This is a genomic window from Pseudomonas bijieensis (assembly GCF_013347965.1).
Lineage (GTDB): Bacteria > Pseudomonadota > Gammaproteobacteria > Pseudomonadales > Pseudomonadaceae > Aquipseudomonas > Aquipseudomonas bijieensis.
Map to the genome: position 1 here is coordinate 5535047 of NZ_CP048810.1, position 57671 is coordinate 5592717.

The window sequence follows — 57671 nt, forward strand, 5'->3', positions numbered from 1 at the left end:
TGACCCGTCGAAGCCCGATGAGAATACTTTTCGCAACACCACGCCGGTCACGGGTTATTGCCAACTGTTTCCGGCGGTCTGCAACAGGGAAAAACTCTCCAGCATTCAACTGCCCATCGTCTCCGAGTCGGTCGGTCCGATTCAGGCGAATCATGGGAGTACCCGGCAAGGTGCGATGTTCGATGTGCCTGCTCAATGGCGTTTGGCGCAGGTGATTCATTCCGGTACGGGTGAAACTGAAATCGTCCAGGTGCGCATTGCCGGTATCGGTACGCGCTACCAAATTCCTGGGGGCGTCGTGGACTTGGTCGGTGGCGGTGTGGGGGCCGAGGCTGCACATGGCATGTTATGGGGCGGTTCCAGCTTTCTTTATGCGCCCTCGCCCTGCCGACCCACCGGGTTGGCGAGCTATAGCAACCTGACCTTCAACTTTTTCTGGAAGACGCCGACCGAAGGCGTATGCGCCAAACGGTCCAGCTATCTCATTCCCAGCATGTCTTATCGACACCTGGACTTTGCTTATGAGCTGCGTACCCCTAACCCTTTGAAAATGTCGAGCGGCCTGTACACCGGTTCGTTGACCTATGGCGTCGGCCCAGGGCAGGACTTCGACTTGGGCGACGTCATGCTCCCGAACGATTCGGTGATCACCCTCAATCTCAAGCTGACGGTCGAACATACCCTCAAGGTCGAAGTGCCCCCCGGCGGCAACCGCGTGGAGCTGGTGCCCCAGGAAGGCTGGCAAGCCTGGCTGAACAGCGGGCGCAAACCGACGCGGCTGTTTCGCGACCAGCGCTTCCATATATCGGCCTCTTCGCGTTTCAAGATGGGTCTTGAGTGCCAGCACATCAGTGGCAACACCTGCGCGATCAGCGAAACCGGTACAGGCCACGCCGTGCCGGTGGACGTCAGCGTGACCCTGCCCGAGGGCTTGACGGACGCCAGCGGGCAACCGGTCAACCGCCGCCGGTTGCTGCGCGATGGCAGTGGCACCGAGCTGTTCCAGCCGGGTTTGTACGTCGACCGCCGGCTCGGGATGCTGCATTTCGAGGTGGCCCAAAGCAGTGTCGAGCAGATGCTGGACAGTGGCGCCAAAGCCTATACCGGCAACGTCACGGTGATCTGGGATTCGGAAGTCTGAGTGGCCGACTGGCCGGCAAAATTCAATGAGTTGTGTTTACTGCATGAGGTTGGAACAGCGATGAAACATCTATTGGCATGGGTTGGGATCTATCTGTTTTGCGGCGTGGCCCAGGCTGGGCCGCAGATTGGCGTGGGGGTGGTGTACGACTACCTGGACGGCGACAAAACGACTTACATGAAACGGGTGTTCAACGGCGGGACGTCCACGGCGTTCGTCAAGGTCAACATCCTGGAAATCATCTACAACGAGGACGGTACCTATCAGGAAGTGCCCCTGAAAAACCAGGACAGTGCCCAAGCCAAAGATGGCCTGATGGCCAGCCCGGCGCGGCTGATCGTGCCGGCCAACGGTGTGCAGGGAACACGGTTGGTGTTCATGGGCAACCGCGACAAGGAACGTTACTTCCGCGTGCGTTTCGTGCCGGTGGTGCCGGAAGCCGAAGACGAGTTCGCCATCAGCGCCGAAGAACGCGAGGAATATAAAAAGGAACGCGTGGAGGCGGGGGTCAAGGTCTTGGCCGGCTACGGCACGGTGTTTTTCGTGCGGCCCAAGGACACCCGCTACGAGACCGTGATCGATAACAGCGCCAGCCGTTACCACTTGCGCAATAACGGCAACACGGTGTTGGTGATCGATGAGTTCAAGGACTGTGTGGCGCAGAAAGAGAACGACTGCAAGCCAACCACCAAGCATCACGTCAAGAGCGGCCAGAGCTTTTCGTTCGACAAGGAAGCGGGGCGTGAATACCGCTTCACACTGGTCGAAGGCAGCAAGACAAAAAACGTCGAGATCAAAGGTTGATGGCCGTCGCCGAACCGTCGTTGACGCCAGAGGTAATCAGAATGTTCAAGACCCTATTGTTCAAGGCGTTGTTGTTCAAGGCATTGTTGTTCAAGTCAGTGTTACGCCCCCTCGCATTGAGCGCATTGATATTGCCAGGGGCTGCGGCCTGGGGCGCGGTGGAGCGGGAAACGTTCGAACTCTACGTGACCATCCCGACGGTCGACTTTTATGTGTTGCCGCTGGACCCGCAACTGGTCCAGCGCGAACAACGCTTGCCCTTCAGCACCATCACCACCGACCTCAGCCCCTTGCGGGCGACCTACGAGGTGAAGAACAGCAACGGCTCCATCGGCGCGCGCCTGGGGGAAGAGGCGTACTTGTCCAATGGGCGTGATCGCATTGACTTGCGAGTGACATTCAACAACGTCGAACTGACCCTGAATTCGGCCCAAGTGGTCTCGGCCACCGAGGCCCGGCCCGGGCGCCAGGTGCCGCTGGTCATCGCCGCCATCAAGCCCGATGACGACTACAAGCCAGGCGACTACTACGGCACGGTGCACATGGTGTTCGACGCCACCGCGCCTTAGGGCTGTCGATGCAAGAGCGTGGAGTGGTGAGGCTCAGGGAGTCGAGCATTTGTACCAAACCCCGTGGCGAGAGCGCTTGAGCAAGCGCTCTCGCCACAGGTTTTACTTACTATAAAAAAAGGAGCTACACATGTTGAAAAAAATGGTTTTCGTTACTGCTCTGGGTGCTGCCCTGGGCCCTGCGCCAGGCTTTGCGGCCGATGATGCACGCGCGTCGATTCACATCACCGCCAACATTCCGAACAAGCAGTTTCATGTGCAGCCACGGGATCCGGAGTTCGGCAAGGACGAGGTCATGCATTACAACCCGGTGACCCAAAAATTGTCCTCGGTGCGCCAGATCTTCGATGTGAAGAACACCGAGGGTTCGGTCCATGCCCACATTGAAGGGAATTACTGGCTGGACAATGGCCGGAATCAGATTGTCACTGTAGTCATGTTCAACAACGTTCACCTGTCCAACGGCTGGTCGCAGGAAGTGGTGGACGACGCAACGTCCACGCCAGGTACCCAGGCCGAGATGCACATCTTCGCGCCGCTCCCGATTAATTCCAGCCAGTCAGGTCTGTACACCGGGCTTATCACCGTGGTTTTCGACGCGGTCCCTCGGGTTAGCCTGTAAGTCCCCTCGCCACGGGGAATCTGCACTTCGTTTATTAATTAGAAGAAGAACAAGTATGTTAAAAAAAATAGTGTCCGTAACGGCCTTGGTTATTGCAGCCCTGAGCCCTTCATTAGTGTTGGCGGCTGATGATGCTCGCGCAGCCATCCATATCACCGCGAACATTCCGAACAAGCAATTTCATGTACAACCGCGGGATCCAGAGTTTGGCAAGGACGAGGTCATGCATTACAACCCGGTGACCAGAAAATTGTCCCCGGTGCGCCAGATCTTCGATGTGAAGAACACCGAGGGTTCGGTCCATGCCCACCTTGATGGGGACTCCTGGCTGAGCAATGGCTCGAATCAGATTGTCATTGGCGTCAGGTTCAACAACGTTGAGCTGTTCAACTCCTTGTCGCAGGAAGTGGTGGATGACGCAACGTCCACGCCAGGTACACAGGCCGAGATGTATATCTACGCGCCGTTCCCGACTTCTCGCAGCCAGGCAGGTCTGTACACCGGGCTTATCACCGTGATTTTCGACGCGGTCCCTCGGGTCAGCCTGTAACTCACCGCGCCACTATCGATAAGGCTGCGAGTGCTCGGTGGCGAGAGAGTGCTCTGTAGGAGCTGCCGGAGGCTGCGATCTTTTGATCTTGATTTTTCGCTTGTGACTCAACTGTCTGGGACAAGATCGCAGCCTCGTTGCACTCGTCAGCTCCTACATCCACATGTGTCGTAACTTACTGGCTTGCCACCAACGGCTTGCACTGGGTATGACTCCCCGGTTGCAAGTACGGCGAGAGAAACGGCGCCATGCCCTTGAGCACCTGCACCGGCAAAGCCGAGGTGAACTTGAAGTTCTGCGCCGAAGCCCCCGGGACGAAGGCGGTGAGGGTGCCGAAGTGGCTGTCGCCGATGTAGAACACGAAGGTGGCGGTGCGGTTGATCGACTTGGAACTGATCACCCGCCCACCGGAACCGACGGCTTCGATCCGGTTGTCGCCGGTGCCGGTCTTGCCGCCCATGGCCAGCGGGGTACCGTCGGCCAGTTTGAAACTGCCGGCCACGCGTTTCGCGGTGCCGGCGTCCACCACCTGGGACAGCGCACCGCGCAGGGCCTGGGCCACTTCCACCGGCATCACGCGCTTGCCGTTGTCCGGGTCGTTGACCAACCGCGTTTCGTAGGGCGTATTGACGGCAAAGTCCAGGCTGTCGATGCGCAGCGCCGGCTGCCGGATGCCGTCGTTGAGGATGGTGCCCACCAGTTCCGCCAGGGCAGCGGGGCGGTCGCCGGAGCTGCCGATGGCGGTGGCCAGCGACGGCACCAGATGGTCGAACGGATAGCCGACTTGTTGCCAGCGCTGGTGGATATCCAGGAACGCTTCGATCTCCAGCATGGTGCGGATGCGACTGTCCCGGGCGCTCTTGTGCCGGCTCTTGAACAGCCAGCTGTAGACCTCCTGACGCTCGAACTCACTGGCCTTGACGATCTGGCTGAACTTGGCCTCGGGATTGTTCAGCAGGTAGCCCATCAACCACAGGTCCAGCGGGTGGACCTTGGCGATGAAACCCTGGTCCGGCAGGTCATAGGCGCCGGGGCCGTAGCTCTGGTAGAGCCGCTCCAGGCGTTCGTCGGTGAGTTTTTCGGCGCTCTTGGCCGACTTCAAGTGCGCGCGCACGAAGCGGTTGAAGCTCTCCTGGCTGTCGTTGGGAAAGAAATAACGGTGCACGGCGGCCAGGCGGATCGCCGTAGGACGCATGCCGTCGAGGAAGGTTTCCAGGCGCTGGCCGGTGTCCTTTTTCTGGTACTTCTTCCAGAACCTGAGCAGGAACGAAGTGCCTTCGCGGTCGGCGAACTGGGCCAGGTATTCCTGGCGGCGCGGGTCCTTGTCGTCCTTGAGCAGCTCGGAGCTGTTATTGGGGCCGGCATAGGTGGCGTAACGCACCAGGTCGCGCATCAGGCGGATGAAGGGCAGGTTGATCGATTCGCGCAAGGAGTCACGCAGCGTGGGCATGCGACCGTCGTCTTCCTTGCGGAAGTTGTGGAAGGTATGCAGCCCGCCGCCAGTGAAGAACGCCTCGCCAGGGCTGGCGGAATACGTGCGATCCAGCGCCGCCTCGAGCATTTTCGGCAGGCTGCGGTCGCTGTTCTGGACCAGGTAGTCGACGGCCCAGCGGGAAAGACGGTCCTGTTCGGCGATCTCGGTTTTCTTCAACGCCGCCGGGGTCTGCTGGGCATAACGTTCGTGCAGTTCGGCGATGATTTGCAGGTAGGTGGTGAGCACCCGCAGCTTGGCGGTGGAACCCAGCTCCAGTTTGCTGCCTTCGTTGATGTCGAAGGGCTGGTCGGTGCTGTCGGTCTGCACCCGCACGCGCGAGCCATCGGGGGTCAGTTCCAGCAGGGTGAAGCTGTAGCGCACCTGGGTGGTGCTGGTGGGAGTCAGCAGGCGTTCGCCCATCAGGCCGATCTCGGTCGCGAAGGCCGGGTCGGCCAAGCGCTTGAGGTACTCGGTGGCCTGGGCCTGCAAGTCGCTTTGCAAGGTGCTGGTGGCCGAGAGGTCCAGACGATCGAGGTCGTACAGCGGGCGATTGAGCAGCGTGGCGAGGCGACTGCGGGCGGCGCTGATGCCCTTGTTGGTTTCGTTGGGCTGGACCGTCGGGTCCTGGACCCAGTCGCGATAACTGACCTTGCTCGCCAGGGCTGCCTCGGACAGCGCCGCATCGATCACGCCGTTCTGCGCCAGTAGCCGGATGTGGCTGTCGGTCAGGCGCGCCAGTTCATCGTGGCCCTTGGACAGGTAATGGGACGGGCGGCGCTGGGCGATCATCAACGACAGCATTTCCCGCAGGGCCAGGCCTTTTTCCGCCAGGCTCTTGGGGTCGTTGGCGGTACTGAACAGGCGTTCATTGGCCCGCTTGAAATCGGCGCCGTACCAGACTCGCAAGCCTTCCGCCATGCCATGGACTTCACCGTGCCCCGGCACGGCGGAGAGCGGCACGCTGTTGAGGTAGTCGCGGATGATCCGTTGCCGCGCCTCGAGGGTTTGCGGGCCGGCCTGGTAGGCCCGCACACTGGCGGAAATCATCTGGCGGATTTTCTCCCCGCCCGACACCGTGAGGCCCTCGGGAGAGTGACGGTATTTTTCCAGCTGTGTCGCCAGCGTGCTGCCGCCGGCGGACTGCCCCGGCAGGCTCAACAGCTTGGCGACTTGCGACCAGGCCGCCATGGCGAAACGTGGCCAGTCCACTGCCGGGTTTGCCAGCGGTTGCTTGGGGTCGAGCAGAAAGCGGTTCTCGATAAACAACAGGCTCTGCACCACCACGGGCGGGATCGCCTCGAAGTTCGCATACAGTTGCTGCGGGTACTTGAACTGATAGACCGGTGCGGCGCGGCAATCGGTGATGGTCAGCCCGGCCTGGATCTTTTCCGCATAGGGCACGAACAGGCCTTTTTCGACGTAGCCCATCAGCGCCGGCGAAAACCGCGCCTGGGCCTGGATCACGTAGTCGCGCTTGAGCAAGCGCGGCAGGAATTCCCCCAGCGCGCTGTAGCCCAGGCGTCGGTCGAACGGGCCGGCACCCGGATAGACGATGGCATCGCTGGGCCCTGGCTGCACCGCATAGTTCAGGGACGCGGCGTACTTGCTGAGCTCCCGGGCCTGAAACCGCGACGTGCGCATTTCCTTGGCCACCGCCAGGCCGACCACCACCACGATAATCAGCAACAACAACCAGAATGCCCGCCAGCCATGCCGTGCGCGGCGTTTTTTTTGAGGTAAAGGCGCTTCTTCCATACGTTCAGTCGGGACCATAGGTTCATTCGAATCGGTTTGCCACAAAGCGCCCATAGTCGACTGATCCATTCACGCAGATTGATCGGACTTGCTTGAAGCTTAGACGGTGGTTGGCGTGGGGGGGGATGGGAAATTGTTGGCAGCCAATCCACAAGGGCTCGTTGACGTCATTGTCCAATGGGCTTCTGTGGCGAGGGAGCTTACTCCCGCTCGGCTGCGCGGCAGACGCAACTGTCGCAGGGCTGAAACACTTTCAGTGGTTGGAAAAACGGGGGCGGTTGCGCCACCCAGCGGGAGCAAGCTCCCTCGCCACAAGAGCTCAATGGCCTTCCAGAGTGGGTAGTCGCCTGCCTTGTGCAGACATCCAATGCATGGGCGTTCGCCAATGTCATGGGCTAACGGGCTTCTGTGGCGAGGGAGCTTGCTCCCGCTCGGCTGCGCAGCAGACGCAACTGTCGCAGGGCTGAAACACTTTCAGGGGTTGGAAAAACGGGGGCGGCTGCGCCACCCAGCGGGAGCAAGCTCCCTCGCCACGGTACTACGTCGTTTTCGGAAAAGTCGTTCAAGCATCATGGCGTCGGATCGTCGCGGACGAAGCTAACGTAAGTAGGTACCCCAACTACAGGAAGCCAAGGAATGCATCCTCCACGCCCAAACTCTCATCGCCTGCGTCGCGGACGCTTTTCGGAGCGGGGGACGAGGTTACCTCGTCACCACGGTCGTTCATCAACGTGCACCTATCTTTAACGACTGGCACCTGGGCCGCTTAGTGGTTGCAGAAATGCGCCTGGCTCATGAGCGAGGCCAGGTCAATTCGCTGGCCTGGGTTGTAATGCCGGACCATCTGCATTGGCTGGTGCAACTGGAGCAAGCCCAGCTCACTCATGTGATGCAAGCGGTCAAATCCCGCAGCACCCTTACAATCAATCGAGCAAGAAACAGAAAGGGTGCCTTCTGGCAAAGCGGCTTCCATGACCGTGCGATTCGCGATGATGAAGACCTGCTGCCCTTCGCCCGCTACATCATTGCCAACCCGCTTCGCGCAGGGCTGGTGGATCGCATTGGTGATTACCCGCTTTGGGATGCCGCATGGCTGTGAAGCCCTCATGCTCCCTGTTTGGACAGGAAAATATGGTTTTCCTGTGGAGAGGGAATTTATCTGTTGTGGTGGGATTGACCTGTGGTGGTATTCATTTGTGGCGAGGGGATTTATCCCCGCTGGGCTGCGAAGCAGCCCCTGAACCAGGCCCCTCGGTGTGTCAGGCAGACTGAGTTGCCTGTATTGGGGCCGCTTCGCTGCCCAGCGGGGATAAATCCCCTCGCCACAGAATTAATCCCCTCATCACAGATTAATCTCCGCATCACAAGGAGAACTGTCTGAAAACCTTGCACCAGAGCCATCGGCCTGTACCCAGGCAAGACGTTGCACCATCGTTGTGCAATACTCGGCGCCGTTTTCTGAATGACCTCTATTCCAGACAAGGCCTCTGCAAAACCGGATTCCGACTTAGGCTTATCCCTGGATTTACCAGGTTTTACAGTGAAACTCTCTATCCCTGGCTTTTTATACTGCATGGCCCGCTGATCCTGAGGGTGTTGTTCCACAGGACGGTCTGCCCACAAGACAGACCCGGTTTCGGCAAGGTTGCAGGCTTATCGGCCTGTGGCCTTGGATACTCGGTGGCTAATCCAATAACAAGACGAGGTTATCCCTATGCCTGTCGGCAATCATCTGCCCCATGGCGAGACCGCCCAGGGCGGTCCGCTCAAACGTGAACTCGGTGAGCGGCATATCCGCCTGATGGCGCTTGGCGCCTGCATCGGTGTCGGGCTGTTCCTCGGCTCGGCCAAGGCCATCGAAATGGCCGGTCCGGCGATCATGCTGTCCTACATCATTGGTGGCCTGGCGATCCTGGTGATCATGCGCGCCCTCGGTGAGATGGCCGTGCATAACCCGGTGGCCGGATCGTTCAGCCGCTATGCCCAGGACTATCTTGGTCCGTTGGCGGGCTTTCTCACCGGTTGGAACTACTGGTTCCTCTGGCTGGTGACCTGCGTGGCAGAGATCACCGCCGTGGCGGTGTACATGGGCATCTGGTTTCCCGACGTGCCCCGCTGGATCTGGGCCCTGGCTGCGCTGGTCAGCATGGGTTCGATCAACCTGATCGCGGTCAAGGCCTTCGGTGAATTCGAGTTCTGGTTCGCCCTGATCAAGATCGTGACGATTATCGCGATGGTCATCGGCGGCGTCGGCATCATCGCCTTCGGGTTCGGCAATGACGGCGTGGCCCTGGGCATTTCCAACCTCTGGACCCACGGCGGCTTCATGCCCAATGGCGTGCAGGGCGTGTTGATGTCCCTGCAAATGGTGATGTTCGCCTACCTGGGCGTGGAGATGATCGGCCTGACCGCCGGTGAAGCGAAGAACCCGCAGAAAACCATCCCCAACGCCATCGGCTCGGTGTTCTGGCGGATCCTGCTGTTCTACGTCGGGGCGTTGTTCGTGATCCTGTCGATCTACCCATGGAACGAGATCGGCACCCAGGGCAGCCCGTTCGTGATGACCTTCGAGCGCCTGGGCATCAAGACCGCCGCCGGGATCATCAACTTCGTGGTGATCACCGCCGCGCTGTCCTCCTGCAACGGTGGGATCTTCAGCACCGGGCGGATGCTCTACAGCCTGGCGCAGAACGGCCAGGCCCCGGCCGGTTTCGCCAAGACTTCGGCCAACGGCGTGCCGCGCCGCGCGCTGCTGCTGTCCATCGCCGCGCTGCTGCTGGGCGTGCTGCTCAATTATCTGGTACCGGAAAAAGTCTTCGTCTGGGTCACCTCCATCGCCACCTTCGGCGCGATCTGGACCTGGGTGATGATCCTGCTGGCCCAGCTCAAATTCCGCAAAGGCTTGAGCGCTTCAGAGCGTGCGGCCCTGAAATACCGCATGTGGCTGTACCCGGTCAGCTCGTACCTGGCGCTGGCGTTCCTGGTTCTGGTGGTGGGCCTGATGGCGTACTTCCCGGACACCCGCGTGGCCTTGTACGTGGGCCCGGCGTTCCTGGTGCTGCTGACGGCGCTGTTCTATACCTTCAAGTTGCAACCGACGGGTGATGTGCAGGGTTCGGTGCGTTCAGCTTCGTAAGTGGACGGCGATGTATAAGAAAGCCCCGGTCTGATGATCGGGGTTTTTTATGGGACTGAAGATGAACACAAACCCTGTGGCGAGCAACCCGGTACCTGTTAGTTCTTACAGTAGACCGAGGACCTACGGACCCCTAGATTAATCGCGGGGGACCGCCGGCAACTGCATGGATTAGTGACTGTGGCAGGATTCTCGCTGATGAGTCTGCTATTGGGTTTTCTCTTCTACCGGTTCGTGGCGTTTCGTGAGCGTGTACATGAAAGCTCCCATCAGGGAGATGATTCACCTAAAACGCGAGCTCCATGATGAATTTTCTTTCTACAAAGGTGCTGTCGAAAAGGGACGTACTGCTATTTTTTTTAGCAGCGAATTTCCTTTACATATTCCCTTTAGTGCAGGCTGATTATTTCTATCATGATGACGGCTGGCGTGCGTTGGTAGCGGGAGAGGGTTGGCGTGAGGAAGGGCGGGTTGTTACCGGATTTTTCTACAATGCTCTTTCGTTCGGCACGAAGGCCCCAGATCTATTTCCACTACCGCTATTTATCGCAACCGCGAGTATTGCGTTTGCAATGAGGGCGCTGGCATTTTTCTACTTTGAGCGCCCGGCTTATGTTCACTGCCTCGTAGTCTTGCCCATCTGGTACAACCCGTTTTTTTTGCAGAACCTGTCCTATCGTTACGATGGACCGGCGATGGCACTGGGGCTTGTGGCGATTATTCATGCCGTAATATGGCGGCGAGACAGTACTTGGCAAAGTGTGTGGGTGCCCGCGCTGTTAGTAGCGCTGGCCCTTTCGATTTACCAAGTGCTCATCGGCTTTTACATAGCATTGTGTTGCGTCGAAGTCATACGACGGCTGTGGGAGGAAGAACCCTCGAACCAGATATTTGTCTTTATCGCTCGAAAGTTGTTGGCAGTTTTGATTGGCGTGTTGATCTACTACGCAACGTCTCATCAACTGATGACCGCGTCGCGTCAGAGTTTGCTGCCGTGGGAGCCGAGCAGTCTGCTGGAAGTTCGTGATCGGTGGTTGGTTTTGGTGCAGATGTTGAATGGCTGGATGACGGAGGGTATCCGGCCTTTGGTCTGGGGCGGAACATTATTGGCTCTTGCCGGATATGCATGGGGGGGCGTGAGGCTTTTCAATCGTGCAGAACCGCGCGGGTGGAAAATATCGTCGGCGGTCTCCTACGTGCTGACTGTCCCGGTGCTGTTTATTTGCATCCCGGGTATCACTGTACTTTTCGCCGACTTCATCTACGGCACCAGAACCTTGGTTGCTTTCTCTGCTGTGCTGGTGCTGGTGTTTTTTCTTGGTTTAAAGGTGCTTACGCGTATTTATTCACACTTGGGAGTTATCTTGTTGATTCCCTTGTTGGCGATCTTGTCATTTTCTTTCGGGCATGGGCGGACTCTGTCGCTGCAAAAAGAACAGGAGGCAGCGTTGCTAGCCTCGTTGGTCTATGACATTACCCATTCGCCATTGCGCGATATGCAACGTATTTACATGATCCCGGAGTTTAGGGCCGACTGGCTCCCGGCAGCCAGCGGCATGTTCGCAGCGATGCCGGCCCAACGAGATGTGCTTGGCGTGGGTTATGTGTTGTTACCCGAAGCTTTGCCACGAGCGGGTATTACCAATGTGTATCTGGCCAAGGACCAAGAGGTGATCGACTCGCTTAGGCGCGGGGATTACTCACCCATAATTTCCACGCGGTTCTACGATCTCTTTGTCATTCACGACATCGGTTACATCCTCATTAAAAAGCCAAAGGGTGATCCCGATGTCGTGCCCACGCGGTGTTTGATAACCAATCTTGAGCGCTGCCGTTGAGTCTTGCTGTTCATCTCAAGCCGCAGCAACGTCCTGCGGCTCAAAACTGTCCGCCCGCGCCATCTGCCACATCCGCGAATAAAACGCCCCATTGACCTCACCCGTCAGCAATTCCCCCGGCTTCAGAAACACATGCAACTGAGAAAACAACTTCACCTCGGTGGCCGACATCCGCCGCACCAGATGCTTGGGCTGCAATTGCGACGGATGCTCGAGCCCGGCGGCGGCGAGCATTTCGGCCAGGGCCTTGAGGGTGTTGCGGTGGAAGTTGTAGACCCGCTGGGCCTTGTCCGGGACGACCAGGGCGCGTTGGCGCAGGGTGTCCTGGGTGGCGACGCCGGTTGGGCATTTGTTGGTGTGGCAGCTTTGGGACTGGATGCAGCCGATGGCAAACATGAAGCCGCGCGCGGCGTTGGCCCAGTCGGCGCCGATGGCCAGGACGCTGGCGATGTCGAAGGCGCTGACGATCTTGCCGCTGGCGCCGAGCTTGATCTTGTCCCGCAGGTTCAGGCCCACCAGGGTGTTGTGTACGAACAGCAGGCCTTCGCGCAGCGGCACGCCGATGTGGTCGGTGAACTCCACCGGCGCTGCGCCCGTGCCGCCTTCCTTGCCGTCGACCACGATGAAGTCTGGCAGGATCCCGGTTTCCAGCATGGCCTTGGCGATGCCCATGAATTCCCAGGGGTGGCCCAGGCAGAATTTGAAGCCTACCGGTTTGCCGCCGGACAGCTCACGCAGTTGCTGGACGAACTGCATCAATTCGATCGGCGTGGAAAACGCGCTATGGCGAGACGGTGAAACACAATCCTCGCCCATGAGGATGCCACGGGTCTCGGCGATTTCCCGGGTGACCTTGTGCTTGGGCAGGATGCCGCCGTGGCCGGGTTTGGCGCCCTGGCTCATCTTGATTTCGATCATCCGCACCTGCGGGTTCTGCGCCTGGGCGGCGAAGCGCTCCGGGTCGAAGCGCCCGTCGCTGGTGCGGCAGCCGAAGTAGCCGCTGCCCAGCTCCCAGGTCAGGTCGCCGCCGTGTTCACGGTGGTAGGGGCTGATGCTGCCTTCACCGGTGTCGTGGGCGAAGTTGCCCAGCTTGGCGCCCTGGTTCAGTGCCCGGATCGCGTTGGCGCTCAGGGAGCCGAAGCTCATGGCCGAGATGTTGAATACCGACGCCGAGTACGGCTGGGTGCACTGCGGGCCGCCGACTGTCACGCGAAAACCGCTGGGGTCGCTCAGCGGGGCCGGGCGCATGGAATGGCCGATGAATTCGAAGCCGGTCTGGTAGACGTCGATCAAGGTGCCGAACGGTTTGTCGGCGCTTTCGTTCTTGGCCCGGGAATACACCAGTGAACGCTGGGCCCGGGAGAAGGGCAGGGCGTCGCTGTCGGATTCGAGCAGGTATTGGCGGATCTCCGGGCGGATGCCTTCCACCAGGTAACGGATATTGCCCAGGATCGGATAGTTGCGCCGCACGGCGTGACGGCTTTGCAACAGGTCGAACAACCCCAGCAGGCTCAACAGCCCGGTCACCAGCGTGATCGGCCAGAGCCAGTCGTGTTGCAGGAACGGCAGGCTGGCGAGGGTGAAGATGACACAGCCAGCAAAGAAGGCGTAACGACTCAGCAGAGACAGGCTCATACGGTTTCCTTGGGGGGTGAGCGATGGGCGAGGCGGTGGAGGCATTCTGCGCTGACAGCGAAACGGCGGGCAACAGCAACCTGTGGCGAGGAGACTTACTGTGGCGAGGGGATTTATCCCCGCTGGGCTGCGCAGCAGCCCCCCAAAGGCAATCCCCAATCTACCTGACCCACCGGGTTGTCGGCATTTGGGGCCGCTTCGCAGCCCAGCGGGGATAAATCCCCTCGCCACAAAAGCTACCTTGTATGCAGTGTGGTGGCTCAGCTCGCCTGCTTCATCTGCCGTACCGGCAATTCCACGCGGAAGGTGGTGCCGACGCCGACTTCACTGCGTACCGTGATCTCGCCGTTGTGTTTTTTCACGATGCCGTAGGACAACGACAGCCCCAGCCCTGTGCCCTGGCCGATGGGTTTGGTGGTGAAGAACGGGTCGAAGATTTTCTGCAAGGTTTCGGGGGGGGGGATGCCCGAGCCATTGTCGGCCACCTCGATCCACACGGTGTCACCTTCCACGCCGTTGCGCAGGGTGATGGTGCCGCGTTCGGGGCCGATGGCCTGGGCGGCGTTGACGATCAGGTTCATGATCACCTGGTTGATCTGCGAGGGCAGGCATTCCACTTCCGGCAGCGGCGTGTACTCCTTGACCACGTCGGCCTTGTACTTGATTTCATTGGCGACGATGTTCAACGTCGAATCCATGCCCTGCTGTAAATTGGCCATCTGCCATTCCTGGCTGGAATCGACGCGGGAGAAGTCCTTCAGGTCCTTGACGATCTGCCCGACGCGGCCGATGCCATCCTTGGATTCCTTGATCAGCAAGGGAATGTCCTCGACCAGGAAATCCAGCTCCACCTGTTCGCGCAGCTTTCTCAAGTTCACCACCAGTTCCGGCGAGGCGATGGCTTCCTCGGCACTGCCGTAGGCGCTGAGCATTTCCTGGAGTTTGCCGAAGTAGCCGTCCAAGGCCCCCAGGTTGGAAGAAATGAAGCCGATCGGGTTGTTGATTTCGTGGGCCACCCCGGCCGCCAACTGACCCAGCGAGGCAAGTTTTTCCGACTGCACCAGTTGGGTTTCCAGCATCTTGCGTTCGTCGATTTCCATTTGCAGCAGCTCGCTGGCCTGTTTGAACGCCAGGGTCCGTTGTTCCACCAGGTCTTCGAGCTTGTTCATTTTCAATTGGGCGCGAGAGGTCATTTCCCATTTGGTGGTCAGGGTATTAGCCATCTGCTGGACTTCGATGTTGTCGAAGGGTTTTTTCAGGATCAGCAACCGGTCGTGGCCGTTGAGACGGTCGAGCAGTTCATCCCAGGAATAATCCGAATACGCCGTGCAGACCACCACCTGCAACTGCGGGTCGCGCTTCCAGAGTTCTTCGATGGTCTTGGCGCCATCCCAGCCTTCGGGCATACGCATGTCGACAAACGCCAGGGCATAAGGGCGCTCTTTCGCTGCCGCCTCCAGCAATTTGTTCAGGCCTTCCTGCCCGCCATAGGCCGAGTCGAGTTCGAACACGGTGGCGGCAGGTTTCGGTGCTTCGCCGAACAATGCGCTTTCCATGTCCAGCAAGTCGGCGTTGCTGTCATCCTCCGGGGTGAGGATCTTGCGGAAATCTTCATGAATGGCGGGCGTATCGTCGATCAGCAGGATGCGGCGGTTACTCATGCTATTCATGGCTCACCTTCTGCGAGTTTCAGGGGCACCTGGAGTTGGAACGTTGCCCCCTTTCCAGGCCCCTCACTGTGGGCGGTGAGGTGGCCGTTCATTTCAATGGCCGCCAGTGCGCAGCTGTGCAGGCCAAAACCGTGGCCTTCCTTACGCGTGGTAAAACCGTGGGCGAAGATGCGCGTCATGTTTTCCTCCGGGATACCTTCGCCTTCGTCCTTGACGCTGATTTGCAAGGTCTCGCCATCGATGACGGCGGCCTTCAGGGTCATGTTCCGCGCATGATTGGAAACCCCAGCCATGGCGTATTTGGCATTACTGATCAGGTTGATCAGGATCAACAGCAAGCGGTGTTTGTCGCCCATGATCCGCGGCACCTCGCCGTATTCCTTGATCACCGTAACATGGTGGCGGGTCAGGGCGCCCGAGTTCATGCGCAAGGCATCTTCGAGCAGTTCACTGACCACCAAGGGTTCCAGCAGGCTGTTGGCCCCGGCATAGGATTGCTGGGTGGAGACGATGTCCTTGATGTGGTCCACGCTCTTGCTCAACTGGGCCAGTTCGTCGGTCAGGCCCTGCTGCTCGAGGGCGATAGCCTCGACCAGTTGGTTGAGGTAGCCGGGCAGCAACTTGCCTTTCTCGTCCTGGGTGAGGAAGTGGCCGAGGTCATCGGCGTGTTCGTTGATCAGTTGCATCGCCTTGCCCAGCCCCAAGGCCTTGCTGCTGCGCAGTTTGCGGCTGACCAGGTCGGCGGAGATGTTCACGCTGTTGAGGACGTTGCCGACGTTGTGCAGCACGTTGGTGGCGATTTCCGCCATGCCGGCCTGGCGGGCGGTGTCCATCAATTCGCTCTGGGTGTCCTTGAGCTGGCGGGTGCGTTCTTCGACCCGTTGTTCCAGCTCATCGTTGGCGGTTTGAAGGGCATTGTTGACCCTTTTGATCTCGGCGAAGCTGCGTACCAGGCGGATCGCCAGCCAGATCAGTATCAATACCAGGACCGTGGCGAACACCAGCAGGTAGACGTGGTTACGCTCGTACTTGGCCGCGGCTTTGCTCTGGTCCTTCTCCAGCAGGTCGGTGATGGTGTCCAGGCGACTGGCCACGGGCACCGCTTCGATGCCCTGCAACAGCTCATTGACCCGCGGTTGTTCGCGCAGGATCAGCGCGATGTGCCTGCTCAGGATGTCAACGGGGCCTTGCAGCCCCTGCGGCATGCGTTCCTTGTTGACGTCCAGCCTGTTCAGGCCCAGCAGCACCTCGGCAGCCACCTCCGGGGTGCTGAGCTGGGCGAATTCCATGCTGCTGAGCAACAGGTCGTAGGTGTCGATGGCGACGCTTTGCAGCTGCAGCCGCTCGGTGTCGTTCAGCCGGGCGAATTGCGCCTGGATGTCGTCCTCTGCCGTGGGCAGGAAGGCCATGGAGTTGCGCAGCACCGCGTTGTGGGATTTGAACTGCTCCACCAGTCGGGTTTTTTCCTTGACCGCCTTGAGGTACTCGTCACGTTGGGCTTCCCATAGGGACGACTTGTGGCGCCCGGGCTCCGATTCGATGGCGTCGAGACGATGCCACAGGCGTGTCATTTCATGCAGGGGCGAAACCAGGGGGTCGTAGTTGTGGGTCAGGGCGATCCGCGACTTGAGCACCTCGTTGTCCCAGATGGCGTCTTGCTGCTTGAGCTGGCGGATCAGGTCCCGGGACTCAATGTACGAGGCGGCTTGCTGGGCCCCCGAATTGATGTACATGAACAGCAGGACTGAAGCCAGCAACAGGCCGATGAACGCAAGACCGAGGCGACGGAGAGTTGTCATAGAGGCTTGCCCCCCGATTCACCGGTCAGCGTCTTGAGAAACTCGACGATCAGGGTCGTATCGTTCTTGAGCGGCTCACGCCCCAGTTGGTACTTGAACATCACCTCCACCGCATGTTCCAGGGTCGGCGCCGACGCATCGTGGAAATACGGCGCGGTGACGGCCACGTTGCGCAGGCTGGGCACCTTGAAAACCTGGCGGTCCGCTTCATCGCCAGTGATGTTGAAGCGTCCTTCGTCGGCTCGGGTGGGGTTGCCCCGGTCCTTGATGTAGTCGCCCATGACCCCGAACTTCTGGAACATGTTGCCGCCGATGTTCACGCCTTGATGGCAAGCGATACAGCCGTACTCCTTGAAACGCTGGTAACCGAACTTCTCCCGGGGCGTGAGGATGTCGGTATTGCCCAGCAGGTATTGGTCGAAGCGCGAATTGGGCGTCTGCAAGGTGCGCTCGTAATCCGCCAGCGCGCCTTGGATATTGGGTTTGGTCACGCCGTCGGGGTAAGCGTCCTTGAAGTCCTTGGCATAGCCTGGGTCATCGGCGATGCGCTTGACGACGGATTCCCAGGTGCTGCCCATTTCCACCGGGCTGGTCACGACCGCATGGACCTGTTCTTCCAAGGTGTCGACGCGGCCATCCCAGAACTGGTGGAAGTTCAGGCCGGCATTGAACACGGTGGGCGTATTGACTTCCACGGGCTTGCCGTCGAAGCCCAGGGAAAACGGTTTGTCGTCGGCGCCACCCTTGTCCAGGCGATGGCAACTGGCGCAGGACAGGGTGTTGTTCACCGACAGCCGTGGGTCGTTGAACAGCCGCAGCCCCAACTGGACGCGCTTGGGGTCCAGGGTCGGAATCGGGGGCAGGGGCTTGAGGGGTTCGTCCAGTGGTTCGGCGTGAGCGGTCACGCTTGATCCCACGAGCAGGCCGAGAGCCAGAATCAGTCCATGTGACGCCATGGGGATGCTTTCCTTGAAACTTTGGTTGATGACACTCAGGTGTTCACGAAAACGGGTTCTGGCGTTTTTCCCACTCGATCATCCAGTCGGCGAAGGCCTGCGGTTCCACGGCCTTGCTGAAGTAATAACCCTGGACCTCCTCGCATTGGTGTTTCTTGAGAAACTCCAATTGCTCGAGGGTCTCCACACCTTCGGCAATGATGTGCAGGTTCAGGCTCTTGCCCAGGCTGATGATGGTGCTCACCAGCTTGGCGTCGTTGCTGTCGATGCTCAGGTCACCGACGAACGACTGGTCGATCTTCAACACATCCACCGGAAATTTCTGCAGGTAGCTCAGGCTCGAATAGCCGGTGCCGAAGTCGTCGATGGCCAGGCGTATCCCCAGTTGCTTGATGGCCTTGAGGATGGCGACCGTGGTATCGACGTTCTGCATCAGTACGCTTTCAGTGATCTCCAGTTCTAACTGTGTCGGGTCCAGGCCGGTTTCCTTGAGGGTGCGGGCAATGCCGTCGACGAAGCCGCGCTGGCGAAAATCGATGGCCGAGATGTTCACCGACAAGTACAGCGGCCGCATTCCCTGGGCTTGCCAACGGCAGGCCTGTTGGCAGGCTTCCTGAAGCACCCATTGGCTCAGCGGAACGATCAGGCCACTGTCCTCGGCGACCGGAATGAAATCCGACGGATAGACCAGGCCATGATCCGGCCTGTTCCAGCGTACCAGCGCCTCGACCCCCACCACCTTGCCGCTCTTGAGGTCGAGCTTGGGTTGGTAATGCAACACGAATTCCTTGCGTTGCAGGCCCAGGCGCAGGCCGGATTCGATGGTCTGCTGCTGCCGCGCCCGGCGGTTCATGTCTTCGGTGAAGAAACGGTAGTCGTTGGGCCCGGTTTCCTTGACGTTGCGCATCGCCGTCTCGGCTTTCTTGATCAGCGCCACGGCGTCGAAACCGTCGGTTGGGTACACGCTGATGCCCAGGCTGGCGGTGACGCTCAGGTCATGGCCGTCAATGGGCTGCGGGGTGCTGATGGCCGCCAGCAGTTTTTCGGCCACGCCTTTGGTTTGCTGCGCGTCGACGATGTCCCCCGCGATTACCACGAATTCATCCGAGCCGTAGCGGAACACCGAATCGGATTCACGCACCACGGTTGCCAGCCCCCGGGCCACCCGCTTGAGCATTTCGTCGCCCACCGGATGTCCCAGCGCATTATTGACGCGCTTGAAACGGTCCAGGCCGATGAACATCACCGCCAGTTGCCGGTCATGTCTGCGACACTGCGCCATTGCCTGGGTCAGGCGATCGCCGAGCAACATGCTGTTGGGCAGCTCGGTGAGCACGTCGTACTGCAACAAGTGAGACACCTTGAGCAGTTCCTGGACCCGCTCTTCAATCGTGCGCTCCAGGCTGCGCATTTTCCTCGCGGCATCCTGGGCCAGTTGCCATTTCCAGGTCATGGCGCTGGCCATCTGACGGATTTCCAGGGTGTCGAAGGGTTTCTTGAGGATCAGCAGTTGGTCGTCGAACTCGATCCGTTCGGACATGGTTTCCCAGGAATAATCCGAGAACGCCGTGCACAGGGCGATTTGCAGGCGCGGGTCGGCTTTCCACAGTTGCTCGATGGTTTGCAGGCCGTCCCAGCCCGGGGGCATGCGCATGTCGGCGAACACCAGCGCATAGGGCTGGCCTTCGGCCTGGGCGCGCTTGACCAGTTCCAGCGCTTCTTCACCCTGATAGGCCGAGTCGATCTGGAATTGCAGCCGGTTGACCTGCGGGGTGCCGAACAGCAGGCTCTCGGTGTCGTCCAGTGAGTCATCGCTGCCGGCGCTGGGGCTGAGGATCTTGCGAAAGTCCTGATGGATTGCCGGCGTATCGTCCACCACCAGGATCCGCCGGTTGGCAGGGACCGACATGGGGTTCATGGATTGCTCTCCGATAGCTGGCTCGCAGGTCGAGTCCAGTGGTCCGTCGCCGGAACGATGGTGCCGGCCTTGAGCAGTTCGGCGGCCTGGCCGCTGTCGACCACGGTACTGAAGTAATGCCCCTGGGCCTGCATCGCTCCGCCACTGGACATCAGCGTAGTGCGCTGCTCCTGGGTCTCGACGCCCTCGGCGATGATTCCGATGCCCACGTCCCGGGCGAAGTTGATGATCGCCCGCAGCGTCGTGGCGTTCTCGGGGTCGGCGTTGGCGCTGTCGAGGAAACGCTGGGCGAGCTTGAGGTGGTTGACCCGGTAGGTCTTGAGGTAATCGAACGAGGAGTACTCGGTGCCGAAGTCATCGATGGCGATCTGCACGCCCAATTCGCAGAGGCGTGGCAAGACGTCGTTGTGGGTCCACTTGGTCTGGGCGAGGGTGGCTTCGGTGACGTCGAAGCGCAGGTCCCAGGGCGCCAGTTCCCAGCGCGCGGTGGTGCGCAGCACATCGTAGATCAGTTCCGGGCCGGTCTTGAGTTGGGTCAGGGACAGGTCGATGGCGATCACCGGGGGCGCCATGCCCTGGTCGCGCCACTGGCGCATCTGTTGGCAGGCCTGGTCCAGCACCCAATGCCCCAGGCCAATGATGATCCCGGTCTTCTCGGCGGCCGGCATGAAGGCCGCGGGCTCCAGCCAGCCACGTTCGGGGTGGTTCCAGCGCACTTGCACGCCCATGCCGAGGATCTTGCCGGTGCCAAGGTCGACTTCCGGCAGGTAGTGCAGTTGCAGCTCATTGTTTTCGACCGCTTGGCGCAGGTCATTGGCGAGGGCGACCCGGTCGGTAACCTCCTGATTGATCTCCTCGTTATGGAAATGGTACTGGTTGCGGCCCTTTTCCTTGGAACGGTACAGAGCCATGTCGGACTGCGCCATCAGGCTGTCGGCACTCAGGCTCTGCGGGGTGTACAGGGCGATGCCAATGCTCACCGAGATCCGCACGTCGTTGCCGTCCAGGGAATACGGCGCCACGAGGGCATCGCGGATCTTGGCCGCCAGCGCGGCGCAGTGGGTCGCTTCATGGACGTCCAGTTGCAGCAGGGCGAATTCATCGCCGCCCAGGCGCGCCACCACGTCGTTTTCCCGGGTACAGGCCTTGATCCGGGCGGCGACCTCCTGCAACAGCAGGTCACCGATGGGGTGGCCCAAGGTATCGTTGATCCGTTTGAAGTGGTCCAGGTCCAGGTAGAACATGGCAAACGGCGCCGCTCCCCGACGAGCGGCGGCGAAGGCCTGGTGCAGGCGCTCGATCACCGTGGCACGGTTGGCCAGCCCGGTCAGGCCGTCGGTGCGGGCCAGCAGGGCGATCTTCTCTTCGGCCAGCTTGCGCTCGGTGATGTCGAGGATGATGCCTTCCACTTCCAGCAACAGGCCCTGATCGTTGCGCACCGGTATGTAGCGGTTCTCCACCCAGCGGAACGTGTCGTCGCCGGTGCGCATGCGAAACTCGATGGAAGCCCCCGCGGTGTCGCGGTCCAGGACGCGGACCATGGCCTCATGGACTTTGTCCTGGTCGTCGGGGTGGATCAGGGTTTGCGCCCAATCCGGCGCGTTGGTCAGTTGCGCCGCGGAATGACCGAACTTGGTGATGTTGTGGGAGATGTACATCAATGGAAACGGTGGCTCGCCCCGCAGGCGATAGAGAATGGTCGGGCTGTTTTGCACGATGATGTTGGCGTCGGCCAGTTCCCGGGTGCGCTCCTCGACCGCGCGCTCGAGCATGTCCATTTTCAGCGCCGCGTCCTCGGTCATCTGCCATTTGACGGTCAAGGTACTGGCCATCTGGCGGATCTCGATGGCGTCGAAGGGCTTTTTCAGGATGAGCAAGCGGTCGCCCAGGTCCAGGCGATCGGCGATGTCTTCCCAGGAATAATCCGAGTAAGCCGTGCACAGGGCCACTTGCAGCTTGGGGTCGGCGCGCCACAGCCGTTCGATGGTTTCCAGGCCGTCCCAGCCCGGCGGCATGCGCATGTCGATGAACGCCATGGCGAAGGGCTGCCCCTGGGCCAGTGCCGTTTCGACCTTGTTCAAGGCTTCCATGCCCTGGAACGCCGATTCGAGCACGAAACTGGTGCTGGCGACGGCCACCGGCGCGCCGAACAGGGCCTCTTCAGCGCTGCTCAGGTTGTCTTCGGCGTTCATCTGGGGGCTGAGGATCTTGCGAAAATCCTCATGGATGGTCGGGGTGTCATCGACGATCAGGATCCGCCGATTGGTTTTATCCAACGGCAGGCTCATGGCCGTGCACCGTCTTGATGCGGACTATAGAACCCTGGAAACATCTGATATCCCTTTCGCTGGCATGAGTATTCGGCCTGTACATGGCCCTTCATGGGGTACAGCATAGCTGTCTGATCGGGATGCGCTCGTGCACTGATGGCAAATGTGTCTAAATTTTCGCAATCTACTAGCCTGTATTTTGGGGCTAAGGTAGAACGGTTGTCGTGAATTAGGAGGGGGTTTCAAATGGAAGATCAATCGCCGGACGTTCCGGTAAAGAAGCCGACGGTGCTGCTGGTCGATGACGAAGAGTCGATTCTCAATAGCCTGCGTCGGCTATTGCGCAGTCAGCCATACGAAATCCTGCTGGCCGACAGTGGTGCCAAGGCCCTGGAAATCCTCGAGGAACGGCCGGTCGACCTGGTGATGACCGACGCGCGTATGCCGAACATGGATGGCGCCACGCTGCTGGCCGAGATCCGCAAGTTGTATCCATCGACCTTGCGCATCCTGCTCACCGGTTATGCCGATGTGGACATGATGACCAAGGCCATCAACGAGGGGCAGCTTTATCGCTACCTCAGCAAGCCCTGGAACGATGAGGAATTGGTGCAGGCCCTGCGCCAGGCCCTGGCTCACCAGCATTCCGAAAGCGAGCGCCAGCGCCTCGAAGCGCTGAATCGCGAGCAGAACCAGCAACTCAAGACCCTTAACGCCACCCTGGAAAAACGCGTGGCGTCGCGCACCTCCGAGTTGCAGCAGACCGCCGACATGCTCGACCTGGCCTATGACGAGCTCAAGCGCAGTTATGTGACCAGCACCGAGGTGTTTTCGCTGATCGCCAACCTGCGCCTGCCCAAGGCCAAGCAGACCAACCGGCAGATCATCGAGTTGATCAGGGTCTACAGCCGGCTGCATTTCCTCGATGAGTCCACCGACCGCGACCTGACCATGGCCGCGGCGCTCTACAACATCGGCAAGCTGAGCTGGACCGACAACATGATGGTCACGCCCGCCGACATGCTGCACCACACTGAGCTCGAGCTGTACCGCGCCTATCCGAAGCAGAGCGAATCGCTGCTGATGACCCTGGACCCTATGAAGGACGCAGCGCGGATCATTCGCCACCACCAGGAGCGTTGGGACGGCAGCGGTTTCCCCGAGCACCTAAAGGGCGATGCCATTCCGTTCGGTTCGCGGCTGTTGAAACTGGCGGTGGACTTCATCGAGCTGCAACGTGGCTTGATACTCGAACGGCAGATGAACAGTGACGAAGCGCTGGTCTACATCCGCAAATACGCCGGCAAGCTATACGACCCGGACATGATCGAGGACTTCATCAAGGCCTGTGGCGAATACCTGGAAGACGTGACCTTGTCGGACCCGACGGTGAAGGTCATGAATACCCGGGAACTGGCGGCGGGCATGATCCTGGCGCGTAACCTCAACGCCGACAACGGCATGCTGTTGCTCAACGCCGGCAAGGTCCTGAGCGCTCCACTGGTGGAAAAACTCATCGCCTTCGAAGCGATGGAGGGGGGGCCCGGTACAGCGTGTTCGTCAAAATCCCCGAGGAGGCCGACCCTTCGGTGCCGAAGCCGATTTTGGGGTGACAGACCTCTAGCGGTCACTGCGATTCCTTGTGGGAGCGAGCCTGCTCGCGATGGCGGCGTATCAGTTTAAAAAGAAATCGACTGACACTCCGTCATCGCGAGCAGGCTCGCTCCCACAGGGGGCTGTGCGTGTGCCGAAACGGGTGCCAGGCTTTTCTCCCTCCGTCCTGGTCTGTAATCTCCCCGGCATTTCCCCGCCCAAGGCTTTGATCTCCCATGACCACTCCCCCTCATCCGTATCGCCGCCGCCCTGCTGCTCGGGTCGGACGGGCGAACCCTGCTGGTGCGCAAGCGCGGCACCCAGGCCTTCATGCAGCCGGGCGGCAAGATCGAGGCCCATGAGCAGCCGGTGCAGGCGCTGGCCCGTGAATTGGAAGAGGAGCTTGGCTTACAGATCGACCCGGCACAGGCCCGGCACCTGGGCGTGTTCAGCGCTCCGGCGGCCAACGAACCGGGGTTCGTCGTGCAGGCCGAGGTGTTTTTGCTACGCATCGACGCGCCGGTTTCGCCGGCTGCCGAGATTGAAGAGATTTGCTGGATCGACCCGGCCGGTGACAATGATCTTGTGCTGGCACCGTTGACAGGCGAGGTGATCCTGCCGTTTTATCGAGCGACACATCTCGCCACCTGCTGATTCACGCCTCAAGGACTGATGCTCATGATTCCACTGCCGGACCTGTTGATTTTCGCCGCCGCCGCGTTGCTGATGGTACTGACGCCTGGCCCAAACATGATTTACCTGATCTCCCGTTCGATCTGCCAGGGCCGCAAGGCCGGCGTCACCTCCCTGCTGGGAGTGGTGGCGGGGTTCTTCGTGCACATGTTCGCCGCCGCCGCCGGGTTGACGGCGGTGTTCCTGGCGGTGCCCGTGGCCTATGAGTTGTTGAAATGGGCCGGTGCGCTGTACCTGTTGTGGCTGGCCTGGCAGGCCGTGAAGCCCGGCGCGCGTTCGCCCTTCGAGGCCCAGCAATTGCCTGCGGACTCGACGCGCAAGTTGATCACCATGGGGTTTCTCACCAGCGCGCTGAATCCCAAGATCGCGGTGTTCTATCTGTCGGTGTTCCCGCAGTTCATCAGCCCGGAACACGGTTCACTGTTCACCCAGAGCATTGTCCTGGGGCTGACCCAGATCAGCGTCAGTTTCAGCGTCAACCTGTTGATTGCCCTGTTCGCTGCCGGCATTGCCTCGTGGTTCGTCCACAACCCGACCTGGCTGGCGGCGCAGCGTTACTTCATGGGGTTTGTGCTCGGTGCGCTGGCGTTGCGCCTGATGTTTGAGCAACGGCGTTCGGCGTGAGCATCCGACGGTTGCGGGCCGGCGATGCCCAGGTGTATCGCCAACTGATGCTCCAGGCGTACGCCCTGCATCCGCAGGCCTTCACCTCCAGCGTCAACGAGCGGGCGAAGTTGCCCATCAACTGGTGGGAATCGCGCCTGGGCAGCCGGTTCGATGTGCTGCTGGGGGCGTTTGTCGAGCAAGCGTTGGTCGGCATCGTCGGCCTGGCCCTGGAGCCCCGGGAAAAAGCCCGGCACAAGGCGTTGCTGTTCGGCATGTACGTCGCCGATGAGCATCGCCATCGCGGGCTCGGCTACCAACTGGTGCAGGCCGCCCTCGACGAAGCCCGGCGCTATCCCTTTCTGCGCCTGGTGCAACTGACCGTCACCGCCGGCAACGACCCGGCGGTCAAGCTCTACCAGCGCTGCGGCTTCGTCCTGTACGGCCTCGAGCCAATGGCGATCCGCGTGGACGACCAATACCTGGACAAAATCCACATGTGGCTCGAACTCTAATCCCTGTGACCATGACCGTTGCGCTTTTGTGGCGAGGGGATTTATCCCCGTTGGGCTGCGAAGCGGCCCTAAAGCAGTGAACTCAATCTTCCTGACACACCGAGCTGCCTGGCTTGGGGGCTGCTTCGCAGCCCAGCGGGGATAAATCCCCTCGCCACAAAGGCCGCCAGTCAGCGCACGGCACTGACCCCATCCAATGTCGAAAACGAGGTGTCCTTGGCCGTCAGCAGAAAATCGCGCATGTACGGCGCGTCGAGCATGTCGGTCCGCACCGCCGCATACAGCGTGGCAAACAAGCCTTTCTCCCCCAGCCGCTTGGCCTTCACGTAACCCCGCGAGCTGTATTCATGCAGGGCCCAGTGCGGCATGCCGCAGACGCCACGGCCGCTGGCCACCAGTTGCATCATCATCACCGTCAATTCAGAGGTACGGACCTGGGCCGGTTCGATGTCGGCCGGTTCCAGGAAACGGGTGAAGATGTCCAGCCGGTCGCGCTCCACCGGGTAGGTGATCAGGGTTTCGCTGATCAGGTCCTCGGGCACGATGTAGGGCTTGCCCGCCAGCCGATGCTGGTTGGCGACGGCGAGCATCGCTTCGTAGGTGAACAGCGGCACGTACGTGATGCCGGCCAGCTCCAGCGGGTCGGAGGTCACCACCAGGTCGAGGTCGCCCCGGGCCAGGGCCGGCAATGGAGCGAAGGCGAAGCCCGAGGCCAGGTCCAGTTCGACTTCCGGCCAGGCATCGCGGAACTGGTCGATGGTCGGCATCAACCACTGGAAGCAGCTATGGCACTCGATGGCCATGTGCAGGCGCCCGGCGGTGCCGCCAGCCAAGCGGGCGATGTCCCGTTCAGCACTGCGCAGCAACGGCAGGGCGGCATCGGCCAGTTGCAACAGGCGCAGGCCGGCGCTGGTGAAGCGCACGGGCTTGGTCTTGCGCACGAACAACTGCATGCCCAGGCGCTCTTCCAGTTCCTTGAACTGGTGGGAGAGAGCGGACTGGGTCAGGTGCAGGCGTTCGGCGGCTTCGACCAGGCTGTCGGCTTCGCGCAGGGCGTGCAGGGTCTTGAGGTGACGGAGTTCAAGCACCGTGGGCTCCATGAGTAAAACTTGTGATCAACACGAAAATGTTGAGTTTGTCTCATGTGGGCCGTGCTGTCGACAATAGCGCCATCTTTTATAGGAGGACGCACACCATGGCCCTGGCCCACACCCTCGGTTTTCCCCGCATCGGCGCCGACCGCGAACTGAAAAAAGCCCTCGAAGCCTACTGGAAGGGCGACCTGGCCCCGGCCGCGCTGCAAGCGGTGGGACGCGAACTGCGGGCCCGGCACTGGCAATTGCAGAAAGACGCCGGCATTGACCTGCTGCCCGTCGGCGACTTTGCCTGGTACGACCAGGTGCTGGGCCATACCTTGACCCTGGGCGCCGTCCCACAACGTTTCCACGGCACCTTGAATGCCCAGGGCCGACCGACCCTCGACACCCTGTTCGCCATGGCCCGTGGCGCCACGGCCAGTTGCTGCAATGCCGACCACGGCCAGGCGCAATACGCCCAGGAGCTGACCAAGTGGTTCGACACTAACTACCACTACCTGGTCCCGGAATTTTCCGCCGACCAGACCTTCGCCCTGAGCTGGGAGCAGTTGTTCGATGAAGTGGACGAGGCCCATGCCTTGGGCCATCAGGTCAAACCGGTAATCATCGGCCCGTTGACCTACTTGTGGCTGGGCAAGGCCAAGGGTGCGGATTTCGACAAGCTCGGCCTGCTGGAGCGTCTGTTGCCGGTCTACGGGGAAATCCTCAATCGGCTCAAGGCTCAGGGCGTGGAGTGGGTGCAGATCGACGAACCGATCCTCACCCTCGACCTGCCCCAGGCCTGGAAAAGCGCGTTCGAGCGTGCCTATCACATCCTCCAGTATTCGCCGCTGAAAAAACTGGTGGCGACTTATTTCAGTGGCCTGGAAGACAACCTCGGCCTGGCGGTGAGCCTGCCGGTGGACGGCTTGCACATCGACGCGGTGCGCGCCCCGGAACAATTGGGCCAAGTGCTGGACCGCCTGCCGACCTACAAGATTCTCTCGGTGGGCCTGGTCAATGGTCGCAACATTTGGCGCTGCGAGCTGGAACAGGCGCTGGCGCAACTGCAACCGGCCCAGGAGCGCTTTGGCGACAACCTCTGGGTCAGCACTTCGTGCTCGCTGTTGCACAGCCCGGTGGACCTGGAACGCGAAGACCGGCTCGATCCGGAACTCAAAAGCTGGCTGGCCTTTGCCGTGCAGAAGTGCGGTGAGGTGGCGGTGTTGCGCGATGCGCTCAACGATCCACAGGCCCCGGGTGTACAGCAGGCCCTGGCCGTCAGCCGTGACGTGCAGACCGGTCGCGCCAGCTCGACGCGCATTCATAAAGCCGAGGTTCAGGCGCGCCTGGCGGCCATCGGGCCACAGGACAGCCAGCGGTGTTCGCCGTTTGCCAAGCGCATCGAGAAGCAGCGTGCCCGACTGAAACTGCCCCCTTTTCCCACCACCACCATCGGCTCCTTCCCGCAGACCCCGGCGATCCGCCTGGCGCGTCAGGCTTATAAGCAAGGCAAGCTGTCGGCCAACGATTATCAGGATGCCATGCATACCGAGATCCGCCATGCCGTGCAGATCCAGGAACGCCTGGGCCTGGATGTGCTGGTGCACGGTGAAGCCGAGCGCAACGACATGGTGGAATACTTCGCCGAGCAACTGGACGGCTACGCCTTCACCCGTTTCGGCTGGGTGCAGAGCTATGGCTCGCGTTGCGTGAAGCCGGCGATCATTTATGGAGACGTCAGCCGACCGAATGCCATGACCGTCGACTGGATCCGCTACGCGCAAAGCCTGACCGACAAGGTCATGAAAGGCATGCTCACCGGTCCCGTGACCATGCTGATGTGGTCGTTCCCCCGCGAAGACGTGTCGCGCCAGGTCCAGGCCCGACAACTGGCCCTGGCCCTGCGCGACGAAGTGCTGGACCTGGAAAAGGCCGGGATCAAGATCGTGCAGATCGACGAGGCGGCGTTCCGCGAAGGTCTGCCTTTGCGTCGCGGGCAATGGCAGGCGTACCTGGACTGGGCCGTGGAGGCCTTCCGCTTGAGCGCATCGGGCGTGGGCGACGAAACCCAGATCCATACCCACATGTGCTATAGCGAATTCAACGACGTGATCCAGGCCATCGCCGACATGGACGCCGATGTCATCACCATCGAAACCTCGCGCTCGGACATGGAACTGCTCGACGCGTTCGAGGCCTTCGACTACCCCAATGACATCGGTCCGGGCGTCTACGACATCCACTCGCCACGGGTGCCGGACACCGCCGAGATGATCGCGCTGATGAGCAAGGCAGTGAAACGAATCGCGCCTGAGCGGCTGTGGGTCAACCCTGACTGCGGGCTGAAAACCCGGGGCTGGCCGGAGACGGAAGCGGCGTTGGTGAACATGGTGGCGGCGGCGCGGCAGTTGCGCAGCCAGCTGGCCTGAAACCGGTACCTTGAGCCGGGACTTGTGGGAGCAAAGCTTGCTCGCGATGAAGCCAACGCGATCTTTCTGGAATCGAGGTGCCTGTATCGCGAGCAAGCTTTGCTCCCACAGATACATCCTTTCCCACAGATACATCCTTCGCGCAGGCAACCACTCGGCAATCTTCATCAAACTGTCACGCAACTGTGGCAGCGCGCTTGAACAAACTTCATCAGACTCGCGCTCTACTGGGGTTCTGCGTTTCGGTGTTTCTTCATGCGTGTATTCATTTTCCTGGCCGCGTTGTTTTTCGGCCTGCCGTCGATGGCGGCGTCTCGTTGTGATGTCAATGTTGCGACCCAACGTGTCGATCTGGATCAGGTGAGCCTGGCCTACCAGAGCGTTGGCCGTGCTTCCGATCCGGCATTGCTGCTGGTGATGGGCCTGGGCGGGCAGTTGATCCATTGGCCGGATGAAGTGGTGGTCGCCTTGTGCGAGCAAGGTTTCCGGGTGATCCGCTACGACAACCGCGACGTCGGCCTGTCCACCTGGCGCCAGGCGCCCGGCAGCGCCAACCTGACCTTCGAAGCCCTGCGTTACAAGCTCGGCTTGCCCGTGGCCGCGCCTTATACCTTGACCGATATGGCTGACGACGGGCTGGGGTTGATGGATGCCTTGCAGGTGCAAAGCTTCCACGTGTTGGGTGTGAGCATGGGCGGGATGATCGCCCAGCACATGGCCGCCATGGCGCCGCAGCGGGTCGAAAGCCTGACCCTGATCATGACCAGTTCCGGTGCCGAAGGCCTGCCCGCACCCAGCGCCGCGCTGGTGCAGTTGCTATCGCGCCGCAGTGCGCCGAATCGCGAAGCGGCATTGCAACAACAGGCCGACCTGCTGGCCGCGCTGGGCAGTCCGATGGTGGTGGATGATCGCCAGGTATTGCTGCATCAGGCTGCCGTGGCCTATGACCGGGCCTTCAATCCCGAAGGCGTGAAGCGCCAGATCATGGCGATCATGGCCGAGCCGAGCCGGGTGGCGCTGCTCAACCAACTGCGAGTGCCGACCCTGGTGGTCCACGGCACCGCCGACCCTTTGCTGCCAGTGATGCACGGCGTGCACTTGGCGGCGCACATCCAAGGCAGTCAATTGAAACTGATCCCGGGCCTGGCCCATCGCTTCCAGGATGCATTCAAGGCACCGTTGCTGGGGGCGGTTTTGCCGTACCTGCAGCAGCATCGCGAAGACACTTCGCACTGGGCGCAGATCGAGCCGGTGCAGGCGCCGAATCTGCTCTGATAGCACCTTCTTTTTAAAGGACTGGGCTTTTGTGGCGAGGGAGCTTGCTCCCGCTGGGCTGCGCAGCAGCCCCTAGGGTTCAGCCCGAGGCATCAAGGTGGCTGGGTAGATTATGGGGTTGCTTTGCAACCCAGCGGGAGCAAGCTCCCTCGCCACAGTTTCATTCACCTTTGAAGGGGGAGGGTCAGCCTCTACCGCGCTTGAGCCTGCTCCACCAACCACCTCATCAATTCCTGCAACGGCCCCGATGACTCGGGCTTGCGCGGGTGCACCAGGTGATAGCCCAGCCCGGTCTGGACCTTCAGCTCGAACGGCATCACCAGCCTGCCGGCGCTCAGGTCGTCGCCGATCAACGACCAGTCGCCAATCGCCACGCCTGTGCCCTGGGAGGCCATGGACATCGCCAGGTCCAGGGTTTCGAAGTGCTGGCCCTTGCTGACATTGCTCAAGTGCACATCGGCCGCTTCCAGCCAGGCGTTCCAGTCGCGCTCGTCACGGGTGGGGTGCAACAGCAGGTGTTGTTGCAGGTCGGCGGGTTCACGCAGAGGTACGGAGCCTTCCAGGACCGGGCGAGAACAGACAGGCGTCAGTTGTTCATCGAACAGGTGCAGGCACGTCAATGAGGCATCGGGTGGCGGACCATAGATCACCGCGGCGTCGAAGGCTTCACGCTGGAAATCCACACCGTGCCTGACCGTGGTGGTCAGCTCCACCGGTACGTCCGGCCGTTCCTTCTGCCATTGCAACAGACGTGGCAGCAGCCAGCGCATCACACAGGTCGGGGCCTTGAGTTGCAGGGTCTGGCGCTTTTCACCGATCTGCTCCACCGCTTCGCCGATCAGGCTGAACACCTGCTGCACCCGTGGCAGCCACGCCAGGCCCTCGGCGGTCAGGCTCAGGCCGCGCGCCTGGCGCTGGAACAGCGCATAACCCAAATGATCTTCCAGCCCGGCGATCTGTCGGCTCACCGCGCCCTGGGTGATGTGCAGCTGCTCGGCGGCCCGGGTGAAGTTGCAGCACTGGGCCGTGATCAGAAACGTATGGAGCGCCGGCAGCGGGGGAAGTCGTTTCATTTCGGATCCAAGCCATGACGTGAGGACATGGCTAGTATGACTTTTTATCCATTGTTGCCGCTATGGTCGGACCGTTCCAATAACGCCATTCCCCAAACAAAAAGGGACCCGCCGCGTGCTGTGCGGAGCCCTTTACAAGAAAAAGGCAATGGCAATGGCGACGTGTGGCGAAGTACTGGTCAAGTTACTCGAAGGTTATGGCGTGGAGCAGGTGTTCGGCATCCCCGGCGTGCACACCGTCGAGTTGTACCGCGGGCTGGCCCGTTCCAGCATCCGCCATGTGACCCCGCGTCACGAGCAGGGCGCAGGCTTCATGGCTGACGGCTACGCGCGGGTCAGCGGCAAGCCCGGCGTGTGCTTCATCATCACCGGCCCCGGCATGACCAATATCACCACCGCCATGGGCCAGGCCTACGCCGATTCGATCCCGATGCTGGTGATCTCCAGCGTGCAGTCGCGTAACCAGTTGGGTGGCGGGCGCGGCAAGTTGCATGAATTGCCGAACCAGAGCGCGCTGGTGGGCGGGGTGGCGGCGTTTTCCCACACGCTGATGTCCGCTGCTGAATTGCCCGGCGTGCTGGCCCGGGCTTTTGCCTTGTTCCAGGCCGGGCGGCCGCGACCGGTGCATATCGAAATTCCGTTGGATGTTTTGGTCGAAGACGCTGACGCTTTGCTCGCCAGCACACCGGTGAGCATCAGCCGTGCGGGCGCTGCACCGAGTGCCGTGGAGCAAATGACGGCTATGCTGGCGTCGGCCAAACGGCCCTTGATCCTGGCCGGCGGCGGCGCTCTCGACGCGGCGACCGAATTGACCGAACTGGCCGAACGCCTCGGCGCGCCCGTGGCGTTGACCATCAACGCCAAGGGGATGCTACCGTCCCGGCATCCCCTGCTGATCGGCTCCACCCAGAGCCTGGTCGCTACCCGCGCCCTGGTGGCCGAGGCGGATGTGGTGCTGGCGATCGGCACCGAGCTGGCCGAAACCGACTACGACATCACCTTTGCTGGCGGCTTCGAGATCCCCGGCGCGTTGCTGCGTATCGACATCGACCCGGACCAGACCGTGCGCAACTATCCACCGCGCTTGGCCCTGGTGGCCGACGCACGCACGGCTGCCCGGGCTCTGCTCGACGAGTTGAACGCGCAGCCCTTGGCCGAGCGCTGCGGCGATTGGGGCCCTGCACGCGCCGCGCGGTTGCGGGCCGATCTGGAGGGCGGCTGGGACGCTGCGACCCGCGCCCAGACGCTGTTTCTCGACAGCGTTTTGCAGGCGTTGCCCGACGCGGTATTCGTCGGCGACTCCACCCAGCCGGTGTACACCGGCAACCTGACCTTCAACCTGGAGCGGCCACGTCGCTGGTTCAACTCGTCAACCGGCTACGGCACCCTCGGCTACGCCTTGCCGGCGGCTATCGGCGCCTGGCTCGGCGGCAAGGACCTGGGCCACGGTCGCCCGGCGGTGGTGTGCCTGATTGGCGACGGCGGCTTGCAATTCACCCTGCCGGAGCTGGCCAGCGCCGTGGAGGCGCGCACACCGGTGATCGTGCTGCTGTGGAATAACCAGGGCTACGAAGAGATCAAGAAATACATGGTCAACCGCGCCATCGAACCGGTGGGCGTGGACATCTACACCCCGGACTTCATCGGTGTCGCCAAGGCGTTGGGCTGCGCGGCCGAAGCCATCGACGGCGTAGCGCAACTGCATACCGCATTGCTCGCCGCTTGCGATCGGCAGGGGCCGACGTTGATCGAAATCGACCAGGCAACCTGGATGACGCAGGTGTCGAAATGAATTTCCCTACCACGCAAGACGGGCTGTACATCAACGGTGAGTGGTTGGCCGGCGATCAACCGTTGCGGGTGATCAACCCGGCGACCGAGGCGCTGCTGACCACTGTTTATGGCGGCGACGAACACGCCGTCGATCAGGCCTTGGACGCCGCTACCCAGGCTTTCGGCCCATGGTCGAACACTTCTGGCAGCGAGCGCGGCGCGCTTCTGCGCCGTATCGCCGCTGGCGTGCGGGAAGCCCGTGAGCGGTTGATGCACCTGCAATCGAGCAACAACGGCAAACCGTTGTTCGAAGCGGCCATCGATGTCGACGACGTGGTCGCCACCTTCGAGTATTACGCCGAACTGGCCGAAGGCCTCGACGCCCGCCAGGACAGTCCGCTGGCCTTGCCCAGCGCTGATTTCAGCGCACGCCTGCGCCGCGAACCCTGCGGTGTGGTCGGCTTGATCGTGCCGTGGAATTTCCCGATGGTCACCACCGCCTGGAAACTCGCCCCGGCCCTGGCTGCCGGCTGTTGCGTGGTGCTCAAGCCCTCGGAAGTCACGCCGCTGCCGGAGCTGGAACTGGCATCGATCATCGCCGGCTGCGGTTTGCCCGACGGGGTGTTCAACCTCGTCTGTGGCACCGGCCTGGCAGTCGGGGCGCCGCTGGCGGCGGACCCGCGGGTGGCGAAGATTTCCTTCACCGGCAGCAATGCGGTGGGTGTGCAGGTGATGCAGCGAGCGGCGGAAACGGTCAAGGGCGTGAGCCTGGAGTTGGGCGGCAAATCGTCCTTGCTGGTGCTGGCCGATGCCGATCTGGACCTGGCGGTGGAACTGGCCTGCGGTGGCGGTTTCTTCAATGCCGGGCAGATGTGTTCGGCCACCAGCCGCGTGCTGGTCGCCGATGAACTGGCCGATGAATTCCTGCAACGGCTCAAGACCCGCGCCGAGGCGATCCGCGTGGCCGACCCGTTCGATCCGGACGTGGAGATGGGCGCGCTGGTCAACCAGGCGCAATACCAGCGGGTGCTGGGGCACATCGACCGAGGCTTGAGCGTCGGGGCGACGCTGGTGTGCGGTGGACAGCGTCCCGCGCATCTGTCGCGCGGCTTTTTTTTACAGCCGACCATCTTCACTGACGTGCCCCTGGACAGTGCGTTGTGGTGCGAGGAGATCTTCGGGCCAGTGCTGTGCGTACGCCGTTTCAGCACCCAGGCGCAGGCCATCGCCCTGGCGAACGACAGCCGTTTCGGCCTGGTAGCCAGCGTGGTCAGCCGTGATACGACGACTGCCGAGCAGGTGGCCAACGCGTTACAGGCAGGGCTGGTGTGGATTAACGCACCCCAGGTGATTTTCCCCCAGGCGGCGTGGGGGGGTTACAAGCAGAGCAGTCTCGGCCGTGAATTGGGGCCTTGGGGCTTGGCGGCGTTTCAGGAAATCAAGCATGTGGTCCGGGCGGTCTGACGGCACGTTATCAGGTCACGCATGCCTCGAAAAAAGGCATGCGCGGGGAACATGGCTTCAATGAGTTTTTTTCGATAGTCAGGGATTTTGCACAACCTCAGGATGGCCGCAGGCGGCGGCAAAGCCCAAGCAATACGGGGGTTTGGTCGACGTCGAACGGTGCGGGCGCAACGGTTTTACCCACCTCATACTTAAAAAAATAAAGGGAGTCCTCCATGGGCGAGCATGATCTGAACAGACGTCAATTCATCAAGACTGCAAGTGTGGTTTCGGTAGCGGCGGCCGCCATGAGCGTGCCCTTCATCAGCGCCCGGGCCAGTGACACGCGGTTCGTTGGCAAGACCCTGCGTTTGCTCACCTGGTCCGATGACACCGGGCTGGCGGCGTTGCGCAACATCGCGGCGACCTTCGAGGCCAAGACCGGCGCCAAGGTCATCGCCGACCGCACCGGCAGCACATCGGAAATGGTCGCCAAGCTCAAGGCCGGAGGCGACCGGCCGCAGTACGACATCATCACCCTGGCAGGCGTCGGGGCCGAGGGCCTGGCTGCCGCCGGGCTGCTGGAAAAACCCGACCTCAATCGCATTCCCAACCTGGCCGACGTACCGGCGCAATACCGCACTGGCGCCGGCGGCCATGGCATCGGTTACCTGCTGTGGTGCAACAGCCTGGTCTACAGCACCCGGACCTTGAAACAGGCGCCGGACAGTTACGCCGCCCTGTGGGACGCGGACCTGGCGCCGAACATTTTCCTGCCGCCGCCGAACTGGACCGAGGCCATGGACCTGATCATCATCGCGGCCAAGCTGGCCGGTGGTGACGAGCACAACATCGAACCCGGCTTCAAGAAACTCGCCGAGCTCAAGGACCGGGTGGTGACCCTGGGGGAAAACCCGAACCAGATCGCCGAGTTGTTCCGCACCGGTTCCCTGGACATGGGCGGGTTATACGCGCCGGCGTTTTTTCCCAAGCAGATCCGCGATCCGGCCTACAGCCTGGGGGCGACGTTTGGCATGAAGGAAGGTTTCTACACCGACCTGATGCTCTCGGTCATGCCGAAAAACCGCCCGGGCGACACCGACCTGGCCTACGCCTTCATCGACCACTCCCTCGACCCGCTAGTACAAGGCAAGATGGCCGAAGACATCTTCAACGGCCCGGTCAACGCCAAGGCCATCATCTCCGCCGAAGCGCGCAAGAGCCCGTACATCCTCACCCCGGAGCAAATCGCCGACAAGGCGATCATGCACGACAACGCCTTCCTGGCGACGGTGCATGACCAGTGGATTCGCCGGTACACGGAAATTTTCTCTTCCTGATTCGAACGCCACTGTGTGAGCGGGCTGCTCGCGATAGCGGTGGTTCAGTTGATGGCGATGTTGCCTGTGCCGCCGCTTTCGCGAGCAAGCCCGCTCCCACAGGGAATGGGAGGTGTTCACCGATTTTGTGAGCACCTGAAATCCAGTGTGGGAGCGGGCTTGCTCGCGAAGGCGGTGAAGCAGTCGATGGAGATATTGACTGTGCCTTGCCCTCATCGGAAATGAGTGGATTTGAAATTGTGTTTGTTCTGTCGTTTTCCACTGACGAGACCTTGTTATGGAACACCAACCGTTAACCCATCCCCAAAGTGTTGCGCCGATACGTGCAACCCGGGGCATTTCGCCCACCCGCCGAGCCTGGCTTTTCCTGTCGCCGTCGATGTTGTTTCTCGGCGTGCTGATCGCCGCCAGCCTGTTGGTGCTGCGCATGAGCGTCGGCACCAAGGGAGCGGAGTGGAGCGGCTTCAGCCTCGCCAGTTACGGGCAGTTGCTGGAGCCCTATTACCTCAAGTCCCTGCTGCTGACTTTGCGCCTGGCATTGATTAGCGCAGTGATCGCCGTGCTGCTGGCGATCCCCGTGGCCTACACCATGTCGCGTCTCGCTTCGCCGTTGTTGCGACGGGTGTTCCTGGCGGCGGTGCTGTTGCCGCTGTTGGTCAACCTGCTGCTGCAAAGCTATGGCTGGCTGGTGATCCTCGGTCCGGCCGGCATGCTCAACCAGGCGCTCATGGGCCTGGGCCTGATCAAGCGACCGATCATGTTGCTGTACAACCAGAATGGCGTGCTGATGGGCTTGGTCCAGACCGCGTTCCCCCTGGCTGTGCTGCCCATCGCCAGTGCGATGCGTGGCGTGGCCCGCAGTTATGAAGAGGCCGCAGCCACCCTTGGCGCCAGCCGCTTCCAGGTGTTTCGCCAAGTGGTGCTGCCCATGAGCCTGCCGGGGATCATCACCGGCGCGACGCTGGTGTTTGCCTACAACGCCAGCAGCTTTGTCGTACCGCTGCTGTTGGGCGGTCGACGAGTGCCAATGCTGGCCGTGATGGTTCACGACCAGATCGCCCCGTTGATGAACTGGCCCGCCGCATCCGCCGCCGGGGTGGTGCTGATTGTCACCACGCTGATGATCATGACTCTGTCTGAATATTTCACCGGCCGTCGTCGGCGGATGCTGGAGGCTTCTCAATGAGCGCGCTGAGTAAAAAGCGCCAGTCGCTGTTGCCCGGCGAAACCGGGCGCGCCGTCGGGCTGCTGTCGGGTTTCATCCTGTTGCTGGCGGTGCTGCCGATCCTGACCATGATCGTCATGTCCTTCAGCGGTGCGGCGAACCTGGACTTTCCGCCGAGCAGCTACAGCCTGCAATGGTATCGGGCCGCCTGGCACACCTTTGTGTCGCCGGATGCCAGCGATGTGCTGAGCCTGGGCCAGGCCATGGCGACCAGCCTGTTGGTGGCCTGCCTGACCATGGTGTTCGCCACACTGATCGCGGTGCCGGCGGCCTACGCGCTGACCCGTTGCGAGTTCCGTGGCAAGGCCGTGGCGCTGCAACTGATGTCGCTGCCGCTGGTGTTTCCCATGGTGGTGCTGGGCTTGGCACTGCTGCTGGTGTTCGACAGCCTGCCGTTCCAGATGACCACCTCGCGGCTGGTCATTGCCCACGTCATTTTGGCCTTGCCGTTCGTAGTGAAGAACTGCACCGCCGCCATGCTCGGCATCGGCAGTGAAGTGGAAGAGGCCGCGCGCATGCTGGGGGCCACACCGCAACGGGCCATCGTCGATGTGGTGGTGCCCTTGATGAAGTCGGGGATTCTCGCCGGGATGCTGTTGGCGTTCATCGTCTCGTTCAACGAGTTCACCGTGACCTATTTCCTCTACACCATCGATGTCATGACCGTGCCGATCTGGATGTACAGCCGCACCGTGTCGTCGCTGGACCCCACCGTTTTTTCGTTTGCCGTACTCATCGTGCTGATCGACTTCGTGTTGATCTGGGCGTTGGAGAAACTGGTAGGCGAGGGCGGCGTTTCCTTTTGATTTCGAGGTGAAGACATGACTGGACTGATACTGGAAAACGTCGAGAAACACTACGGCTCGGCCTGTGCGGTAACGGACGTGAACCTGCATTTGCCCGAGGGCAAGCTGGTGTGTTTCCTCGGACCTTCGGGCTGTGGCAAGACCACGCTGCTGCGCATGATTGCCGGCCTGGAAAGCCTCAGCGGCGGTGAAATTCGCCTGGATGGCCAAGACATCGGCCATACCCCGGCGCACCTGCGCAATTTCGGCATGGTGTTTCAATCGTTGGCGTTGTTTCCCCACATGACCGTCGGCGAGAACATTGCCTATCCACTGAAACTGCGCGGCGTGAGCAAGGTCGAGCAACAGGCGCGGGTGGTGGAGTTGCTGGAACTGATCCAGCTCCAGGCGATGATCGACCGGCCAGTGGCGAAGCTTTCCGGCGGCCAGCGCCAGCGCGTGGCGATTGCCCGGGCCATTGCCGCCCGGCCGAAAATCCTCCTGTTGGACGAACCGCTGTCGGCCCTGGACGCCAAGTTGCGCGAGTCGATGCAAGTGGAAATCCGCCAACTGCAACAGCGCTTGAACATCACCACCATTTTGGTGACCCACGATCAGCGCGAAGCCATGACCATGGCCGACATCGTGGTGGTGTTGGGTGAGCACCGGGTGCAACAGGTCGGTACGCCGATCGAGATCTACCGGCACCCGGCCAATGAATTCGTCGCCGATTTCATTGGCTCAGGCAACATCTTTCCGGCGACCACCCTGGGTAACGGCCAGGTCGGGCTGCCGGGTGGGGACACGCTGGACGTGCCGGCCAGCCATAGCGTCAGCGCTGGCGAGAAGATCAAGCTGCTGGTACGTCCCGAAGACTTGCAACTGTCCTCGCCCCAGGTCACGGCGGGCAACCGGTTGCTGGGCAAGGTGACGTTCGTGCGGGACATCGGCGCCACCGTCGAGACCACGGTGGAGTGTTCCGGAATTTCGTTCACGGCGCTGAGCACGCCTTGCCAGGGCATGGACCTGGGCATTGGGCATGCGGTGTCGGTGACCATACCGGCGCAGGCGTGTCGGTTGCTGGGTGCCTGATCTCTAAGGATGTGGTGCTGCGGCTGGCCCCATCGCGAGCAGGCTCGCTCCCACAGGGGATCTTCAGTGAACACAAACTCTATGTTCACCGCAGTTCCAATGTGGGAGCGAGCCTGCTCGCGATGAGGCCGGTACAGACAACTCAAGAATCAGCTCAGACGGTCATCCGCAACCGCGCCAGATCCCGCAGCGGCGGCGCGCCGAACAACCGACTGTACTCGCGGCTGAACTGCGAAGGGCTTTCGTAACCCACCCGATAGCCCGCCGCCGAAGCTTCCAGCCCTTCGGCCAGCATCAGCCGGCGGGCTTCCTGCAAGCGCAGTTGCTTCTGATATTGCAGCGGGCTCATGGCAGTCATGGCCTTGAAGCGGTGATGCAAGGTCGAGACGCTGAGGTTCACTTCCCGGGCCAGGTCATCGATGCGCAACGGTTTTTCGAAATGGCCATTGAGCCATTTGATCGCCTGGCTGATGCGATGGCTCTGACTGTTGGCGATGGCGATTTCGTAGAGCCGATAGCCCTGTGGACTGCGCAGCAAACGGTAGAGAATTTCCCGACGTACCAGGGGCGCGAGCATGGCGATGTCTTTCGGGCTGTCCAGCAACCGCGCCAGGCGCAGCACGGCGTCGAGCGTCGGCGTGTCCAGGCGTTCGACATACAGCCCGCGCCCGGCGGGACGGGTCGGTACACCCAAGGGGCCGGCGTCGGCGATCAACGCGGTGATTTCCGCCGGGTCGATGTCCAGGCGCAAGGCCAGGATCGGCTCCTCGGGCGAGACGTTAGCGATGCAGCCACTCAACGGCATCGACACCGAGACCACCAGGTAATGCAGCGGGTCGTAGTTGAAAAATTCGTCGGCCAGGCGCACCTGCTTGCTGCCCTGGGCCATGATGCACAGCGCCGGCTGCGCCAGCACCGGGGCGAACTTCTGGGGCTTGCTGTGGCGCGACAGATTCAGCGAGCCGATGGCCGTGGCGTAGCTGCCGTCTTCACTGGTATTGCGGTCGATGATCGACGCCAGTTCAGCGCGCTGTTGTTCCAGGTAGGGGTCCAGCGGGACGTGGGCGTGGTCGAGTGGCGACATGCCAGGATCCTCAGGCATAGGGGCGATGGACAAAGCTTATGTTTGTGCAAGGCGCAGCGGTAGCAACATCCTGTTGAAAGCTTGCCTGATCCTGCACGGCGCGAGGGGCCATAACGGTGCAATGCGTTGGAAACTTGCTTGAAACCTTTTGTTTCAACTTTCCGGGCCGTAAGCGAATCGATGGCGGATTTCGTGCTACCGATGCGCAGGATCGTGCAAGGGGTCGGCAGGAATCGACTAACGAAGCTGGCGTCGTGGCGCTTAACCTTTGATCCTGTCGCAGCCTGTCCCCGGCTGCACAACGGATTACCTGGGAGGGTTGAACATGACTACACAGATCCCCGTCAGCCACATGGCTTTTGTCCGCGCCCGCGGCGGTTGCTCCAAGCAACTGGGGGCGCGCCTGAGTACGTTGATCGCGCCTTCGCGCCAGGCTCCCGGTTGCTTGCACTTCGCCTTGCAGCAATCGCAATGCGATGCTGATCTGTGGTTGGTGTCCGGGCTCTGGGTCAACCAACCGTCGATGGACGCCTACTTCAATTCACCGGCCATGGCGATTTTCGCCGAGCTGGTGCAGGACCTGGTGGTGAGCAGCCTGGATTTCCACACGTTCCGCGAAGTCTCCGCCGCCCAGGCGACTGAAGGGTGCCTGGCGCAGGTACACAAACTGGCCGGTTGAGGGTTTAATGAGCGTCATTTTCCACCGCCAGGATGCACGAGATATGGCACGTAAAGCCTTTGAAACCTTTGAAGCTGTTTCCGCGGTCGTTCCCAATGAAGGCGGCGGCTACCATGCCGCCATTGCCACCAAGGCTATTGGCGGCTCCGGTGCGCCGCGTTTCAACAAGGTGCTTGAGGAGCAGACCTTCAAGACAGCTACCGAGGCCGACGATGCGGCCGCCGTGCAGTTGACCCATCTCAAGGGGGGTCGACGACGAGGGTGGGTTGGTCTGGTAATCAGTATTTTGGGAGTTGCTTTTGTGGCGAGGGAGCTTGCTCCCGCTTGGGTGCGAAGCACCCACCAAAAAAGGGGCCGCTTCGCAGCCCAGCGGGAGCAAGCTCCCTCGCCACAGGGGGGGGCGCGCTGCTCCTACTTTGGGCGGTGCATCTTGAACAAGGCCTCAGGCCCCAACTGGAAGTAATCCGCCGGCCCGCCACCGCGCAAGATCGGCTCGGCGGCGGCAGTGTCGTACACCCCATCCTTCAACAGCCACTTGGCGATATGCACGGCGACCACTTCGCCGAGGATCAGCCAGCTCGGCACCAGCCCCTTGTCCGCTCGCTGCAATTGAATGATCTGCGTGACCTTGCATTCGAAGGACACCGGGCTTTCGGCGACGCGCGGCACCTGGATCACCCGTGACGGGGCGGTCGTCAAACCCGCCAGTTCGAACTCATTGACCTCCGGCGCGACCATCGCGCAGCTCTGGTTCATCTGCTCGGCCAACGGGCGCGTAGCCAGGTTCCAGGCGAACTCGCCGGTCTGTTCGATGTTGTTCAGGCTGTCTTTGCGCCCGACGCTGGAAAAACCAATGATCGGCGGGATGTAGTTGAAGGCGTTGAAGAAGCTGTAGGGCGCCAGGTTCAGGCGGCCTTCGGCATCCTGGGACGAAATCCAGCCGATGGGGCGCGGGCCGACGATGGCATTGAACGGATCGTGGGGCAGGCCGTGACCGTTGGCAGGTTCGTAGAAATGGATGTCGTCGGGCATGGCGAGTGTTTCCTGGAAGGCATTCGTAGGCGGCCAATAGTGCAAGGCCGGGCCTTTTATTTCCAGATTTGGTTGATGCAAAAAGATCGCAGCTTTCGGCAGCTTCTACAGATTGAATACGGTCCTGTAGGAACTGCCGAAGGTTGCGATCTTTTGACGTTCAATCATTAACCAATCGCTTCGGCGGTACCGGTCTTGTCGAAACCGTCAGCAGCGATGGCATCGGCGGTACCGGTCTTGTCGAACCCGTCAGCGGCGATGGCATCGGCGGTGCCGGTTTTGTCGAACCCGTCAGCGGCGATGGCATCGGCGGTGCCGGTTTTGTCGAACCCGTCAGCGGCGATGGCATCGGCGGTGCCGGTTTTGTCAAAGCCATCGGCGGCGTAGCTACCGGCATGGCTGCGTTCGATGGCAGCGCTGGCGCCCGAGCTGAAGGAAGCGGTACCAGTCTTGTCGAAACCGTCGGCGGCGAAGGTGTTGGCAGCCAATACGGACAGGGTCAGGGCGAGGATCAGTTTGGTTTTCATGGTGGTCACTCCAGGTTCGTTGGCGATGTGTCTTGCATGGGTTGAATGCTACGCCAATTAAATTGATTAAAAAGCGCAAAATAATGCTAAAAGCCATCGATTAAATCGATGTTAAGGGCGGCGCATATAATCCGCTTCAGCAGTCGGAGCGAACCTTGCGCAGGTCATCGATTCAATGAGTTCAGGGTGTGGCAAGTGCATTAACGGGTGATTAATCGCCGTTCAATGACGGATTTTTCATACGTTGCCGACCTGTTTTTCACCGCTGCGATGTCAACTTGCTCCCACGGTTAGCCCCAAGAGTTGGCCGCCATCCTCTGGAGCCTGCGATGAATAAACTGCCTCAAATCACCTTGGCCTTTTGGGTCATGAAGATCTGCGCGACGACCCTGGGCGAAACCGCAGGGGATTTGTTATCGATGACCCTCAATGTCGGTTACGCCATCAGCTCGCTGATTCTGATCAGCGTGTTCGTCCTGACGCTGGTTACACAGCTGATGGCCAAGACCTACAAGCCGCTGCTGTACTGGATCGTGATCCTGTCCACCAGCACGGCGGGCACCACAATGTCCGATTTCATGGATCGCACCCTTGAATTGGGTTACGCCACCGGGTCGATGATCCTGATTGCGATTCTGTTGGCGATTTTCGCAGCCTGGCGCCTGAGCGGTGATTCGCTCAACGTCACCAAGGTGCAGACCTTTCGCGGCGAGATGTTCTACTGGATGGCGATTCTGTTTTCCAACACCTTGGGCACCGCGCTCGGTGATTACCTGGCCGACGACTCGGGGCTGGGATTTGCTGGCGGCGCATTGCTGATCAGCTCGACCATTGCCGTAGTCGTGCTGCTCAAGTACTTCACCAGGATTTCGTCGGTGGTGTTGTTCTGGATAGCCTTCGTGCTGACACGCCCCCTTGGCGCGACGCTGGGCGACTTGATGACCAAGCCTCATGAGAAAGGGGGGCTGGACTTCGGCACCGTCGGCTCATCGGCGGTGTTGGCGGGGATACTGATCGTGATGGTCGCGGGCGCGGCGTATGCGCAGAACCGTTATGGCAACAGGCAGCGTGCGGCTGAGTTGAGCTGATTACCGCGCCGCCGCTCCCACAGGTTCGGCGCAAATCCTGTGGGAGCGAGCCTGCTCGCGATGGGGCCATCACAGCCACCGTTGCAGTGACTGTGGAACCCTGTCAGTCGGTGACGATCCGCGAGTGCTTGCGGGTGTCTTTCATGGTGATGTACACCAGCAGCGACACGGCGATGCACGCCGTCACGTACCAGTAGTAGCCGGTTTCCATGCCGATGCTCTTGAACCACAGCGCGATGTATTCAGCGGTGCCGCCGAAGATCGACACGGTCAGCGCGTAGGGCAGGCCGACGCCCAGGGCGCGGATTTCAGTGGGAAACAACTCGGCTTTGACCACGGCGTTGATCGAGGTGTAGCCGCTGACGATGATCAGTGCGGCCATGATCAGGAAGAACGCGCCCCACCAGGTCTGGATGGTGTGCAGAGTGGTGAGGATTGGCACGGTGCACAGCGTGCCGAGGATGCCGAAGGCAATCAGGATCGGCCGGCGTCCGATCTTGTCCGACAGCCCGCCGATTACCGGCTGCAGGCACATGAACAGGAACAGTGTGGCGGCGGAAATGGTGGTGGAGTCGGAGATGCTCATGCCGACGGTGTTCACCAGGTATTTCTGCATGTAGGTGGTGTAGGTGTAGAACGCCAGGGTGCCGCCCATGGTCAGGCCGACCACGGTCATCAGTTCCTTGGGATGGCGCAGCAAGGTGCGCATGGCGCTTTCCTTGGACTTCTCTTTCTTGGTGAACGACTCGGTTTCCTCCATGCCGCGTCGCAGGTACAGCGCCACGATCGCGCACAGGGCACCGATGGCGAACGGGATGCGCCAGCCCCAGGCATACAGTTGTTCGGTGGTGAGGAACTGTTGCAGCACGATCAGCACGCCCAGGGCGATGAGCTGGCCGGAGATCAGGGTCACGTACTGGAAACTGGAGAAGAAGCCGCGACGTTCCTTGGTCGCCATCTCACTCAGATAGGTCGCCGAGGTACCGTACTCGCCACCCACCGACAGGCCTTGGAGCAAGCGGGCAAACACCAGCAGAATCGGCGCGCCGACGCCGATGGTTTCGTAGCTCGGGCTCAGGGCGATGATCAGCGAGCCGAAGCACATCAGGTATACCGACGCCATCAACGCCCGCTTGCGTCCGGCGCGGTCGGCGTACAAGCCCATCAACCAGCCGCCAATCGGGCGCATCAGGAAGCCTACAGCGAAGATCGCGGCGGTGTTGAGCAATTGGGCGGTGGTGTCGCCCTTGGGGAAGAAGACTTTGGCGAAGTACAACGAGAATGCGGCGTAGACGTACCAGTCATACCACTCGACCATGTTGCCGACCGAACCGCTGAAGATCGATTTGATCCGGCTGGCGGTGGTTCTTTCACGGGCGGGCACGGCAGCCGACCCAAGGGGCAGGGCGTTGGAGTTGTCCATTGAAGGATCCTTCGTTTAATTGTTTTTGTGGAGCGCGTGGGAACGCAGCCTGACAGGGCTATAGCAGGAGCTGTGCCAGCGGCTGGAGGGCCGGGCTAGAGGGGTTTGCGGCGCTGGATGAGCGGGAATCCGCTCATTGTGACTGGGGGTGTGGGCGGGAATCCGCTTATTCGGGCATGGATGTGTTGTCTGTACCGGCCTCATCGCGAGCAGGCTCGCTCCCACATTTTGGCCGGTGTACAGATGACCCTGTGGGAGCGGGCTTGCTCGCGAAAGCGGTGTGTCAGCCCATTCAATACCGACTGACTCGACGCCTTCGCGAGCAAGCCCGCTCCCACATTTGTCCGGCGTACACATCACCCTGTGGGAGCGAGCCTGCTCGCGATGGGCCGGTACAGACACAGCAAATTCAGCGGCCCTACAAAAACATCTCCCGACTCAACCCATGCCGCTGCATCTTTTCATTGAAGGTGCGGCGTGGCAGTTGCAGTTCTTCGAGCACCGCTTTCACATCCCCTCTGTGCCGCGTCAGGGCGGCGCGCAGGCATTGGGCTTCGAAGGCTTCCTGTTGGGCGGCGAGGGACTGGCCGGGTTCGGTGTCCAGGGCCTGCGGTTGATCCAGCCCCAACACCTGGCGTTCGGCGACGTTGGCCAGTTCGCGCACGTTGCCCGGCCAGTCGTGGCTGAGCAGGTGGCTCAATTGCGGGCCGCTCAGGGGGGCGGCGGCGCGGCCCAGGCGTTCGGCGGCGTTGTGGGTGAAGTGCTCGAACAGCAGGGGAATGTCCTCGCGTCGTTCCCGCAGCGGTGGCAGGCGCAGCTCGGCGATGTTCAGGCGATAGGCCAGGTCTTCGCGAAACCGCCCGGCCCGGGCTTCGTCCAGCAGGTCGGGCTTGGTGGCGGCGATGATGCGCAGGTCTACTTGAATGCTTTGGTTGGAACCCAGGCGTTCGAGCTTCTGTTCCTGCAATACCCGCAGCAGCTTGACCTGCTGGGCCAGGGGCATGCTCTCTATTTCGTCGAGAAACAGTGTGCCGCCGTCGGCGTATTCGAGTTTGCCGATGCGTTTGCCTTGGGCGCCGGTGAAGGCCCCGCTTTCATGGCCGAACAGCTCGGCCTCGAACAGCGCTTCGGGAATGGCCGCGCAGTTCAACGCGACGAAGGGTTTGCTCGCCCTCGGGCCAAAGTCGTGCAGGCAACGGGCGACCAATTCCTTGCCGCTGCCGGTTTCGCCACGGATCAACACGTTGACCGGCAGCGCTGCCAAGTCCAGCACCTGGCGTCGCAGGTTTTGCAGTGCCCGCGACACACCCAGCAGCGTCCCGTCGAGCCGGGCCCGAGCGTCGGCCTGCTCATGCAGGCGTCGGTTCTCCAGGACCAGGGTGCGCTTGTCCAGGGCCCGGCGCAGGCTGCCGAGCAAGGCTTCGGGGCTGAAGGGTTTTTCCAGGAAATCGTAGGCGCCGTCGCGCATGGCCTCCACGGCCATCGGTACATCGCCATGGCCGGTGAGCAGAATCACTGGCAGGTCCGGATCGCGTCGCTGCACTTCGGCCAGCAGTTCCAGGCCGCTGAGGCCGGGCATGCGCACGTCGCTGAGGATCACCCCGGGGAAATGTTCCGGCAACTTTGCCAGGCATTCATCGGCGCGGCTGAACAGCTGCACCTGGAATCCCGACAGGCTCAACCATTGCTCGACAGCACTGCGAATGCTGCCTTCGTCATCAACGACCATGACTGAATCAAGCATGCAGTTGAGCCTCCTGATCGATGGGCAAGGTCACGCAGAATACCGCGCCGTGTTCATGGTTGTCCGCGCTCAGGCGGCCACCGGATTCATGAATGATCGCAAACGAAACCGCCAGGCCCAAGCCCAGGCCATCTCCCACGGCCTTGGTGGTGAAAAACGGATCGAATACCTGGGCCAGGTGTTCCTCGGCGATGCCGGTGCCGCTGTCACTGACGGTCAGGCGCCACAATTGATCATCGGCTTCCAGGCGCACTTCCAGGCGTTTGAGGGGGTGGCCGGCCATGGCGTCGAGGGCGTTGCGCAGCAGGTTGATCAACACCTGTTCGAGGCGGATCGCATCGCCGCGCACCCACGCCGGGCGGGTCAGGTGCAGCACGGTGCTGACCTGTTCGTCGCGCAGGCGCGTGTCCAGCAGTTGCAGTGCCTGGTCCACCACTGCCGCCAGGTCCAGGCGTTCGCGCAGGCCGCTGGGGCTTTTGCGGGCGAACGTCTTCAGGTGGCCGGTGAGGGCGGCCATGCGGGTCAGCATGTCGTCCACCGGTTTGAGGGCCTTGTAGGCATCGTCGATCCGACCGTGATCCAGTAGTAAGCGCAGGGTTGCCAATTGCATGCGCTGGGCGGTCAAGGGCTGGTTGATTTCATGGGCCAGGGCCGCCGACATCTGCCCCAGTGCCGCCAGCTTGGCCGATTGCACCAGCCCGTCCTGGGCGGTGCGCAGATCCCGGGTCCGCTCCTCCACCAGCCGTTCCAGCTCTTCGCGGCTGCGCTGGCGCAATCTTGCCAGGCGCCAGCGCTGGTTGAGAAACAGCAGCAGAAACACCAGCGCCAACCACAACCCGGCGGCGGCAAGTCCGGCGTTGCGGCGGTCTTCGAAAGCGATCTGCGGACGGCGCAGCAAATGCAGCGTCCAGCCTTCGGCGGTCAACGGCAAGGATTCCCACAGGTAGTCCGTCGAGCCGTCGAGGGACTCGACACGGGCCAGATGGCTATTGTCATCGAAGCGCCGCAGCGACTCATAGGCCAGCGGTTGCAAGGGCTGTTTGTCGTATTGACGGGTGGCCTTGAGTTCGGCGCGGTCGCTGTCGCTCAATGGCTGCAAGTGGCGATAACGCCAGCCCGGGCGGTTGGCGATGAAGATGATGCCTCGGGCATCGCTGACCAACAGGGTGTCGCTGCCCTGGCGCCATTCACGCTCGATCTCGGGAAACTCCAGTTTCACGACCATGGCGCCAAGGAATTCGCCGTTGTCGCCCGTCACTGCGCTGGAAAGGAAATACCCCGGGATGCCGCTGGTCACGCCCACCGCGTAAAACCGCCCGGTGCCTTGGGTGCGGGTCTGGAGGAAATAGGGACGAAAACCATAGTTGTGCCCGACGTAGCTGCTGGGCAGGCGCCAGTTGCTGGCCGCGACGGCCAGGCCGGTGTGGTCGAGCAGTTCCAGGGTGGATGACTGGGCGGCGCCATTGATCTGTTCCAACTTGCGGTTCAGCGCGTCCTGCTGCGCTGCACTGACGGGGCCCTTGAGGGCCGAACGCAATTCCGGGTCCAGCGCCAGCACGGCGGGCAGGGCGCGGTAACGTTCGATCAGGGTGTGCAGCGAAGTGGCGTATAGCGCCAGTTGCTGGTTTGCGCGGCTGGCATCTTCTTCCAGGGCCGCGCGTTCGGCATGGCGTATGGCGAAGGTGGCGGCAACCGCCGCGCCGGTGAGGATCAGCAAGGTGTACAACGACAGACGCAAGGTACGGGTAGTTGGCAGCATGCTGGCGTAAACCAGTGGAAAGTCGGGCGGGCACGATAGCATGGCAGATCCAACAGAGATGCAAGCTGACCCACCGCTATCGCGAGCAGGCTCGCTCCCCACAAGGGATCTGTGGGGGATATCAACTGTTGTGAACAACCCAAAACCACTGTGGGAGCGAGCCTGCTCGCGATGGCGCTGGTACATCCAACAGGGATGCAAGCTGACCCACCGCTATCGCGAGCTGGCTCGTTCCCACAAGGGATCTGTGGTGAAGATTAACCGGAGGGGTTGTGGAAAAAAAAAAAAGGCCGGTGAGCTTGTCGCCCACCGGCCGTTTTCGCCGCGCCAAAATGCCTGTTACTGCACTTCGACCGCCAGGTTTTCACTGATCTTCTTCTGCCAGATGGCGGGACCGGTGATGTGCACCGACTCGCCTTGGCTATCGACCGCGACCGTCACCGGCATGTCCTTGACCTCGAACTCGTAGATCGCTTCCATGCCCAGTTCGGCGAACGCCAGGACCTTGGATTTCTTGATCGCCTGGGCCACCAGGTAAGCGGCACCGCCGACAGCCATCAGGTAGACAGCCTTGTTGTCCTTGATCGCTTCGATAGCGGTCGGGCCGCGCTCGGATTTGCCGATCATGCCCAGCAGGCCGGTCTGCTCGAGGATCTGGCGGGTGAACTTGTCCATCCGCGTAGCCGTGGTCGGGCCGGCCGGGCCGACGACTTCGTCACCCACCGGATCGACTGGGCCGACGTAATAGATGAAGCGGCCCTTGAGGTCCACCGGCAAGGTTTCACCCTTGTTCAGCATCTCGACCATGCGCTTGTGTGCGGCGTCGCGACCGGTGAGCATCTTGCCGTTGAGCAGTACGGTTTCGCCCGGTTTCCAGCTCTGTACTTCTTCCGGGGTCAGGGTGTCGAGGTTGACGCGACGGGCCGACGGGCCGGCCTCCCAGACGATTTCCGGGTAGGCGTCCAAGGGCGGTGCTTCCAGCGATGCCGGGCCGGAACCGTCGAGCACGAAGTGGGCGTGACGAGTGGCGGCGCAGTTGGGGATCATGCACACCGGCAGGGAGGCGGCGTGGGTCGGGTAGTCCATGATCTTCACGTCGAGCACGGTGGTCAGGCCACCCAGGCCCTGGGCGCCGATGCCCAGTTGGTTGACCTTCTCGAACAGCTCCAGGCGCATCTCTTCGATACGGTTCTGTGGGCCGCGGGCCTTGAGCTCGTGGATGTCGATGGACTCCATCAACACTTCCTTGGCCATGACCGCGGCTTTCTCGGCGGTGCCGCCGATGCCGATGCCGAGCATGCCCGGTGGGCACCAGCCGGCGCCCATGGTCGGAACGGTCTTCAGCACCCAGTCAACGATGGAATCGGACGGGTTGAGCATGGCCATCTTCGACTTGTTCTCGGAGCCGCCGCCCTTGGCCGCCACGTCCACTTCCACGGTGTTGCCCGGGACGATGGAGTAGTGGATGACCGCCGGGGTGTTGTCCTTGGTGTTTTTGCGTGCGCCTGCCGGGTCGGCGAGGATGGAGGCACGCAGGACGTTTTCCGGCAGGTTGTAGGCGCGACGCACGCCCTCGTTGATCATGTCGTCCAGGCTCATGGTCGCGCCATCCCAACGCACGTCCATGCCCACGCGCACGAACACGGTCACGATGCCGGTGTCCTGGCAGATCGGCCGATGGCCAGTGGCGCACATGCGCGAGTTGATCAGGATCTGCGCCATGGAGTCACGGGCCGCCGGCGATTCTTCGCGCAGGTAGGCTTCGTGCATCGCCTGGATGAAATCCACGGGGTGGTAGTAGGAAATGAACTGCAGGGCGTCGGCAACGCTCTGTATCAGGTCGTCTTGCTTGATCACGGTCATGAGTCGCGCTCCTCTCTAAAGACGGGAACATTCAATAAGGTGCCGGCCGCTTGGGTGCATCGGTCGACGGGCGGCACCTCTATAAGGCACGCCGGGCATGCTGGCGCGACGCTAAAAAAGGCGCGGCAGTATATCGCAGGCCGGCACCCTGTGGGAGCGAGCTTGCTCGCGATAGCGACGGATTGAACAGGTGGGAGGTGAAAGCCTGTGGCGAGGGAGCTTGCTGTGGCGAGGGAGCTTGCTCCCGCTGGAGCGCGAAGCGGTCCCGTTTCCGGTGGGCGCTTCGCACCCAAGCGGGAGCAAGCTCCCTCGCCACAGGTAAGTGCTCGCCAGGGACATCAGACAACTGCGTCATTTTGGGCCATTGCTTTGACGCCATTTTTCTGCTCCAGAATTGAATGGTCATTTGTCCTACACGCCACTAAAGTGGCGTCTGGCCTGTAGCGTAGGACGCCTCCTGTCAGTTTCCTTTCCCATGGTGAGTCAACGATTGACCCATAACGCCATTCAACGTCTTTTGCTGAAACGCTTCGCTTTGGCGGCCGCGACTTACGCGCTGGCATTGGTGTTGTTGTGGCTGGCATTTTTTCAGTGGTCATTACCTCGATTCGTTGCGCGGTGTCATCATCGGCAGCGTGTTGGTCGTGCTGTGCCAGGCCGGGTTGTTCGCGCTGTTTATCACCGACCGCAACCTGCGCTTCGCCGACCCCAGCCTGACCGAAATACAAGTGTTGATCGGTCTTGGCTGGCAGACCTGGATGATGGCGCACCTGGACCAGGCTCGAGGCGTGTTCCTGGTGTTCTATGTGCTGATCCTGCTGTTCGGGCTGTTCCACCTGTCGCGCCGGGCCTTTGTGCGCTGCGCGTCGCTGGTATTCATCAGTTTCACTGCGATTACCCTCTGGGACGGGTACTTCTTCAGGCTTCCCGATCCTACCTTGGCCGGGTTGCAGGTGGCCGTGCTGTTTCTCGTGCTGGTGTGGCTGGTGTTTTATGCCCGCTACGTCCAGACCTCACGCCAGCGCATGCGCCAGCGACGGTTTGCCTTGCAGGCGCACCAGGACACCTTGCGCGGGATGATGCGTCAGCTCGAAGACCTGGTGGCCACCGATGAACTGACCGGGCTGTTCAATCGCCGGCACTTCCTGCGCCTGGCTTCCCGCGAACTCAATACCCTCAGGCCTGGCATCGCCCATGGCCTGGCCTTGATCGACCTCGACCATTTCAAGCGCATCAACGACCTGCACGGCCACGCCGCTGGCGACCAGGTGCTCCAGGCGTTTGCCGCGGTCGCCACGGCGTGCCTGCGCGAAGGCGATGTGCTGGCCCGCTATGGCGGTGAGGAGTTCGTCATGCTGCTGCCTGCCTGCGATCCCTCGCGCCTGACGGCCTGTTGCGAGCGGCTGCGGCTGGCGTTCACCGAAGTCGAGCTGATCGGTCTGCAGGTCGGTGCCCTCAGCCTGTCGGCGGGCATGACGATGCTGGAAATGGGCGATGACCTGGACAACGCGTTGCAGCGTGCCGACCAGGCCCTGTACCGTGCCAAGCGAGATGGCCGCAATCGTTGTGCCGCCGCCTGGGAGAACGTCGATGCCTGAACTGACAGTCGCCGGTCGGCAATGGACGGTGGCGGCGGGCAGTAACCTGCTGGATGCGTTGAACGGAGCCGGCGTGTCGGTGCCTTACAGTTGTCGTGCCGGTAGCTGCCATGCGTGCCTGGTGCAGTGTGTGGCCGGCGATGTACGCGACAGCCGGCCCGACGCCTTGAGCCCGGCACAGCGGGACCAGGGCTGGCGGCTGGCTTGCCAATGCCAGGTGGTCGAGGATGTGCGGATCCACACCTTCGACCCGCAACGCGATGGCCAGGCCGCCCACGTGGCGGCGGTGGATTGGCTGGGTGGCGAGGTGCTGCGCTTGCGCGTCACCCCTGAGCGGCCGTTGCGGTATCGGGCCGGGCAGCATCTGGTGCTGTGGGCCGGCGACGTAGCCCGGCCGTATTCCCTGGCGAGCCTGCCCGAGGAGGACCGCTTCCTGGAATTCCATCTCGATTGCCGCGAGCCGGGGCAATTCATTGATGCGGCCAGGCAGATGAAGGCCGGCGACCCGATCCGCCTTGGCGAGCTGCGTGGCGGTGCCCTGCATTACGACCCCGACTGGCACGACAGGCCGCTGTGGCTGCTCGCTGCCGGCACCGGCCTGGCTCCGCTGTTCGGTCTTCTGCGCGAAGCCTTGCGTCAGCATCACCAAGGCGCGATTCGCCTTATTCACGTGGCCCATGATGCCGCCGGGCATTACCTGGCCAAACCCCTGGCGGCGCTGGCGGCCAAGCATCAGAACCTCAGTGTCGAGCTGCTGACCGCGGCCGAGGCGCCGCCTGCCTTGGCGCAACTGCGGCTTGTTTCCCGGCAAACCCAAGCCTTACTCTGCGGCCATCCCGACCGGGTCGAGGCCTTCGCCAAACGCTTGTACCTGGCTGGCTTGCCGCGCAATCAACTGCTGGCCGACGTCTTCCTGCCCCGTGGTTGAGCGCTGATTTCCAGACGCGAGACCGACCATGACTGAAACCCTGCTGCTGGACCGTGAACGCGGTCTGCTGACCGTGCGCTTGAACCGCCCGGGCAAGAAAAACGCCCTGACCCGGGCCATGTACAGTCAATTGGCCCAAGCCCTGGCGACGGCCGATACCGACCCGCAGATTCGCGCGGTACTGCTCACCGGCTCCAGCGACTGCTTCACCGCTGGCAACGACATCATCGACTTCCTCGAACAGCCGCCGAACGACCTCGATAACCCGGTGTTCCAGTTCATGCTCAGCCTGCTCGATTGCCGCAAACCGGTGATCGCCGCCGTGGCCGGGCCGGCGGTGGGTATCGGCACTACATTGCTGCTGCATTGCGACCTGGTCTACGTCAGCCGGGACGCGCGGTTGCGTATGCCGTTCGTCAATCTGGGGTTGTGCCCGGAATTCGGCTCCAGCCTGATCCTGCCGCGGCTGCTGGGCCAGGCCAGGGCTGCGCAACTGTTGCTGTTGGGCGAGGGGTTCAGTGGTGAACAGGCGGTCGCGTGGGGCATTGCCACCGAGGCGTTGGACAGTGGCGAGGCGGCATTGGCCAAGGCCCGGGAGGTGGCGTTGCGCTTCGAATCGCTGCCGCCTGACGCGGTGCGCATCAGCAAGCAACTGATGAAAGCGTCGGATCGGGAACAGCTGCGCAAGGTGATTGAAGAAGAGGGCAAGCTGTTCACCCAACGCTTGCGCTCGCCCGAGGCGGTGGCGGCGTTGTCGGGGTTTATCAACAGGCATTGAGCTTTGTAGTGCCTGGCCGGCCCTATCGCGAGCAGGCTCGCTCCCACAAGGTTTTCCGGGGTGCTTACAAATCCATATCCGCCACCAATCCCTGTGGGAGCGGGCTTGCTCGCGAAAGCGGTGGGTCAGCTTGCATCAATGTTGAATGTACCAGCGCCTTCGCGAGCAAGCCCGCTCCCCACAGGGGATCTGCGGTGTGAATGAACCTGCGTCCAACACCCACTGTGGGAGCGAGCCTGCTCGCGATGGGGCCGGTCCAGGCAACCTATTTATCAGAAGGTGAAAACCAAAAAGCCCCGACATTCACATGGCAGGGCTTTTGTTTTTTCAGCATTCGGTCACTCAGACCATCGGGTCGCCAACATGCAGGATTTTCATCCCGTTGGTGCCACCGATGGTGTGGTAGCTGTCGCCTTTGGTCAGGATCACCCAGTCGCCGGTCTGCACCACGCCACGCTTGACCAGCTCATCCACCGCCGCCTGGCTGACTTCGCCCGGTTGCAGGGCGGCCGGGTCAAACGGCACGGTGTAGACGCCACGGAACATGGCGGCGCGAGCCTGGGTTTCGCGGTGCGGGGAGAACGCGTAGATCGGCACCGAAGAGCGGATACGCGACATGATCAGCGGCGTGTAGCCGCTTTCGGTCAGGGCGATGATCGCCTTCACGCCCGGGAAGTGGTTGGCGGTGTACATCGTCGCCAGGGCGATGCTCTCGTCGCAACGCTCGAAGGTCTTGCCGATGCGGTGGCTGGACGTCTTGCTGGTCGGGTGCTTTTCGGCACCGATGCAGATGCGTGCCATGGCTTGCACCGCTTCAAGCGGGTACAGGCCGGCTGCGCTTTCGGCCGAGAGCATCACGGCGTCGGTGTAGTCGAGCACAGCGTTGGCTACGTCGGACACTTCGGCGCGGGTCGGCATCGGGTTCTGGATCATCGACTCCATCATCTGGGTCGCGACGATCACCGCTTTATTGTGGCGGCGTGCGTGCAGAATGATCTTCTTCTGGATGCCCACCAGCTCGGCATCGCCGATTTCCACGCCCAGGTCGCCACGGGCCACCATTACGGCGTCGGAGGCCTTGATCAGGCCATCGAGGGTTTCATCGTCGGCCACCGCTTCGGCGCGTTCGATCTTGGCCACCAGCCAGGCAGTACCGCCGGCTTCGTCGCGCAGTTGACGGGCGTATTCCATATCAGCGGCGTCACGCGGGAAGGACACGGCCAGGTAGTCGACTTCCATTTCCGCGGCCAGCTTGATGTCGGCCTTGTCTTTGTCGGTCAAGGCTGGTGCCGTCAGGCCACCACCGCGACGGTTGATGCCTTTGTGGTCCGACAGCGGGCCGCCGATGGTCACGATGCAGTTCAGTTCGGTGGCGGTGGCGGTTTCGACGCGCATCACCACGCGACCGTCATCGAGCAGCAACTCGTCGCCCACGCCGCAGTCCTTGACCAGGTCCGGGTAATCGATACCCACCACTTGCTGGTTGCCCTCGGTCAGCGGATGGCTGGTGGAGAAGGTGAACTTGTCACCGATCTTCAGCTCGATGCGCTTGTTGGCGAATTTGGCGATACGGATCTTCGGGCCTTGCAGGTCACCCAGCAGGGCAACGAAGCGGCCGTGCTTGGCGGCGAGGTCGCGCACCAGCTTGGCACGGGCCTTGTGCTCGTCGGGGGTGCCGTGGGAGAAATTCAGACGGGCAACGTCCAGGCCAGCCAGAATCAGCTGTTCGAGAACTTCCGGCGAATTACTGGCCGGGCCAAGGGTAGCGACGATTTTGGTGCGACGGACGGACATGCAAGACTCCTCAAGTTCAAGCGCCAGCGAAGGCTACTATGCTCTTTGGGTGTAGTCATTGTTCATATGCACTACTTTTTCGTTTGTTTTTCGAAGTGAACATTCCTGAAAATTTTTGCGCTTATATGGTTTTCACATTTCCCCTGTGGCGAGGGGATAAATCCCCTCGCCACAAGAGCAGTCCCCGGCGCCATTTGCAGGCTGAAGATTTTCCCAACCAGGTCGATATAGAGCTCAAGACAGGAGAACCTCCCATGCGATTCGTGCTTTTTGTTGCCCTGGCCCTGAGCGTCACGGGCTGCACCCGTTGGTCGATGAACCATCACATGAACCTGGCCTACAAGGCCTATGAGCGCGGCAATTGCGAGCAGGTCATGCTCGAGCTGTCCCAGGTCGACCGCGCCAGCCGTGCCCGCCGCTATATGCAGCCGGAAGTCTCGATGCTGCGTGGCCAGTGCCTGGAGCGGCAGAAGCTGTTCGTCGATGCGGCGCAGACCTACCAGTTCATCATCACGCAATACCCTAACAGCGAATACGCCTTCCGTGCCCGGGCCCGGCTCGAGACCCTGCAGAGCCTGGGCCATTATCCGACCCGCAGCGCATCGGCGATCCGCCCGACGGCGTCCTGACAGCCCTCCCAAGCCATGGCCGGGGGCGATCCCTGGCCACCAGAGCAACGTATATTTTGTTTATGAAAGGTTTGCGGATGTACTGGCCGCCACACAGCCTTGAGCTATATTTGTACAAATCGTCATTAGAGCTGGGTCTCTAACTTCAAGCGGCACCTGTGACCGGCAGCAGTAGGGCCAAGACGCTTGTAAGCGTCTGGCACCGGGATCGGGGAGAGCGAGCTGGCGTTTGCTCGTTCCGAAGTATTCGGTTGCCCCTGTTTGGGGTCGTCCAAAAAGCGATACAAGACATGTACAAAAAACGGCGAATCGAGCGGCAGCAGCTGCCGTATTTTTTGAGAGTGTTTAATGAAGTCAACGGCAAGCCCATCGGTTTTCTGGGCAATGTTTCTGCAGATGGTCTGATGCTGATCAGCCATTTGCCGTTGATGGTCGGCGCGGACTTTGACTTGCACCTGAAAATCCCCGCCGATGAGGGACCGCAGCAGAACATTGTGCTCCGAGCCAATTGCCTGTGGTGCCGTGAAGATGTGACGCCGCAGCATTTCGACGCCGGTTTCAGCCTGCAGTCTGCACCGCCGGAGTACGCGCAACTGGTCAGTGCGTTGCGGCAGTATTTCAGTTTTCATTCGTTGCCGGCATCGGCCTGAGCCCCGACGCCTTTTAGTGGGATACCACCTGAGCGAGCCTGCTCGCGATGGCGCACTTGAAATCGCCATCGCGAGCAGGCTCGCTCCACAGGTGTTTCACAGTTTCTAAATATTATTCAGTTGCCAGTGCCGGTGCGGTTCTCAGCGCTGAATCTTCGCTTCGTTATCCAGCAGCCGTTCCAGCAACAACACCCCCATCTCGCCCATCTGGTGAATCGCCAGGGCCAGGTTGCGCGGGGCGCCTTCGAGGTCTTCCGATAAATCCAGGATCAGCGTGCTCACCGAGCAGAAGGTTTCGTAGCTGTGGGCAAGCATGCCTTCGGGGTCGGCGTCGGGGGCGACGATGAAGTAGTCCAGTTGTTTGTCGGTTTTCTTGTCGGGTTGGCCGTGGTTGGGCTTGAGGTAGTAGTCCAGGGCTCTTCGTGCCGCTTCGTCGAGCTTTTCGGGATCGAGGGTTTCGTGGGGGGATAGCGGGTCGGTGTGTGGTGGGTTGGGTGTGGCTTTGAACATGGTGATATTCCCTTAAGTGATGCCTTGACCACTCCGCGACTAAACGGAGGGGTGGCGGCTGTACGCAGGTTAGTCGACCGGGGGATCATCACCAAAAACCGGCGCGCCGAAGCGCCCTGCGCACAGCCACCATCAAGAGCAGGGATAGGGAACCTGACTGATGAAAGCGCAATGCATCTTGGTGACATACCCCTGGGCGACTAAACCCGATCGCTGGATATCAGCGATGCGAATCAAGTTACGGGGCAGAACCAAGGCGCACAAGCCGGCGGATTCTGGCGGATCTGTAGTCCGTTGCGCAAGGCGTTGTAGTCACTCGGAGATGTCCCACATCAAAAGCTGCCACTTGTCGGTACTGTCAGGTTTAACAGGTGTTCGAGTCGATAGCCCTGACGTTTACTGCACCTGAGAGTTCTTTTGATGGCGTCGCCAACCGGAACGCCCTTTAGAACGGAGGTGTTAGTCATGGCTAATACTGTGGTGATACGCGCAACCCGCGCAGGCTATGGTTATTGGGCAGACCTTGAAGT

General features: G+C 61.3%; 43 protein-coding genes and 5 pseudogenes (2 of these 48 running past the window's edge). 29 read left to right on the forward strand and 19 right to left on the reverse strand.

Annotated features, from left to right (window positions below; translation table 11 throughout):
• From GN234_RS24430 to GN234_RS24450, 5 genes are all read left to right on the forward strand, one after another.
• Positions 1-1141, forward strand: partial view of a hypothetical protein gene (locus GN234_RS24430; RefSeq protein WP_176689191.1) — the 3' portion only. The gene continues 107 nt to the left of window position 1, outside the view; only the last 1141 of its 1248 coding nucleotides appear in the window; its start codon lies beyond the left edge, outside the window; it ends in the stop codon at positions 1139-1141.
• 60 nt (positions 1142-1201) lie between these two features.
• Positions 1202-1945 (forward strand): pilus assembly protein, encoded by a 744-nt coding sequence (locus tag GN234_RS24435; protein WP_109753739.1) that lies wholly within the window; start codon positions 1202-1204, stop codon positions 1943-1945.
• Between the two features lie 41 nt (positions 1946-1986).
• Complete coding sequence (locus GN234_RS24440; RefSeq protein WP_411828771.1) at positions 1987-2514, forward strand: CS1 type fimbrial major subunit; 528 nt, start codon at positions 1987-1989, stop codon at positions 2512-2514.
• Between the two features lie 130 nt (positions 2515-2644).
• Entirely contained in the window at positions 2645-3136 is a 492-nt protein-coding gene (locus tag GN234_RS24445) for a CS1 type fimbrial major subunit (protein ID WP_176689192.1), read from the forward strand.
• A gap of 55 nt (positions 3137-3191) precedes the next feature.
• Positions 3192-3686, forward strand: coding sequence for a CS1 type fimbrial major subunit (locus tag GN234_RS24450; RefSeq protein WP_176689193.1), 495 nt, complete (start codon positions 3192-3194; stop codon positions 3684-3686).
• A 175-nt stretch (positions 3687-3861) separates the two neighbouring features.
• Here the strand turns inward: GN234_RS24450 and GN234_RS24455 are convergent, their stop codons facing one another.
• Positions 3862-6969 (reverse strand): transglycosylase domain-containing protein, encoded by a 3108-nt coding sequence (locus tag GN234_RS24455; RefSeq protein ID WP_176689194.1) that lies wholly within the window; start codon positions 6967-6969, stop codon positions 3862-3864.
• A 582-nt stretch (positions 6970-7551) separates the two neighbouring features.
• On the opposite strand from GN234_RS24455, the pseudogene GN234_RS24460 reads away from it, so the two are divergent.
• From GN234_RS24460 to GN234_RS24470, 3 genes and pseudogenes are all read left to right on the forward strand, one after another.
• Positions 7552-8014: pseudogene (locus GN234_RS24460) on the forward strand (REP-associated tyrosine transposase).
• Between the two features lie 615 nt (positions 8015-8629).
• Positions 8630-10051 carry an amino acid permease gene (locus GN234_RS24465; protein WP_163856917.1) on the forward strand — a complete coding sequence of 474 codons (1422 nt, stop codon included), beginning with the start codon at positions 8630-8632 and terminating at the stop codon, positions 10049-10051.
• A gap of 302 nt (positions 10052-10353) precedes the next feature.
• Entirely contained in the window at positions 10354-11889 is a 1536-nt protein-coding gene (locus tag GN234_RS24470; protein ID WP_176689195.1) for a glucosyltransferase domain-containing protein, read from the forward strand.
• Positions 11890-11904: 15 nt separating this feature from the next.
• Here GN234_RS24470 and GN234_RS24475 read toward each other — a convergent pair whose 3' ends face one another.
• The 7 genes and pseudogenes from GN234_RS24475 to GN234_RS24500 all read right to left on the reverse strand — a co-directional run bounded on the left by GN234_RS24475 (position 11905) and on the right by GN234_RS24500 (position 22155).
• Positions 11905-13524, reverse strand: coding sequence for an FMN-binding glutamate synthase family protein (locus GN234_RS24475; protein ID WP_176689196.1), 1620 nt, complete (start codon positions 13522-13524; stop codon positions 11905-11907).
• 260 nt (positions 13525-13784) lie between these two features.
• A complete protein-coding gene (locus tag GN234_RS30445) occupies positions 13785-14456 on the reverse strand; it encodes an ATP-binding protein (protein WP_411828793.1) in 672 nt (223 codons plus the stop codon).
• A gap of 57 nt (positions 14457-14513) precedes the next feature.
• A pseudogene (locus GN234_RS30450) lies at positions 14514-14600 on the reverse strand (hypothetical protein); the annotation flags it as partial.
• Between the two features lie 590 nt (positions 14601-15190).
• Positions 15191-16993, reverse strand: a complete 1803-nt coding sequence (locus tag GN234_RS24485; protein ID WP_176689198.1) for a DAHL domain-containing protein — start codon at positions 16991-16993, stop codon at positions 15191-15193.
• The gene (locus GN234_RS24490; protein ID WP_109753750.1) at positions 16990-17949 is read right to left on the reverse strand and encodes a cytochrome-c peroxidase; all 960 of its coding nucleotides are present in this window, start codon (positions 17947-17949) and stop codon (positions 16990-16992) included. The genes GN234_RS24485 and GN234_RS24490 overlap by 4 nt, the downstream gene beginning before the upstream one ends.
• Positions 17950-17992: 43 nt before the next feature.
• On the reverse strand, positions 17993-19867 hold the full coding sequence (locus tag GN234_RS24495) for a two-component system response regulator (RefSeq protein ID WP_116833357.1): 1875 nt from the start codon (positions 19865-19867) through the stop codon (positions 17993-17995).
• Entirely contained in the window at positions 19864-22155 is a 2292-nt protein-coding gene (locus GN234_RS24500; RefSeq protein ID WP_176689199.1) for a GGDEF/EAL domain-containing response regulator, read from the reverse strand. The genes GN234_RS24495 and GN234_RS24500 overlap by 4 nt, the downstream gene beginning before the upstream one ends.
• Before the next feature lie 228 nt (positions 22156-22383).
• Here GN234_RS24500 and GN234_RS24505 point away from each other — a divergent pair.
• From GN234_RS24505 to GN234_RS24520, 4 genes and pseudogenes are all read left to right on the forward strand, one after another.
• Positions 22384-23750 (forward strand): annotated as a pseudogene (locus GN234_RS24505) (HD domain-containing phosphohydrolase).
• A 232-nt stretch (positions 23751-23982) separates the two neighbouring features.
• Complete coding sequence (locus GN234_RS24510; RefSeq protein WP_176689631.1) at positions 23983-24384, forward strand: NUDIX hydrolase; 402 nt, start codon at positions 23983-23985, stop codon at positions 24382-24384.
• A gap of 24 nt (positions 24385-24408) precedes the next feature.
• Positions 24409-25047 (forward strand): LysE family translocator, encoded by a 639-nt coding sequence (locus GN234_RS24515; RefSeq protein ID WP_109753755.1) that lies wholly within the window; start codon positions 24409-24411, stop codon positions 25045-25047.
• On the forward strand, positions 25044-25541 hold the full coding sequence (locus GN234_RS24520) for a GNAT family N-acetyltransferase (protein WP_109753756.1): 498 nt from the start codon (positions 25044-25046) through the stop codon (positions 25539-25541). Before GN234_RS24515 ends, GN234_RS24520 begins: the two co-directional genes overlap by 4 nt.
• Positions 25542-25711: 170 nt before the next feature.
• On the opposite strand, the gene metR is transcribed toward GN234_RS24520, so the two are convergent.
• Entirely contained in the window at positions 25712-26629 is a 918-nt protein-coding gene (gene metR / locus GN234_RS24525) for a transcriptional regulator MetR (protein WP_060740854.1), read from the reverse strand.
• A gap of 107 nt (positions 26630-26736) precedes the next feature.
• On the opposite strand from metR, the gene metE reads away from it, so the two are divergent.
• Positions 26737-29049, forward strand: coding sequence for a 5-methyltetrahydropteroyltriglutamate--homocysteine S-methyltransferase (gene metE / locus GN234_RS24530; protein ID WP_176689200.1), 2313 nt, complete (start codon positions 26737-26739; stop codon positions 29047-29049).
• Between the two features lie 255 nt (positions 29050-29304).
• Positions 29305-30324, forward strand: a complete 1020-nt coding sequence (locus tag GN234_RS24535) for an alpha/beta fold hydrolase (protein ID WP_109753758.1) — start codon at positions 29305-29307, stop codon at positions 30322-30324.
• Positions 30325-30515: 191 nt separating this feature from the next.
• Here GN234_RS24535 and GN234_RS24540 read toward each other — a convergent pair whose 3' ends face one another.
• Positions 30516-31397, reverse strand: a complete 882-nt coding sequence (locus tag GN234_RS24540) for a LysR substrate-binding domain-containing protein (RefSeq protein ID WP_176689201.1) — start codon at positions 31395-31397, stop codon at positions 30516-30518.
• A gap of 154 nt (positions 31398-31551) precedes the next feature.
• Here GN234_RS24540 and GN234_RS24545 point away from each other — a divergent pair, with 154 nt between their 5' ends.
• The 6 genes from GN234_RS24545 to GN234_RS24570 all read left to right on the forward strand — a co-directional run bounded on the left by GN234_RS24545 (position 31552) and on the right by GN234_RS24570 (position 39055).
• Complete coding sequence (locus tag GN234_RS24545; RefSeq protein ID WP_109753760.1) at positions 31552-33189, forward strand: 5-guanidino-2-oxopentanoate decarboxylase; 1638 nt, start codon at positions 31552-31554, stop codon at positions 33187-33189.
• A complete protein-coding gene (locus tag GN234_RS24550; RefSeq protein WP_176689202.1) occupies positions 33186-34634 on the forward strand; it encodes an aldehyde dehydrogenase family protein in 1449 nt (482 codons plus the stop codon). The genes GN234_RS24545 and GN234_RS24550 overlap by 4 nt, the downstream gene beginning before the upstream one ends.
• A gap of 215 nt (positions 34635-34849) precedes the next feature.
• Positions 34850-35953, forward strand: a complete 1104-nt coding sequence (locus GN234_RS24555) for an ABC transporter substrate-binding protein (RefSeq protein WP_109753762.1) — start codon at positions 34850-34852, stop codon at positions 35951-35953.
• A 277-nt stretch (positions 35954-36230) separates the two neighbouring features.
• Positions 36231-37139 (forward strand): ABC transporter permease, encoded by a 909-nt coding sequence (locus GN234_RS24560; RefSeq protein WP_176689203.1) that lies wholly within the window; start codon positions 36231-36233, stop codon positions 37137-37139.
• Entirely contained in the window at positions 37136-37984 is an 849-nt protein-coding gene (locus GN234_RS24565) for an ABC transporter permease (RefSeq protein WP_109753764.1), read from the forward strand. Before GN234_RS24560 ends, GN234_RS24565 begins: the two co-directional genes overlap by 4 nt.
• Positions 37985-37999: 15 nt before the next feature.
• The gene (locus GN234_RS24570; RefSeq protein WP_116833347.1) at positions 38000-39055 is read left to right on the forward strand and encodes an ABC transporter ATP-binding protein; all 1056 of its coding nucleotides are present in this window, start codon (positions 38000-38002) and stop codon (positions 39053-39055) included.
• 154 nt (positions 39056-39209) lie between these two features.
• On the opposite strand, the gene GN234_RS24575 is transcribed toward GN234_RS24570, so the two are convergent.
• Positions 39210-40139, reverse strand: a complete 930-nt coding sequence (locus tag GN234_RS24575) for an AraC family transcriptional regulator (protein WP_109753766.1) — start codon at positions 40137-40139, stop codon at positions 39210-39212.
• A 325-nt stretch (positions 40140-40464) separates the two neighbouring features.
• On the opposite strand from GN234_RS24575, the gene GN234_RS24580 reads away from it, so the two are divergent.
• A complete protein-coding gene (locus tag GN234_RS24580; protein WP_109753767.1) occupies positions 40465-40818 on the forward strand; it encodes a putative quinol monooxygenase in 354 nt (117 codons plus the stop codon).
• Positions 40819-40861: 43 nt separating this feature from the next.
• Positions 40862-41096: pseudogene (locus GN234_RS24585) on the forward strand (hypothetical protein).
• A gap of 133 nt (positions 41097-41229) precedes the next feature.
• Here GN234_RS24585 and GN234_RS24590 read toward each other — a convergent pair.
• Together GN234_RS24590 and GN234_RS24595 are read right to left on the reverse strand one after the other, a co-directional pair.
• Positions 41230-41850, reverse strand: coding sequence for a flavin reductase family protein (locus GN234_RS24590; RefSeq protein WP_109753769.1), 621 nt, complete (start codon positions 41848-41850; stop codon positions 41230-41232).
• A 167-nt stretch (positions 41851-42017) separates the two neighbouring features.
• Entirely contained in the window at positions 42018-42377 is a 360-nt protein-coding gene (locus GN234_RS24595) for a hypothetical protein (protein ID WP_134925602.1), read from the reverse strand.
• Between the two features lie 329 nt (positions 42378-42706).
• On the opposite strand from GN234_RS24595, the gene GN234_RS24600 reads away from it, so the two are divergent.
• Positions 42707-43465, forward strand: coding sequence for a COG4705 family protein (locus GN234_RS24600; protein ID WP_116833345.1), 759 nt, complete (start codon positions 42707-42709; stop codon positions 43463-43465).
• 103 nt (positions 43466-43568) lie between these two features.
• Here GN234_RS24600 and GN234_RS24605 read toward each other — a convergent pair whose 3' ends face one another.
• The 4 genes from GN234_RS24605 to GN234_RS24620 all read right to left on the reverse strand — a co-directional run bounded on the left by GN234_RS24605 (position 43569) and on the right by GN234_RS24620 (position 50254).
• Positions 43569-44888 (reverse strand): MFS transporter, encoded by a 1320-nt coding sequence (locus tag GN234_RS24605; protein ID WP_109753772.1) that lies wholly within the window; start codon positions 44886-44888, stop codon positions 43569-43571.
• A gap of 418 nt (positions 44889-45306) precedes the next feature.
• Positions 45307-46632, reverse strand: coding sequence for a sigma-54-dependent transcriptional regulator (locus GN234_RS24610; protein WP_109753773.1), 1326 nt, complete (start codon positions 46630-46632; stop codon positions 45307-45309).
• A complete protein-coding gene (locus GN234_RS24615) occupies positions 46625-48391 on the reverse strand; it encodes a sensor histidine kinase (protein WP_109754015.1) in 1767 nt (588 codons plus the stop codon). The genes GN234_RS24610 and GN234_RS24615 overlap by 8 nt, the downstream gene beginning before the upstream one ends.
• Before the next feature lie 339 nt (positions 48392-48730).
• Positions 48731-50254, reverse strand: coding sequence for a fumarate hydratase (locus GN234_RS24620; protein WP_109753775.1), 1524 nt, complete (start codon positions 50252-50254; stop codon positions 48731-48733).
• Between the two features lie 490 nt (positions 50255-50744).
• On the opposite strand from GN234_RS24620, the pseudogene GN234_RS24625 reads away from it, so the two are divergent.
• The 3 genes and pseudogenes from GN234_RS24625 (at position 50745) to GN234_RS24635 (ending at position 53558) form a co-directional block, all read left to right on the forward strand.
• Positions 50745-51852: pseudogene (locus GN234_RS24625) on the forward strand (GGDEF domain-containing protein).
• Positions 51845-52780 (forward strand): iron-sulfur-binding ferredoxin reductase, encoded by a 936-nt coding sequence (locus tag GN234_RS24630; protein WP_176689204.1) that lies wholly within the window; start codon positions 51845-51847, stop codon positions 52778-52780. The pseudogene GN234_RS24625 and the gene GN234_RS24630 overlap by 8 nt, the downstream one beginning before the upstream one ends.
• A 28-nt stretch (positions 52781-52808) precedes the next feature.
• Positions 52809-53558: an enoyl-CoA hydratase gene (locus GN234_RS24635; protein WP_176689205.1), complete on the forward strand. Its 750-nt coding sequence runs from the start codon at positions 52809-52811 to the stop codon at positions 53556-53558.
• 342 nt (positions 53559-53900) lie between these two features.
• Here GN234_RS24635 and pyk read toward each other — a convergent pair whose 3' ends face one another.
• The gene (pyk, locus tag GN234_RS24640; RefSeq protein ID WP_109753778.1) at positions 53901-55352 is read right to left on the reverse strand and encodes a pyruvate kinase; all 1452 of its coding nucleotides are present in this window, start codon (positions 55350-55352) and stop codon (positions 53901-53903) included.
• A gap of 254 nt (positions 55353-55606) precedes the next feature.
• On the opposite strand from pyk, the gene GN234_RS24645 reads away from it, so the two are divergent.
• Together GN234_RS24645 and GN234_RS24650 are read left to right on the forward strand one after the other, a co-directional pair.
• On the forward strand, positions 55607-55981 hold the full coding sequence (locus GN234_RS24645; RefSeq protein ID WP_109753779.1) for a tetratricopeptide repeat protein: 375 nt from the start codon (positions 55607-55609) through the stop codon (positions 55979-55981).
• 290 nt (positions 55982-56271) lie between these two features.
• A complete protein-coding gene (locus GN234_RS24650) occupies positions 56272-56631 on the forward strand; it encodes a PilZ domain-containing protein (RefSeq protein WP_109753780.1) in 360 nt (119 codons plus the stop codon).
• A 141-nt stretch (positions 56632-56772) separates the two neighbouring features.
• On the opposite strand, the gene GN234_RS24655 is transcribed toward GN234_RS24650, so the two are convergent.
• On the reverse strand, positions 56773-57141 hold the full coding sequence (locus tag GN234_RS24655; protein ID WP_134925592.1) for a DUF6124 family protein: 369 nt from the start codon (positions 57139-57141) through the stop codon (positions 56773-56775).
• A 465-nt stretch (positions 57142-57606) separates the two neighbouring features.
• Between GN234_RS24655 and GN234_RS24660 the strand changes: the two genes are divergently transcribed.
• On the forward strand, positions 57607-57671 hold the 5' portion of the coding sequence (locus GN234_RS24660; RefSeq protein ID WP_176689206.1) for a hypothetical protein. It continues 292 nt past the right edge of the window; only the first 65 of its 357 coding nucleotides appear in the window; the start codon lies at positions 57607-57609; its stop codon lies off the right edge, out of view.

Bases quoted from the DNA above. Each gene is read 5' to 3' on its own strand.
- GN234_RS24470 (WP_176689195.1), top strand. From the start codon at position 10,354: ATGATGAATTTTCTTTCTACAAAGGTGCTGTCGAAAAGGGACGTACTG.
- GN234_RS24575 (WP_109753766.1), bottom strand. From the start codon at position 40,139: ATGTCGCCACTCGACCACGCCCACGTCCCGCTGGACCCCTACCTGGAA.
- GN234_RS24485 (WP_176689198.1), bottom strand. From the start codon at position 16,993: ATGACAACTCTCCGTCGCCTCGGTCTTGCGTTCATCGGCCTGTTGCTG.
- GN234_RS24560 (WP_176689203.1), top strand. From the start codon at position 36,231: ATGGAACACCAACCGTTAACCCATCCCCAAAGTGTTGCGCCGATACGT.
- GN234_RS24565 (WP_109753764.1), top strand. From the start codon at position 37,136: ATGAGCGCGCTGAGTAAAAAGCGCCAGTCGCTGTTGCCCGGCGAAACC.
- GN234_RS24590 (WP_109753769.1), bottom strand. From the start codon at position 41,850: ATGCCCGACGACATCCATTTCTACGAACCTGCCAACGGTCACGGCCTG.
- GN234_RS24490 (WP_109753750.1), bottom strand. From the start codon at position 17,949: ATGGCGTCACATGGACTGATTCTGGCTCTCGGCCTGCTCGTGGGATCA.
- GN234_RS24465 (WP_163856917.1), top strand. From the start codon at position 8,630: ATGCCTGTCGGCAATCATCTGCCCCATGGCGAGACCGCCCAGGGCGGT.
- GN234_RS24650 (WP_109753780.1), top strand. From the start codon at position 56,272: ATGTACAAAAAACGGCGAATCGAGCGGCAGCAGCTGCCGTATTTTTTG.
- GN234_RS24595 (WP_134925602.1), bottom strand. From the start codon at position 42,377: ATGAAAACCAAACTGATCCTCGCCCTGACCCTGTCCGTATTGGCTGCC.
- GN234_RS24500 (WP_176689199.1), bottom strand. From the start codon at position 22,155: ATGAGCCTGCCGTTGGATAAAACCAATCGGCGGATCCTGATCGTCGAT.
- GN234_RS24600 (WP_116833345.1), top strand. From the start codon at position 42,707: ATGAATAAACTGCCTCAAATCACCTTGGCCTTTTGGGTCATGAAGATC.
- GN234_RS24605 (WP_109753772.1), bottom strand. From the start codon at position 44,888: ATGGACAACTCCAACGCCCTGCCCCTTGGGTCGGCTGCCGTGCCCGCC.
- GN234_RS24515 (WP_109753755.1), top strand. From the start codon at position 24,409: ATGATTCCACTGCCGGACCTGTTGATTTTCGCCGCCGCCGCGTTGCTG.
- GN234_RS24475 (WP_176689196.1), bottom strand. From the start codon at position 13,524: ATGAGCCTGTCTCTGCTGAGTCGTTACGCCTTCTTTGCTGGCTGTGTC.
- GN234_RS24610 (WP_109753773.1), bottom strand. From the start codon at position 46,632: ATGCTTGATTCAGTCATGGTCGTTGATGACGAAGGCAGCATTCGCAGT.
- metE (WP_176689200.1), top strand. From the start codon at position 26,737: ATGGCCCTGGCCCACACCCTCGGTTTTCCCCGCATCGGCGCCGACCGC.
- GN234_RS24615 (WP_109754015.1), bottom strand. From the start codon at position 48,391: ATGCTGCCAACTACCCGTACCTTGCGTCTGTCGTTGTACACCTTGCTG.
- GN234_RS24655 (WP_134925592.1), bottom strand. From the start codon at position 57,141: ATGTTCAAAGCCACACCCAACCCACCACACACCGACCCGCTATCCCCC.
- GN234_RS24455 (WP_176689194.1), bottom strand. From the start codon at position 6,969: ATGGGCGCTTTGTGGCAAACCGATTCGAATGAACCTATGGTCCCGACT.
- GN234_RS24440 (WP_411828771.1), top strand. From the start codon at position 1,987: ATGTTCAAGACCCTATTGTTCAAGGCGTTGTTGTTCAAGGCATTGTTG.
- GN234_RS24495 (WP_116833357.1), bottom strand. From the start codon at position 19,867: ATGAACCCCATGTCGGTCCCTGCCAACCGGCGGATCCTGGTGGTGGAC.
- GN234_RS30445 (WP_411828793.1), bottom strand. From the start codon at position 14,456: ATGCTCAGCGCCTACGGCAGTGCCGAGGAAGCCATCGCCTCGCCGGAA.
- GN234_RS24570 (WP_116833347.1), top strand. From the start codon at position 38,000: ATGACTGGACTGATACTGGAAAACGTCGAGAAACACTACGGCTCGGCC.
- GN234_RS24580 (WP_109753767.1), top strand. From the start codon at position 40,465: ATGACTACACAGATCCCCGTCAGCCACATGGCTTTTGTCCGCGCCCGC.
- pyk (WP_109753778.1), bottom strand. From the start codon at position 55,352: ATGTCCGTCCGTCGCACCAAAATCGTCGCTACCCTTGGCCCGGCCAGT.
- GN234_RS24535 (WP_109753758.1), top strand. From the start codon at position 29,305: ATGCGTGTATTCATTTTCCTGGCCGCGTTGTTTTTCGGCCTGCCGTCG.
- GN234_RS24435 (WP_109753739.1), top strand. From the start codon at position 1,202: ATGAAACATCTATTGGCATGGGTTGGGATCTATCTGTTTTGCGGCGTG.
- GN234_RS24620 (WP_109753775.1), bottom strand. From the start codon at position 50,254: ATGACCGTGATCAAGCAAGACGACCTGATACAGAGCGTTGCCGACGCC.
- GN234_RS24445 (WP_176689192.1), top strand. From the start codon at position 2,645: ATGTTGAAAAAAATGGTTTTCGTTACTGCTCTGGGTGCTGCCCTGGGC.
- GN234_RS24645 (WP_109753779.1), top strand. From the start codon at position 55,607: ATGCGATTCGTGCTTTTTGTTGCCCTGGCCCTGAGCGTCACGGGCTGC.
- GN234_RS24540 (WP_176689201.1), bottom strand. From the start codon at position 31,397: ATGAAACGACTTCCCCCGCTGCCGGCGCTCCATACGTTTCTGATCACG.
- GN234_RS24450 (WP_176689193.1), top strand. From the start codon at position 3,192: ATGTTAAAAAAAATAGTGTCCGTAACGGCCTTGGTTATTGCAGCCCTG.
- GN234_RS24630 (WP_176689204.1), top strand. From the start codon at position 51,845: ATGCCTGAACTGACAGTCGCCGGTCGGCAATGGACGGTGGCGGCGGGC.
- GN234_RS24635 (WP_176689205.1), top strand. From the start codon at position 52,809: ATGACTGAAACCCTGCTGCTGGACCGTGAACGCGGTCTGCTGACCGTG.
- GN234_RS24550 (WP_176689202.1), top strand. From the start codon at position 33,186: ATGAATTTCCCTACCACGCAAGACGGGCTGTACATCAACGGTGAGTGG.
- GN234_RS24555 (WP_109753762.1), top strand. From the start codon at position 34,850: ATGGGCGAGCATGATCTGAACAGACGTCAATTCATCAAGACTGCAAGT.
- GN234_RS24545 (WP_109753760.1), top strand. From the start codon at position 31,552: ATGGCGACGTGTGGCGAAGTACTGGTCAAGTTACTCGAAGGTTATGGC.